General features: G+C 66.3%; 57 protein-coding genes (2 of these 57 cut by a window edge). 17 read left to right on the top strand and 40 right to left on the bottom strand.

Features of this window, described 5'->3' with window-relative positions:
• The 11 genes from rplS to ffh all read right to left on the bottom strand — a co-directional run.
• Positions 1–156, bottom strand: the beginning of a protein-coding gene (gene rplS / locus FCT00_RS02145; protein WP_008334407.1) for a 50S ribosomal protein L19. Its footprint begins 225 nt before the window's first position; the window shows 156 of its 381 coding nt (coding positions 1–156); its start codon is at positions 154–156; its stop codon lies off the left edge, out of view.
• A 275-nt stretch (positions 157–431) separates the two neighbouring features.
• Positions 432–716 carry a GNAT family N-acetyltransferase gene (locus FCT00_RS02140; protein ID WP_138421664.1) on the bottom strand — a complete coding sequence of 95 codons (285 nt, stop codon included), beginning with the start codon at positions 714–716 and terminating at the stop codon, positions 432–434.
• Positions 713–1,336 (bottom strand): CDGSH iron-sulfur domain-containing protein, encoded by a 624-nt coding sequence (locus tag FCT00_RS02135; protein ID WP_138421663.1) that lies wholly within the window; start codon positions 1,334–1,336, stop codon positions 713–715. Before FCT00_RS02135 ends, FCT00_RS02140 begins: the two co-directional genes overlap by 4 nt.
• Positions 1,337–1,405: 69 nt before the next feature.
• Positions 1,406–2,203, bottom strand: coding sequence for a tRNA (guanosine(37)-N1)-methyltransferase TrmD (gene trmD, locus FCT00_RS02130; RefSeq protein WP_138421662.1), 798 nt, complete (start codon positions 2,201–2,203; stop codon positions 1,406–1,408).
• Between the two features lie 155 nt (positions 2,204–2,358).
• Positions 2,359–3,213, bottom strand: a complete 855-nt coding sequence (locus FCT00_RS02125; protein WP_138421661.1) for a hypothetical protein — start codon at positions 3,211–3,213, stop codon at positions 2,359–2,361.
• Between the two features lie 128 nt (positions 3,214–3,341).
• Entirely contained in the window at positions 3,342–4,148 is an 807-nt protein-coding gene (locus tag FCT00_RS02120) for a hypothetical protein (protein ID WP_138421660.1), read from the bottom strand.
• A complete protein-coding gene (gene rimM / locus FCT00_RS02115) occupies positions 4,145–4,657 on the bottom strand; it encodes a ribosome maturation factor RimM (protein WP_138421659.1) in 513 nt (170 codons plus the stop codon). Before rimM ends, FCT00_RS02120 begins: the two co-directional genes overlap by 4 nt.
• A gap of 81 nt (positions 4,658–4,738) precedes the next feature.
• Positions 4,739–5,137, bottom strand: coding sequence for a 30S ribosomal protein S16 (gene rpsP, locus FCT00_RS02110; protein ID WP_040885212.1), 399 nt, complete (start codon positions 5,135–5,137; stop codon positions 4,739–4,741).
• Between the two features lie 35 nt (positions 5,138–5,172).
• Positions 5,173–5,502, bottom strand: coding sequence for a chorismate mutase (locus FCT00_RS02105; protein WP_407943647.1), 330 nt, complete (start codon positions 5,500–5,502; stop codon positions 5,173–5,175).
• Positions 5,499–6,107 (bottom strand): GNAT family N-acetyltransferase, encoded by a 609-nt coding sequence (locus FCT00_RS02100; RefSeq protein WP_138421658.1) that lies wholly within the window; start codon positions 6,105–6,107, stop codon positions 5,499–5,501. Before FCT00_RS02100 ends, FCT00_RS02105 begins: the two co-directional genes overlap by 4 nt.
• Before the next feature lie 94 nt (positions 6,108–6,201).
• Complete coding sequence (gene ffh, locus FCT00_RS02095; protein WP_138421657.1) at positions 6,202–7,707, bottom strand: signal recognition particle protein; 1,506 nt, start codon at positions 7,705–7,707, stop codon at positions 6,202–6,204.
• A 380-nt stretch (positions 7,708–8,087) separates the two neighbouring features.
• Between ffh and FCT00_RS02090 the strand changes: the two genes are divergently transcribed.
• Entirely contained in the window at positions 8,088–8,858 is a 771-nt protein-coding gene (locus tag FCT00_RS02090; RefSeq protein ID WP_138421656.1) for a putative nucleotide-diphospho-sugar transferase, read from the top strand.
• Here FCT00_RS02090 and FCT00_RS02085 read toward each other — a convergent pair.
• The 4 genes from FCT00_RS02085 to FCT00_RS02070 are packed head-to-tail and all read right to left on the bottom strand — an operon-like array spanning position 8,855 to position 10,708.
• Positions 8,855–9,313 carry a hypothetical protein gene (locus FCT00_RS02085; protein WP_138421655.1) on the bottom strand — a complete coding sequence of 153 codons (459 nt, stop codon included), beginning with the start codon at positions 9,311–9,313 and terminating at the stop codon, positions 8,855–8,857. The two genes, FCT00_RS02090 and FCT00_RS02085, sit on opposite strands and share 4 nt — an antisense overlap.
• On the bottom strand, positions 9,310–9,768 hold the full coding sequence (locus FCT00_RS02080) for a hypothetical protein (protein ID WP_138421654.1): 459 nt from the start codon (positions 9,766–9,768) through the stop codon (positions 9,310–9,312). Before FCT00_RS02080 ends, FCT00_RS02085 begins: the two co-directional genes overlap by 4 nt.
• A complete protein-coding gene (locus FCT00_RS02075) occupies positions 9,765–10,238 on the bottom strand; it encodes a hypothetical protein (protein ID WP_235888923.1) in 474 nt (157 codons plus the stop codon). The genes FCT00_RS02080 and FCT00_RS02075 overlap by 4 nt, the downstream gene beginning before the upstream one ends.
• Positions 10,235–10,708 carry a hypothetical protein gene (locus FCT00_RS02070; protein ID WP_138421652.1) on the bottom strand — a complete coding sequence of 158 codons (474 nt, stop codon included), beginning with the start codon at positions 10,706–10,708 and terminating at the stop codon, positions 10,235–10,237. The genes FCT00_RS02075 and FCT00_RS02070 overlap by 4 nt, the downstream gene beginning before the upstream one ends.
• Before the next feature lie 177 nt (positions 10,709–10,885).
• Between FCT00_RS02070 and FCT00_RS02065 the strand changes: the two genes are divergently transcribed.
• Positions 10,886–11,752 carry a LysR family transcriptional regulator gene (locus FCT00_RS02065; RefSeq protein ID WP_138421651.1) on the top strand — a complete coding sequence of 289 codons (867 nt, stop codon included), beginning with the start codon at positions 10,886–10,888 and terminating at the stop codon, positions 11,750–11,752.
• Entirely contained in the window at positions 11,749–12,648 is a 900-nt protein-coding gene (locus FCT00_RS02060; RefSeq protein WP_138421650.1) for a DMT family transporter, read from the top strand. Before FCT00_RS02065 ends, FCT00_RS02060 begins: the two co-directional genes overlap by 4 nt.
• A 3-nt stretch (positions 12,649–12,651) precedes the next feature.
• Here the strand turns inward: FCT00_RS02060 and FCT00_RS02055 are convergent, their stop codons facing one another.
• The 11 genes from FCT00_RS02055 to xdhA all read right to left on the bottom strand — a co-directional run bounded on the left by FCT00_RS02055 (position 12,652) and on the right by xdhA (position 25,917).
• A complete protein-coding gene (locus FCT00_RS02055; protein WP_138421649.1) occupies positions 12,652–13,806 on the bottom strand; it encodes a lipocalin family protein in 1,155 nt (384 codons plus the stop codon).
• Positions 13,807–13,847: 41 nt separating this feature from the next.
• On the bottom strand, positions 13,848–14,912 hold the full coding sequence (locus FCT00_RS02050; protein ID WP_138421648.1) for an NAD(P)/FAD-dependent oxidoreductase: 1,065 nt from the start codon (positions 14,910–14,912) through the stop codon (positions 13,848–13,850).
• A gap of 90 nt (positions 14,913–15,002) precedes the next feature.
• The gene (locus FCT00_RS02045) at positions 15,003–15,536 is read right to left on the bottom strand and encodes an EF-hand domain-containing protein (RefSeq protein WP_138421647.1); all 534 of its coding nucleotides are present in this window, start codon (positions 15,534–15,536) and stop codon (positions 15,003–15,005) included.
• A 150-nt stretch (positions 15,537–15,686) separates the two neighbouring features.
• A complete protein-coding gene (locus FCT00_RS02040) occupies positions 15,687–16,772 on the bottom strand; it encodes a BMP family ABC transporter substrate-binding protein (RefSeq protein WP_008334445.1) in 1,086 nt (361 codons plus the stop codon).
• Position 16,773: 1 nt separating this feature from the next.
• Complete coding sequence (locus FCT00_RS02035; RefSeq protein ID WP_138421646.1) at positions 16,774–17,526, bottom strand: ion transporter; 753 nt, start codon at positions 17,524–17,526, stop codon at positions 16,774–16,776.
• Between the two features lie 40 nt (positions 17,527–17,566).
• The gene (locus FCT00_RS02030; protein WP_171042855.1) at positions 17,567–18,490 is read right to left on the bottom strand and encodes an ABC transporter permease; all 924 of its coding nucleotides are present in this window, start codon (positions 18,488–18,490) and stop codon (positions 17,567–17,569) included.
• A 119-nt stretch (positions 18,491–18,609) separates the two neighbouring features.
• Positions 18,610–19,701, bottom strand: a complete 1,092-nt coding sequence (locus tag FCT00_RS02025) for an ABC transporter permease (protein ID WP_040885823.1) — start codon at positions 19,699–19,701, stop codon at positions 18,610–18,612.
• A gap of 2 nt (positions 19,702–19,703) precedes the next feature.
• Entirely contained in the window at positions 19,704–21,236 is a 1,533-nt protein-coding gene (locus tag FCT00_RS02020) for an ABC transporter ATP-binding protein (RefSeq protein WP_138421645.1), read from the bottom strand.
• The gene (gene xdhC, locus FCT00_RS02015) at positions 21,211–22,182 is read right to left on the bottom strand and encodes a xanthine dehydrogenase accessory protein XdhC (protein ID WP_138421644.1); all 972 of its coding nucleotides are present in this window, start codon (positions 22,180–22,182) and stop codon (positions 21,211–21,213) included. The genes FCT00_RS02020 and xdhC overlap by 26 nt, the downstream gene beginning before the upstream one ends.
• Before the next feature lie 88 nt (positions 22,183–22,270).
• On the bottom strand, positions 22,271–24,544 hold the full coding sequence (gene xdhB, locus FCT00_RS02010; protein ID WP_138421643.1) for a xanthine dehydrogenase molybdopterin binding subunit: 2,274 nt from the start codon (positions 24,542–24,544) through the stop codon (positions 22,271–22,273).
• Positions 24,541–25,917, bottom strand: coding sequence for a xanthine dehydrogenase small subunit (gene xdhA, locus FCT00_RS02005; protein WP_138421642.1), 1,377 nt, complete (start codon positions 25,915–25,917; stop codon positions 24,541–24,543). Before xdhA ends, xdhB begins: the two co-directional genes overlap by 4 nt.
• A 295-nt stretch (positions 25,918–26,212) precedes the next feature.
• Between xdhA and FCT00_RS02000 the strand changes: the two genes are divergently transcribed.
• Positions 26,213–27,037, top strand: coding sequence for a DUF6544 family protein (locus tag FCT00_RS02000; protein ID WP_138421641.1), 825 nt, complete (start codon positions 26,213–26,215; stop codon positions 27,035–27,037).
• On the opposite strand, the gene FCT00_RS01995 is transcribed toward FCT00_RS02000, so the two are convergent.
• From FCT00_RS01995 to FCT00_RS01975, 5 genes are read right to left on the bottom strand one after another with little or no spacing between them, the layout of a single operon-like run.
• Positions 27,007–27,483 carry an SRPBCC family protein gene (locus FCT00_RS01995; RefSeq protein ID WP_138421640.1) on the bottom strand — a complete coding sequence of 159 codons (477 nt, stop codon included), beginning with the start codon at positions 27,481–27,483 and terminating at the stop codon, positions 27,007–27,009. The two genes, FCT00_RS02000 and FCT00_RS01995, sit on opposite strands and share 31 nt — an antisense overlap.
• Positions 27,484–27,494: 11 nt before the next feature.
• Complete coding sequence (locus FCT00_RS01990) at positions 27,495–27,947, bottom strand: SRPBCC domain-containing protein (RefSeq protein WP_138421639.1); 453 nt, start codon at positions 27,945–27,947, stop codon at positions 27,495–27,497.
• Positions 27,944–28,399, bottom strand: coding sequence for an SRPBCC domain-containing protein (locus tag FCT00_RS01985; protein ID WP_138421638.1), 456 nt, complete (start codon positions 28,397–28,399; stop codon positions 27,944–27,946). Before FCT00_RS01985 ends, FCT00_RS01990 begins: the two co-directional genes overlap by 4 nt.
• Entirely contained in the window at positions 28,396–28,746 is a 351-nt protein-coding gene (locus FCT00_RS01980) for an ArsR/SmtB family transcription factor (protein WP_235888922.1), read from the bottom strand. Before FCT00_RS01980 ends, FCT00_RS01985 begins: the two co-directional genes overlap by 4 nt.
• 55 nt (positions 28,747–28,801) lie before the next feature.
• A complete protein-coding gene (locus tag FCT00_RS01975; protein WP_171042854.1) occupies positions 28,802–29,263 on the bottom strand; it encodes an SRPBCC domain-containing protein in 462 nt (153 codons plus the stop codon).
• Between the two features lie 120 nt (positions 29,264–29,383).
• Here FCT00_RS01975 and dnaE point away from each other — a divergent pair, with 120 nt between their 5' ends.
• Both dnaE and FCT00_RS01965 read left to right on the top strand, forming a co-directional pair.
• Positions 29,384–32,899: a DNA polymerase III subunit alpha gene (gene dnaE / locus FCT00_RS01970; protein ID WP_138421636.1), complete on the top strand. Its 3,516-nt coding sequence runs from the start codon at positions 29,384–29,386 to the stop codon at positions 32,897–32,899.
• Positions 32,900–33,133: 234 nt separating this feature from the next.
• A complete protein-coding gene (locus FCT00_RS01965; protein ID WP_138421635.1) occupies positions 33,134–33,994 on the top strand; it encodes a formate/nitrite transporter family protein in 861 nt (286 codons plus the stop codon).
• Here FCT00_RS01965 and FCT00_RS01960 read toward each other — a convergent pair.
• From FCT00_RS01960 to FCT00_RS01950, 3 genes are all read right to left on the bottom strand, one after another.
• Positions 33,991–34,611 carry a hypothetical protein gene (locus FCT00_RS01960; RefSeq protein WP_138421634.1) on the bottom strand — a complete coding sequence of 207 codons (621 nt, stop codon included), beginning with the start codon at positions 34,609–34,611 and terminating at the stop codon, positions 33,991–33,993. The two genes, FCT00_RS01965 and FCT00_RS01960, sit on opposite strands and share 4 nt — an antisense overlap.
• Before the next feature lie 60 nt (positions 34,612–34,671).
• Positions 34,672–35,319, bottom strand: a complete 648-nt coding sequence (locus FCT00_RS01955; RefSeq protein WP_138421633.1) for a glutathione S-transferase family protein — start codon at positions 35,317–35,319, stop codon at positions 34,672–34,674.
• Positions 35,320–35,433: 114 nt separating this feature from the next.
• Complete coding sequence (locus tag FCT00_RS01950) at positions 35,434–35,640, bottom strand: SlyX family protein (protein ID WP_008334477.1); 207 nt, start codon at positions 35,638–35,640, stop codon at positions 35,434–35,436.
• A 79-nt stretch (positions 35,641–35,719) separates the two neighbouring features.
• Between FCT00_RS01950 and FCT00_RS01945 the strand changes: the two genes are divergently transcribed.
• The 10 genes from FCT00_RS01945 (at position 35,720) to FCT00_RS01900 (ending at position 48,203) form a co-directional block, all read left to right on the top strand.
• The gene (locus tag FCT00_RS01945) at positions 35,720–36,037 is read left to right on the top strand and encodes a hypothetical protein (RefSeq protein ID WP_138421632.1); all 318 of its coding nucleotides are present in this window, start codon (positions 35,720–35,722) and stop codon (positions 36,035–36,037) included.
• Positions 36,038–36,100: 63 nt separating this feature from the next.
• A complete protein-coding gene (hisS, locus tag FCT00_RS01940) occupies positions 36,101–37,618 on the top strand; it encodes a histidine--tRNA ligase (RefSeq protein WP_138421631.1) in 1,518 nt (505 codons plus the stop codon).
• Positions 37,611–38,705: an ATP phosphoribosyltransferase regulatory subunit gene (locus tag FCT00_RS01935; protein ID WP_138421630.1), complete on the top strand. Its 1,095-nt coding sequence runs from the start codon at positions 37,611–37,613 to the stop codon at positions 38,703–38,705. The genes hisS and FCT00_RS01935 overlap by 8 nt, the downstream gene beginning before the upstream one ends.
• Positions 38,702–39,400, top strand: a complete 699-nt coding sequence (gene hisG / locus FCT00_RS01930; protein WP_008334485.1) for an ATP phosphoribosyltransferase — start codon at positions 38,702–38,704, stop codon at positions 39,398–39,400. The genes FCT00_RS01935 and hisG overlap by 4 nt, the downstream gene beginning before the upstream one ends.
• A 59-nt stretch (positions 39,401–39,459) precedes the next feature.
• Entirely contained in the window at positions 39,460–41,643 is a 2,184-nt protein-coding gene (locus FCT00_RS01925) for a PBP1A family penicillin-binding protein (RefSeq protein ID WP_138421629.1), read from the top strand.
• 99 nt (positions 41,644–41,742) lie between these two features.
• Positions 41,743–43,158 (top strand): YcjX family GTP-binding protein, encoded by a 1,416-nt coding sequence (locus FCT00_RS01920; RefSeq protein ID WP_138421628.1) that lies wholly within the window; start codon positions 41,743–41,745, stop codon positions 43,156–43,158.
• The gene (locus tag FCT00_RS01915; protein ID WP_138421627.1) at positions 43,155–43,595 is read left to right on the top strand and encodes a GNAT family N-acetyltransferase; all 441 of its coding nucleotides are present in this window, start codon (positions 43,155–43,157) and stop codon (positions 43,593–43,595) included. Before FCT00_RS01920 ends, FCT00_RS01915 begins: the two co-directional genes overlap by 4 nt.
• The gene (locus FCT00_RS01910; protein ID WP_138421626.1) at positions 43,592–44,593 is read left to right on the top strand and encodes a YcjF family protein; all 1,002 of its coding nucleotides are present in this window, start codon (positions 43,592–43,594) and stop codon (positions 44,591–44,593) included. Before FCT00_RS01915 ends, FCT00_RS01910 begins: the two co-directional genes overlap by 4 nt.
• A gap of 170 nt (positions 44,594–44,763) precedes the next feature.
• Positions 44,764–47,754, top strand: a complete 2,991-nt coding sequence (gene ileS / locus FCT00_RS01905) for an isoleucine--tRNA ligase (RefSeq protein ID WP_138421625.1) — start codon at positions 44,764–44,766, stop codon at positions 47,752–47,754.
• On the top strand, positions 47,751–48,203 hold the full coding sequence (locus FCT00_RS01900; RefSeq protein WP_138421624.1) for a methylated-DNA--[protein]-cysteine S-methyltransferase: 453 nt from the start codon (positions 47,751–47,753) through the stop codon (positions 48,201–48,203). Before ileS ends, FCT00_RS01900 begins: the two co-directional genes overlap by 4 nt.
• On the opposite strand, the gene FCT00_RS01895 is transcribed toward FCT00_RS01900, so the two are convergent.
• The 5 genes from FCT00_RS01895 to fsa all read right to left on the bottom strand — a co-directional run bounded on the left by FCT00_RS01895 (position 48,200) and on the right by fsa (position 51,848).
• A complete protein-coding gene (locus FCT00_RS01895; RefSeq protein WP_138421623.1) occupies positions 48,200–48,907 on the bottom strand; it encodes a CDP-alcohol phosphatidyltransferase family protein in 708 nt (235 codons plus the stop codon). The two genes, FCT00_RS01900 and FCT00_RS01895, sit on opposite strands and share 4 nt — an antisense overlap.
• 48 nt (positions 48,908–48,955) lie before the next feature.
• A complete protein-coding gene (locus FCT00_RS01890; RefSeq protein WP_138421622.1) occupies positions 48,956–49,285 on the bottom strand; it encodes a hypothetical protein in 330 nt (109 codons plus the stop codon).
• Between the two features lie 52 nt (positions 49,286–49,337).
• Positions 49,338–50,279 (bottom strand): tyrosine recombinase XerC, encoded by a 942-nt coding sequence (locus FCT00_RS01885; RefSeq protein ID WP_138421621.1) that lies wholly within the window; start codon positions 50,277–50,279, stop codon positions 49,338–49,340.
• A gap of 71 nt (positions 50,280–50,350) precedes the next feature.
• Positions 50,351–51,058 (bottom strand): DUF484 family protein, encoded by a 708-nt coding sequence (locus tag FCT00_RS01880; protein ID WP_008334498.1) that lies wholly within the window; start codon positions 51,056–51,058, stop codon positions 50,351–50,353.
• 136 nt (positions 51,059–51,194) lie between these two features.
• Positions 51,195–51,848: a fructose-6-phosphate aldolase gene (gene fsa, locus FCT00_RS01875; protein ID WP_138421620.1), complete on the bottom strand. Its 654-nt coding sequence runs from the start codon at positions 51,846–51,848 to the stop codon at positions 51,195–51,197.
• 113 nt (positions 51,849–51,961) lie between these two features.
• Between fsa and FCT00_RS01870 the strand changes: the two genes are divergently transcribed.
• Positions 51,962–54,151 (top strand): primosomal protein N', encoded by a 2,190-nt coding sequence (locus FCT00_RS01870; protein ID WP_138421619.1) that lies wholly within the window; start codon positions 51,962–51,964, stop codon positions 54,149–54,151.
• Between the two features lie 126 nt (positions 54,152–54,277).
• Here the strand turns inward: FCT00_RS01870 and FCT00_RS01865 are convergent, their stop codons facing one another.
• A protein-coding gene (locus tag FCT00_RS01865) for a YeeE/YedE family protein (RefSeq protein WP_138421618.1) crosses the window boundary here: on the bottom strand, positions 54,278–54,544 show its 3' end. It continues 798 nt past the right edge of the window; 267 of the gene's 1,065 nt are visible here — the last part of the coding sequence; its start codon lies off the right edge, out of view; its stop codon occupies positions 54,278–54,280.

Below are 54,544 nucleotides of genomic sequence, written 5' to 3'. Positions count from 1 at the left end.
GCGCGAAATGCAGACGCCTTCGTAGGCCTGCACGCGGGTGCGCGTGCCTTCGGTCACCTTGTAGCCGACGCGGATGGTGTCACCCGCTTTGAAATCCGGAATGTCTTTCCCGAGCTCGGCGATCTGCTCGGCTTCCAGTTGTGCGATCAGGTCCATCGGACCACTCCTATGCTGCTCACGGTTGACCCGCGAAGTTTGACGCGCCTCAGAGCTCCGTGTCTTCGACTGGGTCCGCTTGTCGCTTGCGCGTGCGCCCACCGGAGGGTTCAGGTCACTGTTCCTTTGGTCTCGTCGTCCGGCCGACCTGCCCACCGAAGAAGCGGGTGCCCTGGCATTGGACAACGGCCCGGATGCCCCGCGAGGGGCCCGGACGGGCAGCGTATAAGAGCAGAATCACTTTGGATCAAGGCTTTTGAACGCCTTAAATCCCTTTACTGCATGACGTCCGACCACTCCGGGTGGCGGGCGTATCGCGCTTTCACGAACGGGCAGAGCGGGATGATGCGATAGCCGTTCTCGCGGGCGTCGGCAATCAGCGCCTCGACCAGCGCCTGACCCACGCCTTGCCCCTTGAGCGCGTCGGGAACCCCGGTGTGATCGGCGATGATGAGAGTGGCGCTGGTGCGCGAAAAGGTCAGTTCCGCCTCGTGCCCGTCGACCACGGCGACGAAGCGCCCCTTGGTCTCGCCCTGTTCCTTGGTGACGTCGATGCTCATTCGGTCGTAAACCCCGCGCGTGTGTGGCTGCCGTCGCAGAACGGCTTGTTGGCCGATTGTCCGCAGCGGCACAGAAACATCTTTTCGCCGACCGCGACCTGACGGCCCGAGGCCGCGATGACCTCCACATGCCCCTCGATCTTCACCGGACCATTGGGCAGCGGCGTGACCGTCAGATCGCCGCCGATCTCGGTGTCCTGCGCGTCCTGCGTTTCGGGTTCGCTGGTCGCGGTGAACCCGGCGGCGACGTGGGAATTGTCGCAGAAGGGTTTGTTTTTCGACTGACCGCAGCGACACAGGAGCATCCGGGTCGTCGGAGCCTCGTCGATCCACAGATCGCCGCGCAACTCGTTCGGCCCGTTCTCCCACAGGCGCACCGTATTCACGGGCGGGACCTGTTCGCCCATGCCGCCGTCGTGGCGCGTGTAGCTGAGCGCACCGGAGGGGCAGGCGTCGATCACCCGCGCGATCTCGGCTGCGCGGGCGTTCTCGGGAAACAGCCAGCCGCCCGGCGTGCCGGGTTTGAACACGGCGGGCAGACCCAGCACGCAGCGGCGCGCGTGGATGCATTTCGATCCGTCGAACTGGATGGTGATCTCGTCGCTCTTGGCGCGGGACATGGGCGCTCCTGCCTGTGCGGTCGGGTCGAGCCTAGCCGGGCAAGGGGGGGGCGACAAGCGTGCGCTTGGTCAGTCGTCGCGGTAGCGCGCCCAAAGGTCGGGGCGGCGCGCTTTGGTCAGGGCCTCGGACTGTGCGCGGCGCCATTTCTCGATCTCGCCGTGGTTGCCGGACATGAGCACCGGCGGAATCGCCCGCCCGCGCCATTCGGCGGGCCGGGTGTATTGCGGATGCTCCAGAAGGCCCGAGGAATGGCTTTCCTCTTCGGTCGAGGCGGCGTTGCCGAGTACACCGGGTAAAAGCCGCACGGTCGCGTCGATCATCGCCTGCGCCGCGATTTCGCCCCCGGTCAGAACGAAGTCGCCCAGGCTCACCTCTTCGATCGCGTATTCTTCGAGCACACGCTCGTCCACGCCTTCGAACCGGCCGCAGAGCAGGGTGATCCCGTCGCCCGCCGCCCAGCGGCGCGCGGTGGCCTGATCGAACAGTCGCCCGCGCGGGGACAGGTAGACGATGGGCCAGCGGGCGCGGTCCATCGGGGTGCCTTCGCGCGCCCGGTCGAGCGCCTGTGACACCACATCCGCCCGCAGCACCATCCCAGCACCGCCGCCCGCCGGTGTGTCATCCACGTTGCGGTGCTTGCCCTCGCCGAACTCGCGCAGCGCGATGGTCTCCAGCCCCCACTTGCGCTCGGCCAGCGCACGGCCCGTCAGACTTTCGCCCAGCACGCCGGGGAAGGCCTCGGGAAACAGCGTGATGACGCGCGCGCGCCAGTTGCCCACGAGGTCGGGGTTGTCCTCCATCAGCGAACGGGGGCGCAGGGTGGGGCGCACGGCCAGACGACCGTGGGATTTGGGCGGGTTTGTCATGGCCGCGCTCATAGCGCGGGGCGCACGGCTTGGGAAGCCGCGAGCGTGAAGGGTCCGTCGATGGCGCGTGGCTGAAATCAGGGCTGTGTTCGGAAGGCCCGGCACTACGCCGCACCGGTAGCCTCGGTCAGAGGGGCTTGCGACGCATCTGTCGTTCATGCGGATATCCGGTCGCGTCGCTGCCGGGCGATCTCGTCATAGCCCTCGCCGGGAAACTCAGCGTTCAGTTCGTCCAGCCAGACGGGATCGGGAAGCTGCGCGTTCGGCGCGCCCTCGTCGATGAGTGTGGCGAGAAGGCTGCGCGCCTCGGAGCGGACGCCGGGGTCGCTGGCGTTCAGCATCAGCATCGGGGCGATGCCGCCTTCGCCGCGTTCGACCAGCTTACGCCGGATATAGGGGCTGGCCACGAACCGCAGGAGGCCGAGATCGACCCGGCGATCCTCGACCCCGTCGACCATGCCCGCCGCGTCGTAGAACGGGTCGAAACCAGCGACGTCGGCCTGCTGTTCCAGATCCTGAACGATGGGGTCGATCATCGCGACGTTGGCATTGGCGGGCAGGGCCCTGAGCGCCGCGACCGTTTGATCGACGGCGGCCTGAACGTCCGGCGACGGTTCGGGGTGAACCTCGGCCCAGTCCGCCGCCCGCCCATCCTTCATGGCTTCGAGCTCTCCAATGGCGCTGTCGAGAAAGACGTTCATTTCGGCATTTTCGGAATACCGCAAGGCCCCGACGACGGCGGCGAGGGCGGTCATCACGATGGGCAGCCACAGCGGGGCGGCGAGCGCACCTGCGAACCGCGCGACGAGCGCTCCGGCACCGAAGCAGACGGCGACCAGCACGAACTGCACCGCCGCCATGATCGCAAGGCCCGCGATCCCGGCAGGGTCGCTCAGGTCCGGGCGGCGGCTTGCGGCGATGAAAAGCAAGAAGGCGAGGGCGAAGACGGGCAGGGTGGCCAGCGGATGCCCGGCCCAGCCCGACAGGATCGGACCAGCATAGAGTGGCACGAAGACGAGGGCGAGGCCCGCGCGACTGTATGGCCCGAACGTCAGTTGCCTTTCTCCCTCGTGTCTGGCCCGCATCCCATATCCGCCTAAGCCGGCGGTCGCATGGCATACGGTGCGGGTCGCGTTTGTCAGTTACCGGAGTGCCCGGCGTCGATCAGCGCCGCCTTGGCCTCTCTCAACGCGGATTTGGACATCGCCTGACGGTTGAGGTCAAGGAAGGCGGCCTGAATTTCGGGCGTCTGTCCTTCGTTCGCGCGTGCGACCGGGGTCAGGCGGGCGCGCAGGTCGCCCGGCACGCGCGCAAGATCGAGAAGGGCGCCCGCTGGGCCTTCGGCGGTGTGGCCCCAGTCTTCCAACGCGGCGATAGCGACCGGGATCGGGGCGAGCGCGCCCGCCATACGCTGCGCCTCTTCTGTGGGCGAGGCGAGGGCGGGGAAATGGCCACGGAAGGTTTCGAAATCCTCGGTCAACCGGATCGAGCGGAGCAGGTGGCCGTAGACCGACCTGATCCACGCCTCACGCGCGCGGGTGGTGTAGAAAAACGTGATCTCGACGCTCTCGCCGAAGCGGCGGCGCAATTCCGCGACGATCGCATGGGCGAGTTTCAGCGACGGCCCGAAATAGGATGTCATCAGGGCACCGCCGACCTGATGGTGGCCCGGCATTCCGCCCGAGAACGTCTCGCGCGAGAGCACGATCAACTCGTGATCCGGTATGGATTTCAGGAACTTGCGCAGCGACCGCCGAAACCGGGCAAGCCGCCACGGATAGGGGCGCTGCGCATAGATGCGCGCGTCGGCCCCGGCGCCGAGAAATTCCATCTTGCCGTAATAGGCCAAGACGGGGGCGAGCGTTTCGCGGTTCGCCGCCATGAAATCCTGCAAGCTCGTCGTGCCGGTCTTGTGATACCCGGCATGGACGATGACGCGCGTCATTCCGGGAACGTCCCCTCCGGTGGGTCGATCACGATGCGGCCTGCCGTCAGGTCCACGGTCGGCACGTTGGCGCGGGTGAAGGGTACCAATGCCGGTGTCTTGAGGCCCGGACCCGCGACTTCGATCAGGTCGCCCGCGCCGTGGTTGTGCACCGCGCTGACGCGCCCGACCTCGGCCCCGCCGGTATCGAGCACGGTCAGGCCGATCAGGTCGGCATGGTAGAATTCGTCATCCGGCAACGACGGCAACGCGTCACGGTCGGCATAGAGCCGCACGCCTTTCAGCGCATCCGCCTGTTCCTTGGTGGTGATCCCGTCGACATCCGCCGCGAAGCCGGTCTTGATCGACCGGGTGAGGGACAGGGTGAAACTGCGCGCCCCGTCTTCGGTCCAGAGTGTCCCGTAGGTTTCGATATCCTCGGGCTCGGCGCAGAAAGACTTCACGCGCACCTCGCCACCGACCCCGAAAGATCCGGCGAACGCGCCGACGCAGATGCGATCCTCGCTCACGGTCCAAGGCTCCCTTGCTCACGAAAAAGGCGCGGGGCCATGTAACCCCGCGCCCTGATATGTTCCAAGCGAAACCGGAGGTTACTCCGCAGTTTCCTCGGCAGCGGCCTCTTCGGCCGGCTCTTCGGCGGGCGCAGCGGCAGCGGCGGCCTTTTCGGCCTTCTCTTCAGCGCGTTCCTGAGCTTTCTTGCCCGGCACGGCCTTGTTCGGGTTGTTGCGCTCTTTCTTTTCGAGCACGCCAGCGGCTTCGAGCATACGGGCCACGCGGTCGGTCGGCTGGGCGCCCTTGTCGAGCCAGGCTTTGACGGCGTCGAGGTCCATCTTCACGCGCTCTTCCGAATCCTTCGGCAGGAGCGGGTTGTAGGTGCCCAGCTTTTCGATGAAGCGGCCGTCACGCGCCATGCGCGAGTCGGCGGCGACGATGCGGTAGAAGGGGCGTTTCTTGGTGCCGCCACGGGCGAGGCGAATTTTCATAGCCATGATGAGTGTCTCCTGAGATTAGCTATGGAAGGGGCTCAAGCCCCTGATTCCTGATGTTTTTCGTGGTGGTGAATGACTTCCTGAATGATGAAGTTCAGAAAAGCCTTGGCGAATTCAGGGTCGAGGTCGGCCTGAACCGCCAGATCTTCGAGACGCGCGATCTGGGTCGCTTCGCGCGACGGATCGGACGGGGGAAGGTCGTGCTGGGCCTTGAGTTTCCCCACGGCCTGCGTGTGTTTGAACCGCTCGCCCAGCGTGTAGACGAGGATCGCGTCGAGACGGTCGATCGAGGCGCGGTGTTCTTTCAGAACCTCGGCGGCGCGGGCGGTCACGTCGGTGGTCATGTCGGTCTCCAACTGGCTCATGCGTAGGCCTCCATCCCGCCGTCGCCACCCATCGGCGCGTGGCGATAGACGCGGCAGTCGTGGTCGATGTCGGCCTCGGCCACAGCATCGCGGAAGGCCCCGAGCTTTTCGGCCAGTCGGGCAGAGCGGTCGTTGCCATGCGCGACGTAGGAGACGAGGCGCTCCAGCCCCAAGGCCCCCAGCGCATGGTCGCGCGCGGCCTGAGCCGCCTCGGTCGCAAAGCCGTTGCCCTCGGCCTCGGCTGTCAGGAAAAAGCCAAGCTCCGGCTCCTGATCGCCCGGTTCCATGTTCACCAGAACGAAGCCGGCAACGGCGCCCGTGTCCTTGCGGATCACGGTCCATAGGCCGTGGCCGCGCAGCAGCCATCCGGCCACGGTGCAGGTGAAATCGAGGTAAGCGTCTTCGCGGCTCATCGGCCCGTGCATGTGCAGGGCGCGCTCGGACCCCATGATCGCGGCATAGGTCGCGAAATCGTCGAGCATCGGCGCGCGCAGGGTCAGGCGCGGGGTGTCGAGCACGGGCAGCATAGCCTGAAGCCGGTCCGCGAAGATCGCGGCCGGGCCAGAGGCGGGCAGTTCCCAGGGCTGACACATGCCGTCCGTCATCCGCGCACGGCTCCGACAGACCGCGCACGCACGGGACGCGGCGCAGACACGCCGCCCGCCGTCAGCGCGAACACGATATGCTGAATGAACTGGGTCATTTCTTCTTTCCAAAACCGGACAGGTCCGACGGCATCTGCATGCCGCCCATGTTCCCCATGCCGGGAAAACCACCCGCCGCGCCCTTCTGGGCGAGCATCTTGGCGGCTTCGTCGAGTTTCTTGGGATCTTGGAACTCGGCCGGGTCCACATCCTTGCCGAACATGGATTTCATCGCGTTCTTCAGCATCCCGCCTTTGCCCATCTTGCCGAGCTTCTTCATCATGTCGGCCATCTGGCGGTGCATCTTGAGCAGTTTGTTAAGGTCCGCGACCTCCATCCCCGCGCCCGCAGCGATCCGCTTTTTGCGGCTGGCCTGAAGGATCTGGGGATTGCGGCGCTCATGCTTGGTCATCGAGTTGATGAGCGCGATGTGACGGCGCAGCATCTTGTCGTCGAGACCCGCGGCGGTCAGGCCCTTGGCGGCTTTGCCCATGCCGGGGAGCATCCCCATCACGTTTTCCATGCCGCCCATTTTTATCATCTGCTCGAACTGGCTTTTCAGGTCGTTCATCGAGAACTGACCCTTGGCCATCCGGCGCATCATCTTTTCGGCCTGCTCGGCCTCGATGGTTTCCTGCGCCTTTTCCACGAGGGCCACGATGTCGCCCATGCCGAGGATGCGGCCCGCGATCCGGTCCGGCTCGAAGGTTTCGAGCGCGTCCAGCTTCTCACCCACACCGACAAAGCGAATGGGCTTGCCGGTCACGGCGCGCATCGACAGCGCCGCACCGCCGCGCCCGTCACCGTCCATCCGGGTCAGGACCACGCCGGAGATGCCGACCTTGGCGTCGAACTCTTCCGCGACTTCCACGGCGACCTGACCGGTCAGACCATCGACGACGAGGAGCGTTTCACGCGGGTTCACCGCTTTCGACACATCCTCGACTTCCTGCATCAGGACTTCGTCGATCTGAAGACGACCGGCGGTATCGAGCAGGTAGACGTCATAGCCGCCCATCGTGGCCTGCTGCTTGGCGCGCTTGGCGATGTCGACGGGCTTCTGCCCCTCGACGATCGGCAGCACGTCGACGCCGATCTGGCCCCCCAGCACTTCAAGCTGGTGCATGGCCGCCGGGCGGTAGACGTCGAGCGACGCCATGAGGACGCGCTTGTTCTCACGCTCCTTGAGGCGTTTGGCGAGTTTGCCGGTGGTGGTCGTCTTGCCGCCACCCTGAAGGCCGACCATGAGGATCGGCGCGGGCGCGTTGTCGATCTTGAGCTTGCCGGGGTCTTCCGCGCCCGTGAGCACGGCGACCAGTTCGTCATGGACGATCTTGACGACCTGCTGGCCCGGCGTGACCGACTTTGTCACGGCCTGCCCGGTGGCCTTGTCCTGCACCGCCTTGACGAAGTCGCGCGCCACGGGGAGCGAGACGTCGGCTTCGAGCAGCGCGACCCGCACCTCGCGCAGGGCGGTCTTGACGTCATCTTCCGACAGCGCACCCTGTTTCGTCAGCCGGTCGAAGACACCGGACAGGCGATCTGAAAGGCTCTCAAACATTGCGGCTCCTTTCGCCGTATTCCGTTTGCTCCCCAGATAGGGGCGGGTGCGCTCGAACTCAAACCAGTAGCGCCCCCGTGGGCGCAACGCGCTGACGGAGGGCGATCCCGGCATAAGCCATGGGACCGGAAGCTTTCGACTTCCGGGAGTTGATGCGGGCAATAAGCGCCTCTTTGCCCCGAGTCAAGTCCGCGTCCCCATCGCACGACCGGGTGGCATACCCGACCTGCGCACCTGCGTCCCCTTCTCTGTTTTCAAAAACCTCGGGGAGGTCTGGAGGGGCTGGCCCCTCCAGCGGGTCGGGCCGGGCGCAGGCTCGGCCCGAAACCAGACGGCCCTTTGGGCTTGCGCTGGCACGAGCCTCATGCGCTCATCCGGGCATGGACAGGGGCGTCATCTACGTGGCCACGGGGGCCGACTACCGCGATCTTGCGGTCGCCTCCGCGCGATCCCTGCGTGTGGTCGAACCCGATCTGGCGGTGGACCTGTTCACCGATGCGCCCGAGGCGGTGCCGGAGGGGCTGTTCGACGCCGTGCACCTGATCGCGGATCCCCACGACCGCTCGAAACTCGACTGCATGGTCCTGACCCGGTTCGACCGCACGCTGTTTCTGGACTGCGACACGCTGGTGGTGAACCCGCTGGGCGATCTGTGGGAAATTTTGGACCGTTTCGATCTGGCGCTGGCGCATGACGTGCGGCGCACCTCAGACCTGATCCGCGCCGGGCATTCGGTGACGACCCCCTATGCCTTTCCGCAGCTCAACTCCGGCGTGATGCTCTATCGCCGGTCCAAGGCGATGCGCGCCTTTCTGGCCGAGTGGGTGCGGCGCTACGTGGCGGCGGGCACCTATCGCGACCAGCCGGTGCTGAAAGACCTGCTGTGGGAATCGGACCTGCGGTTCTATGTTCTGCCGCCCGAGTTCAACCTGCGCCGCGTGACCCTGCTCGACGCGTGGGAGCCGTTGGATGCGCGCCCCACGATCCTCCATTCGCACCGGTTCATGGACCACATGCGCCACGGCGGTGACCGGATTTCCGATGTGGTGGCGTTGATGGATGCCGAGCGTGCGGCGCTCGAGGCCGAATGGGACGCAGCGGGCGGGCGCGACGATCACCCGGTCCGGCGGTTCGGTCCGAAGGGCGACTAGCGCACACCGAGCCAGTCGTTGATCGTCTCCGCGACGGCCTGCTTGTCGCCCGAGGAATAGATCTGGCTGATCGGGTGACGACCCGCCGACTGTCCTTCGTCGATGACGAGCGTGACGCGGGCGGTGTCGGACAGCTCTTCGACGATGGCGCGGGACACCTCCGTCAGATCATGGCGCACGCGCTTGGTGCCGAAGATGGACTTGTTGCGCAATTCGACCCAGCCTTCGGGGCGGTGGAACACGGCCTGTGCGCGACGCACGAAGGCGCCGAAGCCGATGCCGCCACAGACCACGCCCAGCAGGATCACGGTGACCCCCTTGAGCGTATCGCCTTCCGACAGGATCGCGCTGCCGAAGACGAGGAACCCGAGGATGAAGGCGATGAGGCCAAGGCTCATCCACACGGGCCGGTATTCGGCGATGAGCAGATCGGGGGTGTTCTCGGTCACTTTCATCGGGCCAGCCAGTCGTTGATCGCCCGCGCGACGCGGTCCGGTGTCGGGCCGGACAGGAAGGCACGGGTGAGTTGGTGGTGCCGGTCGCCCACGACCAGCGCCGTGCGCCGGATCGCGGGACCGTCGTGGGAGCGGATGGTGTCGACCACCGCCCGCTCGACCCCGTGCAGAGGCAGGGTCCGGCGCGAGAGACCCGCGTCGTCGCACCAGAGGATGTCGGCCATGCCCGTGGTCCGGTCCAGCGTCACCGTGGTGTGGGCGGGGAAATCGTAATGGACGAGAAGTGCGAGGACGAGGGCGAGCGCAAGGGGCACCGCCGCCCAGAGCGACCCGTGCCATGCAAGATCCACCCCGACCGCAAGCGCCGCGCCCGCGAGGGCCGCGAGCATCAGCATCAGGCTGCGCGGGCGGTGTTCGATCACCAGCCGGTCCGGTCGGTTCACCGCAATTCTCATTCCACCCCCAGCCAAGCGTTGATCGCGTCCTTGCACCGCTGGTGCCCGGGTCCGTTGGAATAGGCAAGGGTGATCGGGTGGTGTCCCGCGCTTTCGCCCTCGGGGATCACGAGAACCACGCGCCACGTGTTCGACGTGCCGGCACCGCGCAGAATGTCGAGTTCGGCGTGTGACACCTCGGACAGGCCGTGGCGCACCGTTTCCGTCGAAAAGACGGATTTGCGGCGCAGTTCGATCCAGCCCTCGGGGCGGTGGAACACCACCTGAACCCGCCGCACGAACAGCGCGTATCCGATCAGGCCGAGCCCGCCGCCGAAGCCACCGAAGATCAGCCCCGCCCAGATTCCTTCGGAGACGAGGAAAAAGCCGACGGCGACGAAAGCGAGGATGAACAGGATCAGCATGATCGCGAAGACCAGCGGCCGGTCGTCGAGGACGAGCAGATCAGGGGTGTCGGTGGTGACTTTCACTGTGCCCCCAGCCACTCGTTGATCGCGCGGGCCGCATTTGCGTGGCCCGAGCCCGAGGAATAGGCGAAGGTGATCGGGTGAAGGCCTGCGCTTTCACCGGTGTCGAACACAAGCGTCACGCGGTAGGTCGTGCCACCCTCGGACGACCGATTGCGCTCCACGATGGCGCGGGAGACATCGCGCAGGTCGTGGCGGACTTTGAGTGCGCGAAAGACGTTCTTGCGGCGAAACTCGACGTAGCGGTCCGGGCGGTGGAACACCACCTGAACCCGCCGCACGAAAATCGCGAAGAAGAGCAGCCCCATGCCGCCGCCCAGGCCCGCGAAGATCAGCCCCCACCATTCGCCCGCAGCGAGGATACCCAGACCCGCACCGAGAAAGACCAGCGTAAAGACGATCAGCATGATCGCGATGAACACGGGCCGGTCTTCGACGATCAGGAGGTCCGGGGTGTGGGTGATGACTTTCATGGGCTCTGCGCGGCTGACATGCGAAAGCTACCGCCTTGGCGCGAAGGGGGAAAGGGCGACGTCCTCGGTGGGTCGTGATGGGTCGGGCAATGGACCGCCGCGAAAACCCGACCTTGCCTCTCTCCACATCCCGTGCTTCCTTCTGCCACAAGTGTTCACATGCGCACAGGAGGCGACATGCAGGATTGGGACGGGCTGCGCACCGCCTTCGAAGTCGTGCGGCACGGGACGGTCTCGGGTGCCGCGCAGGCGCTGGGCGTCCACCATGCGACGGTGATCCGCCACATCGACGCGCTCGAGGCGCGGTTGGGGGTGAAGCTGTTTCAGCGGCACGCACGGGGCTACACGCCGACCGAGGCGGGCGAGGATCTGGCGCGGGTCGCGCAGGCCACGGACGATCAGTTCGCCCAGCTTTCGGCGCGGCTGTCGGGGCAAGGCAGCGCGGTGCAGGGCGAGCTGGTGGTGACCACGCTCGCCTCGTTCACCCGGCGGCTGATGCCGGTTCTGGCCGAGTTTCAGGCCGAGCATCCGAGCGTGACGCTGGTCTATCGCACCGGCCCCCGGATCTTCCGTCTGGAATACGGCGAGGCGCATGTGGCGATCCGGGCGGGCAGCCCGCCCAAGGAACTCGACAATGTGGTGCAGGAACTGGCGACGCTGAAAACCGCGCTTTATGCCGCGCCGTCCTATGTCGAACGGCGGGGGATGCCGACCGAGGCGGACCTCGTCACCCATGATTTCGTGGGTGCCGATGATGAACAGACCCGCGCACCGGGGCTGCGATGGATGTCGGCCAACATCCCACGCGACCGCGTCGTGTTTCGGGCCATCGACGATCTGTCGCTTTACGAAGCCCTGCGCGCGGGCGTCGGCCTGGGGTTCTCGCCCGTGGCCGAGGCCGGGCCGGACCTTGTGCAGGTCTTGCCACCGCGCGACGAATGGTCGGCGAAGCTGTGGCTCGTCACCCATGTGGACCTGCACCGCACGGCCAAGGTTCAGGCGCTGACCCAGCATCTCAAGGCCAGTCTCAAGGATTGCGAATGAGCGAGCGGTTCGGCGGGGCCGAGGCGGTAAAGGGCCATGGGGCCATGCTTGCCTTTTCGATGCTGGTGGGCGGGTCGTTCACGCTTGGCTCGCTTACGGCGAACCTGATCGACCCGGTGGCCTATATGGCGCTGCGCTTCGCGATCGCGGCGGTGATCCTTGGCGTGATCGGGGTTGCGACCGGAGCGATCCGGCTGCGCGATGCACGGGCGCCGTGGCGCTGGCTGGTGCTGGGCGCCGTGTTCGGCAGCTATTTCGCGCTGATGTTCGAGGGGCTCAGGACGGCGATGCCGGTGTCGGCCTCGGCGGTGTTCACGCTGGTGCCCGTGATGACGGCGGCGTTTTCGTGGCTGCTCTTGCGGCAGGTCACCACGCGCCGGATCGCGCTGGCCCTGACCGTGGGCGCGGTGGGGGCGCTCTGGGTCATTTTCCGGGGCGACCCGGCGCGGCTGGCCGCGTTCCAGATCGGGCGGGGCGAGGTGATCTATTTCATCGGCTGTATTTCCCATGCGCTCTACGTGCCGCTGATGCGCAAGCTCAGTCGGGGGGAGAGCGCGATTGCCGCGTCGTTCTGGGTGCTGTCTGCCGGGTTTCTCGTGCTCGCCGGATACAGTGCGCGCGACCTTGTCAGCGTCGATTTCGGGGCGATGCCGCCGATTTTCTGGGTCGCGCTCGCCTATCTGGCGATCGGGGCGTCGGCGATGACCTTCGTGCTTCTGAACTTCGCGACCATGCGCCTGCCCGGTGCCAAGGTCATGGCCTATACCTATCTCACCCCCGGCTGGGTGATCCTGTGGGAGCTGGCCTTCGGGCACGGGCTGCCGGACCTCTGGACGCTGCTTGGCCTGCTCATCACCGCCGTCGCGATCCTGATGCTTCTCAAGCACGAAGCCTGACGGTCAGCGCCGCCGCCATCGGTCGCGGATCGACAGGACGGCGGCGTAACCGGCGAGTTCCAGCCGCGCGGGCCCTTCGATCATGTGGCCGTCCAGCGTGCCCTCGAACCCGGCCGCGCCTTCCCAGACCGTCAGGCCTCCGGGCAGGGGGATTTCCTGATCGTCGGTCAGGGGCGTCACGAAGGTCTCGAAGCCGAGATCGGGCACCTGCACCGACCACTGGACCGGGTAGTCGGCCCCCGTCGCCGGGCTGCGCCAGAACCGGACCGGAACGGCATCGTGGCCCTGCGGCAGGGCGATGGGCTGACCCCGGTCGAAGAGCACGGTCGAGGCGGCCCGGGTCGTGCCCGTGGGGCGGTCGTGATGCCGGCTGAGCATCAGGTGCCAGTCGGGCCCCAGCGAAAGCGCGAACCAGTCCCAGCCCAACAGCGCCTTGCCGCGCGGGGCATCGGCCAGCATCCAGCCCTCCAGCGCACCCCATTGCCGGTCGAACCACAGACTTCCCGTGACGCTTTCATGCCCGATCCGGCCTGAAAGCGGGAGCGCGGGGGCGCATTGGTAGTGAAAGCCCGCGGCGTGACCCGCCGAGAGGCCCGCCGCATCCTCGTGCATGACCGCGTCGGGCATCGGCACCTGCGCCTCGAGGCCGCTCCCTCCGCCGGTCGGCAAGGTCAGGCGCAGGAGGCCCCGCATCGGATCATGTGCGAGGAGGAGGCCGCCGCCGCTTGCCACGAAGGGATCGGTGCCGAAGCGGACGCCCTTGGGATCGACCGTGAGCGCAGGGTGGCGGAGCGTGAGGGCCGCGTTGTCCTTGCGGTGTCGCCAGAGGGCGAGTTGCATGAGGCCGGGCACCCAGTTGGGCACACAGGATTTCGCGACCTCGGCGGCGATCCGGTCTTCGATGGCGAGGATGCCGGGCGTCACGCGGGCCTGGGCTTGGGTCTTCCCCGTCACCTCGTCCAGCACATGCGTCAGGACGACCGAGCCTTCGGTGCCGCCGATCTCGGCGCGAAACAGCGCGAACATGAACCGCAGACGGGTGGTTTCGCCCGCGACATGGCCCTGACCGAACCACCATTCCAGCTCGGCCCCAGCAACCGGGGCGAGCCGGAGGGGGCCCGTGCGCAGCGGCGCGCCGGTCTGGGTCGGTCCATCCATATTCGGATATTTCCCCGCCAACCCGTCGCGTGCAAGCGCGTTCAGCGGAAGCGGGCGGGGTCGCAAGCGCGGACGATGTCGGGCGGCACCTCGGGCGTGGTGCCTGCGACGAGCGCGGCGAGCAGGCGACCGGCGGCCGGGGCGGTTTGAAAGCCGTAGCCGCCTTGCCCCGCCATCCAGTAGAAATCGGGCGCCGCCGGATCGGCCCCGATCACAAGCTGACGGTCGGGCGAGAAGGTGCGCAGCCCGGCCCAGTTGGCGAGCATTCGCGTGACCTCGCCCGTGATATGCTCTTCGAAGTGCATCAGCCCTTCGGCCAGCACCATGTCGTCGGCCCATGCGTCCATCGGGTCGCTCGGATCCTCTTCGGACGGCGAGACGATCAGGGCGCCTGCGTCGGGCTTGGCATACCAATCCTCGTTGGCGCCGATCAGCATCGGCCAGCCGCGGGCATCGGCGCCGCCGGGCACGTCGATGCGGGCCATGGAGCGGCGCAGCGGCCTGATCCCGATGGGGGCGAGGCCCGCCAGTTCCGCGACCCGGTCGGCCCAAGGTCCGGCGGCATTGACCAGTGTGCGGGCGCGGTAGGTGACCTCGCCCGCCTCGACCTCCCACCCGTCGCCCCTGCTGATCGCCGTCACCGGGGCGCGGGTCACGACCTGACCGTTCGCGCGCACCCGTTTGGCATAGAGTTGCAGGAGCGCATCCGTGTCGATGTCCCAAGCCTCTTCCCGGTGGGCGGCGCAAGTGATGACCGCCGGGTCGAGGATCGGCACGAAGGACAGGGCGTCGGCGACGGGGATCGGCGAGAGCGACAGGTCCGCGGCGACATGGGCGAGCTTTTCCTCTTCCCCCGCGCGCCCGACGGCCATGACGCCGCGCGGGCTGGTCAGGCCGGTGTCGTGCAGGTCGCGGGCCGAGGCGAGGCTCAGGGCCTTGACCGAGGGTGCGCCGTAGGTCGGGATGAAGATCGCCGCCGAGCGCGACGAAGCGTGGTAGCCAAGCACATCCTCGGCTTCGAGCAGGGTGACGGTGCCGTGCGCGGCGAGGTGCGCGCCTGCGGTGAGGCCGGCGACACCGCCGCCGATGATGAGAAAGTCGTCCATGGCGCGACGCTGACATGGCGGGTTGCCAATGAAAAGGCCCCGCAGGTTTCCCTGCGGGGCCGGGCCGGTGCTCTGACAGGGACGCGAGGGTCAGAAGCGCGGGCCGAAGTCGTCGGCGGTGATCGCGCCGTCGCCGGAGCGGTCGCGGCGCTGGAACCAGTCGGCGGTGGCGTCGGTGAATTCGGCGAGCGACAAGAGGCCGTCGCCGTCCGCGTCCATGGCGGCGTGATCCTGCGGTTGCTGGCCGTGACCCATCCGGCCCTGACCGCCATGCTGGCCCATCATCTTGCCCTGACGCTGACCCATGCCGTCATGCTGGCCCATGCGCGGACCCATCCCCTGACGGCTTTCGGCGTGCTGCCCGGCCTGCATCGTCCGGCGCATCCCGTCGCTGGCGGTGTCCATCGCAGCCAGTTCGCCCGTGTCGAGCGTGCCGCTTTCATCCGCGTCGAAGGTCGCGAAGGTCTCGGCACGGTGCTGGACCGCCTCGGCCAGCGTGACGCGACCGTCGCCGTTCGCATCCCATTGGTCGAGGAAGCCCTGACCGCGGGCATCCGCAAGGGCGGGGAGGGCGAGCGCGGTTGCGATCGCGGTGGTGAGAAGTGTGGTGCGAAGCGTTGTCATGTCTGTCTCCTATGCGTTCGATCTGAGACATATACGGCTAGGCGAATGTGTTCCGTCGGACCTGCGACCGCCTGCCGCAGAAGGGACCCCGCATCGCAAAAGAAAAGGCCCCGCCGAAGCAGGGCCTTTCCGGTCGGACTGTCGTCCGGATCAGTTCGGGATTTCGCCTTCGATGCCTTCGACGTAGAAGTTCATGCCCGCGAGCGTGCCGTCATCGGCGGTTTCGCCCTCGCCCAGCCATGCCGAACCGTCCTGCTTGTTGAGCGGGCCGGTGAACGGGTGGTATTCGCCAGCGCCGATGGCGTCGCGCAAGGCTTCGGCTTCGGCTTTCACCTCGGCCGGAACCGCATCGGTGATTTCACCGATGCCGACCATGCCCGGTCCGATCCCGTCCCAGGTGTTCGTCGATTCCCACGTGCCGTCCATGACCGCCTTCACGCGCTCGATGTAATAGGGCGCCCAGTTGTCGATGATCGAAGAGACGCGCGGCATCGGGGCGTATTCGGACATGTCCGAGGCCTGACCGAAGGTGTAGACGTTGCCCGCCTCCTGCGCGGCGGCCTGCGGGGCCGTCGAGTCGGTGTGCTGAAGGATCACGTCGGCGCCCTGTTCGATCAGCGCCTTGGCGGCGTCGGCCTCTTTCGCCGGGTCGAACCAGGTGTAGGCCCAGACGATCTTGAACTGGACATCCGGGTTCACCTTCTTGGCGTGGATGTAGGCCGAGTTGATGCCACGGATGACTTCCGGGATCGGGAAGGAACCGATGTAGCCGATGATATTCGACTCGGTCAGGTTGCCCGCGATGTGTCCCTGAACCGCGCGGCCTTCGTAGAAGCGGGCCGAGTAGACCGACACGTTGTCGGCGGTCTTGTAGCCGGTGGCATGTTCGAACTTCACATCCGGGAACTTCTCGGCCACCGCGATGGTCGGGTCCATGTAGCCGAAGGAGGTGGTGAAGATGATGTCGGCGCCCGAGAGCGCCATCTGGGTGATCGCGCGTTCAGCGTCGGCCCCTTCCGGCACATTTTCCTGATACACGGTTTCGACCATGTCGCCGAACTCTTCCTCGACCGCGAGGCGGCCCTGATCGTGTTCGTAGGTCCAGCCGCCGTCGCCGACGGGGCCGACGTAGATGAAGCCGGCCTTGACCGGTTCGCCATGGCTTTCGGCTTGTGCCATGCCCGCCAGTCCGACCGCGAGCGCGGCTCCGGCGAGTAGTTTGGTGACAGTTTTCATGTCAGTCTCCCTTGTTGGATTCCTGTTGGTTCGGGTCCGGATCGCGCGGGTCGAGCTTGGTTTCCGCCTCGAGCAGCGCGGTCGTTACGATGGCCGCCGGGACCGCGAAGATCCCGAGGCCGATGAAGAGCATTATGGTGGTCATGATCCGGCCACCCCCCGTGATGGGGAACATATCGCCGTAGCCCACGGTGGTGAAGCTGACCACGGACCACCAGAGGGCGGCCGGGATCGACGAAAAAACCTCGGGCTGGACCGGGTTTTCGAACACGTAGATGCCGACCGCCGAGATGTAGAGCAGAAGGGTCGAGACGACGCCCCAGACGACGAGTTCGGATTTCACCTGACTGAAGGCGCGAAGCAGACGGTTCAGCGCAGGGGCCGTGTTGAACAGCTTGATGAGCCGCAGAAGCCGGATGAGCCGCAACACGCGGATCGCCTGAAACGCGGGGATGAACATCAGAAGGGCCGGAAGCCATGCCAGAAGGTCGATGACACCCCAGAAGCTGAACACGTAGCGCGAAGGTCTGGTGGCGGCGTAAAGGCGCAGGAAATACTCGGCCGCGAAGATGAGGACGATGAACACCTCGAACGAGATGAGCAGCCTGCGCGTGCCCGGTGCGAGCCCCGGCAGGGTTTCGACCGCTATGGCGATGGCCGACAGAACCACGAGCAGGTCCATCGCAAGCGCGACCCGCCGCCCGATCCGCGCATGCGTCCCGTCCAGAATTTCCAAGATCTCGGTGCGTGACACTCATCCCTCAGACCGTTGGGCCTCGCCTTCGCCGGGGCCGTCAATGCGACGCATGGAACACCCGACCGAGTGAGCCCGGAGCCCCGTGATTGCCCCGGACGGAGATTATGACCAGCACGAGAATGGTCACAAGGTAGGGGCTCATCGACAGGTACTCGACGGGAATGGTCGAACCGGCTGCCTGCAAATTGAGCTGTAGCACGGTGATGCCGCCGAACAAATAGGCGCCGAGCAGAATGCGCCAAGGCCGCCACGAGGCGAAGACGACGATGGCGAGCGCGATCCAGCCTGCGCCCGAGGTCATGCCCTCGACCCACTGAGGGACGCGCACGAGGCTGACGTAAGCGCCGCCGAGGCCCGCCATGGCACCGCCGAAGGCGATGGCCATGAAACGCACGCGGATGACCTTGTAGCCGAGGGCGTGCGCGGCGGAGTGGTTCTCGCCCACCGCGCGCAGGACGAGGCCCGCGCGGGTGTAGGTGAGCAGATACCAGACGGCGGCGACGAGGAAGAGCGAGACGTAGACCATCGGGTCGTGGCGAAAGAGGATCGGGCCCAGAACCGGAATGTCGGACAGGATCGGAATGTCGAGCTTGGAGAAGCCCGGCGCCTTGATCCCGACATAGGGTTTGCCGATGAGCGATGACAGACCTAGGCCGAAGAGGGTCAGGCCGAGGCCGGTCGCGACCTGATTGGACAGAAGAACCTGCGTGATGACCGCGAAGATCATCGACAGCGCCGCGCCCGCGACCGCGGCGGTCGCGAAGCCCGCCCAGCTGGAGCCGGTGTTGACGCCGATGGCGAAGCCCACGACCGCGCCGGTAATCATCATGCCCTCGACGCCCAGGTTCAGGACGCCCGCCTTTTCGACGACCATTTCGCCAAGAGCGGCGAGCAGGATCGGGGTCGAGGCCACCATGAGAGAGGCGATGAGAAGGATCGGGTTGATCGAGCCGAAATCCATATGCGCCTCCTAGCAAGCGGTGCGGGCTTGCGCCCGCGCTGTGGGAGCCGCGCCTTTGGGCGCGGCGGATTCCGGGGCGCTGCCCCGGACCCCGGGATATTTCGAGACCGGAAACACCCTCATTTCGCGACCTCCGGCGTGCCGATGCGGATGCGGTAGTTGGCGAAGACGTCCATCGCGAGCAGGAAGAATAGGAGCATCCCTTGGAAGAGCTGGATCGCGGCGGCGGGCATGCCGAGCATGAGCTGGGCCAGTTCGCCGCCGATATAGGTGAGCGCCATGAGAAGCCCCGCGAGCAGGATGCCGATGGGGTTCAGGCGGCCAAGGAAGGCGACGATGATCGCGGTAAAGCCGTAGCCCGAGTTGAAGTCGATCGAGATCTGACCGGCGGGGCCGGTGACCTCGAACAGGCCCGCGAGACCCGCGAGCGCGCCTGCGGTGCCGAGGCAGAAGATGATGAGCCGGGTGGGCGAGACGCCCGCGAACCGTGCCGCGCGGGGGGCTTCGCCGGCGAGCCGGATCGCGAAGCCCATTTTGTGGCGCGACATGAGGACATAGGCGAGGATCACCGCGATGAAGGCGGCGACGACGCCCCAGTGCATCCCCGTGTTCTCGATGATTTCGGTGTTGGAGGCGGCCGGGAAGTCTCGTCTGAAGTTGCGCGAGCCGGGAAAGCCCATGCCGTCGGGGTTTCTGAGGAGGCCGGAGGAGACGGAGGCGAGGATGTTTTCTGCGACATAGACCAGCATCAGCGAGACGAGGATCTCGTTCGTGCCGAAGCGGGTTTTCAGGATGGCCGGGATCATCGCCCAGGCCCAGCCGCCGAGGGCGCCGGCGAGCACCATCAGGGGGAACAGCAGGGGGCTTTCGGACGGGTAGAGCGCGAGGCCCGCGCCCGCGCCGACCACCGCGCCCATGATGTATTGCCCTTCCGCGCCGATGTTCCAGATGCCCGCCCGAAACCCCAGCGCGAGGCCGGTGGCGATCAGGATCAGGGGGCCTGCCTTCACCAGAAGCTGGGGCCGGGAATAGGGGCCGAACTGCGGATCGAACAGCGGATCCCAGAAGATCGTACGGATCGCCTCCAGCGGGTTCGCGCCCAGAATGGCGAACATGATGCCGCCCGCGATCATCGTCGCCACCACCGCCATGAGCGGGGTCAAGGCGGAGAAGAGCCGTGAGGGGGCGGGGCGTTTTTCGAGGCGGATCAGGCTCATGCGTGGGCCTCCTCGGGGTGGGCTTCTTCCATGTCATGCGCGCCGCCCATCATCAGGCCGATGGCGTCGATGGTGATGCCTTTCGCGGGTCGCGGGGGGGCGAGGCGGCCTTCGGTGATCGCGGTGATGCGGTCGGAGACTTCCATCAGCTCGTCGAGATCTTGAGAGATGCAGATGACGCCCGCACCTTGCGCGGCGAGGTCGAGGATCGCCTGCCGGATCGCGGCGGCGGCGGCGGCATCGACGCCCCATGTGGGCTGGTTCACGACGAGCACGGTGGGCCGTTGCAGGATCTCGCGCCCGATCACGAATTTCTGGAGATTTCCGCCGGAGAGGGCACCTGCGGCGGTTTCCGTCCCCGGCGTGCGCACGTCGAAGGCCTTGATGACGCTGGCGGCGAAGTCACGGGCCTTGCCCCATGCCACGAAACCGTTCTGAGTGAGTTTTTCGCGGATGTCGCCGGTGAGCAGCGCGTTTTCCGTCAGGCTCATTTCGGGCGCGGCGGCGTGTCCCAGCCGTTCCTCTGGTGCGGCGAGCAGGCCCACGGCGCGGCGGGCGTTGGGGCCCATGCGGCCGACCGGGGCGCCTTCGAGCGTGATGGTCTTCGGCGCGGTGGTCCGCTCGCCCGAGAGGGCGGCGAGCAACTCGTCCTGCCCGTTGCCCGCGACTCCCGCGATGCCGAGGACTTCGCCCGCCTTCAACTCGAACGAGATGTCGCGCAGGCGGGTGCCGAATTCGTCGGCGGGGGCGAGGGTGAGGTTCTCGACCTTGAGCAGCACCTCGCCCGGTTCGGCATAGTCACGCGAGGGTGTGTGGAGAGTCTGGCCCACCATCATCTCGGCCAGTTCGCGGGCGGATTTCTCGCGCGGATTGCACTCGCCCACCACCTTGCCGAGCCGCAGCACCGTGGCGTGGTCGCAGAGCGCGCGGATTTCTTCGAGCTTGTGGGAGATGTAGAGGATCGCGGTGCCTTCCGCCGAGAGCTTGTTCAAGGTCTTGAACAGGATCTCGACCTCCTGCGGGGTCAGGACCGAGGTCGGCTCATCCATGATGAGGAGCTTAGGGTTTTGCAGAAGGCAGCGAATGATTTCAACGCGTTGACGTTCGCCTGCCGACAGGTTTCCGACCCGGCGCGTGGGGTCGAGCGGCAGGCCGTAGGCCTCGGACACGTCGGTGATCTTCTTGGCGAGTTCACGCATGGGCGGCGGATTGTCCATGCCGAGTGCGATGTTTTCGGCCACGTCGAGCGCGTCGAAGAGGGAAAAGTGCTGGAACACCATCGCGACCCCGGCGGCGCGGGCGGCATGGGGGTTCGCGGGTTCGAACGGGGTGCCGTTCACCTTCATCTGGCCGCTGTCGGGTTTGACGAGGCCGTAGATCATCTTGACCAGCGTGGACTTGCCCGCGCCGTTTTCGCCCAGAAGCGCATGGACCTGTCCGGGGGCGATGGAAAACGACACGTCGTTGTTGGCGACTACGCCCGGATAGGCCTTGGTCAGCCCGTCAATCGCCAGATAGGCGTCTGTCATTCCCTGTCCCCTTGTCCCCCAGCGCGCCATCCCCTGCGCGCGCGACGTCCCTCACGATATCGGCGGCCACGCCGAGCGCAATCGCGGCGGGGTGTTTGCCGAGCACCTTGTCCCCGATGGGGCAGCGAATGCGGTCAATTTCGGCAAACGGGTGGCCCGATTGCTGCAAGCGTTTGCGAAAGCGCGCCCATTTGGTGTCCGAGCCGATGAGGCCCGCGCTGGCGAAACCGCGGGTGAGCAGACCGTCGCAGATCGCCTGATCGAGCGCGTGGCTGTAGGTCATCACGATGTGATGCGCGTTCGTCGGCGCAAAGCGGGTCGCCTCGGCGATGTTCGGGGCGGGGAGGGCGGTGACGCCCTCGGGTATCGTGCCGGGGAAACGGTCGGGGCCGGTATCCACCCAGGTGATCGCGAGACCGGGCAGCGCGGTCAGGGTGGCGACAAGCGCACGACCCACGTGGCCCGCGCCCCAGATCCAGACAGGGGCGGGCGTGGTGGTGATCGGTTCGATCATCCAGCCGTCGACGAGGGCCGGGGCAGGGGCGTCGCCCTGATTGCGGGCACGGAATTGAATTTGCTGGACTTTCAGCGTGGCGGGGGCGCCCGTGATCGGGCGGCAGAAGGTGTCGCCTTCGGGCAGCGATGTCTCGGTGAACCGTTCCCAGAGCAGGCGCACGCGGCCGCCGCAGCATTGGCCCATATCGGGGCCGAGGGCGACGGTGCGGGTGGCGATGTCGCGGCCTTGGGTGAGCATGGCGCGGGCGGTGGCCACCGCTTCGTATTCCAGCGTGCCACCGCCGATGGTGCCGTCCTGCCCGTCCGGCCAGACGGTGACGGAAGCGCCGACCTCGCGCGGGGCGGAGCCTGCCACCTGCGCCACGACGACGCGCACCACGGGGCCGTGGTCGGCGATCAGGGTGGCGAGGTGGGCGCGGTCGAAGCTCATGCCGCGCCCCTTGTGCGGGTGGGGAACCGGGAGGGCCAGCCCTCCCGGACCCTCCCGAAGTATTTTTGAAACGAAGAAGGGGCGGCGGTCATGTGCGCACCTTCTTGGCCGCCATGTAGACCCGCTCCGGTGTCGCGGGGGCGCTCAGGTTCGGATAGGCCTCGCCACAGGCGCCGACGGCGTCGGAGAGCGCCATGAGGGCCGAGATGCCGAGCATCAGGGGCGGTTCGCCCACCGCCTTGGAGCGGTAGATGGTCGGCACGTGGTTCTCGCCGTTCCAGAGGGCGACGTTGAACACGTCGGGGCGGTCGGAGCAGGCCGGGATCTTGTAGGTGGAGGGGGCGTGGGTGCGCAACACGCCCTTGTCGTCCCACACGAGTTCCTCGGTCGTGAGCCAGCCTGCGCCCTGCACGAAGCCGCCTTCGATCTGGCCCACGTCCACGGCGGGGTTCAGCGACTGGCCGACGTCGTGGAGGATGTCGACGCGCAGGATCTTGTTTTCGCCGGTGAGCGTGTCGATCACCACCTCGGTGATCGCCGCGCCGTGGGCGAAATAGTAGAACGGATGGCCCTTGCCGATGGTGCGGTCCCACGAAATGTCCGGCGTGGCGTAGAACCCGGTGGCCGACAGGCTGATCCGGTTCTCATGCGCCATCTTGGCGGCTTCCTCGAAGGTGAGGACGGTGTTGCCCGCCGTCACCTTGCCGTCGGCGAAGAGGACATCCTTGGGTTTCACCCCGTCGACCGCGAGGAAGCGCGCGATCCGGTCCTTGATCTGGTCCACGGCGTTCTTGACCGCCATGCCGTTCAGGTCGGACCCGGACGAGGCGGCGGTGGCCGATGTGTTGGGCACCTTGCCGGTGTCGGTCGCGGTGATCCTGACCCGGCCCATGTCGATGCCGAATTCGCCCGCCGCCACCTGCGCCACCTTCTGGAACAGGCCCTGCCCCATCTCGGTACCGCCGTGATTGATGGTGACCGACCCGTCGGCGTAGACGTTCACCAGCGCGCCCGCCTGATTGAGGTGCGTGAGGGTGAAGCTGATCCCGAATTTCACGGGGGTCAGCGCGATGCCCTTCTTCAGGATCGGGCTTTTCTCGTTCCACGTCCTGATCGCGTCGCGCCGGGTCTTGTAATTCGCGGTGTCGGCCAGTTGCCGGACCAGATCGGGCAGGATGAAGCCCTTGACCGGCTGGCCATAAGGCGTCTCCTGCGGTTTGGATTTCTTATAGAAATTGGCCTGCCGGAACTCCAGCGGGTCCATCCCCAGCCGGTGGGCCATGTGATCCATGACGCGTTCGATCCCCACCATGCCCTGCGGGCCGCCGAAGCCGCGAAAGGCGGTGGCGGAGCAGGTGTTGGTCTTCATCCGGTGCGAGGTGATGCGGATGTTCGGGATGAAATAGGCGTTGTCGGCGTGGAGCATGGCGCGGTCGGCCACGGGAAGCGACAGATCCTGCGACCAGCCGCAGCGCACGTATTGATCGAACTCGACCGCGACGAGCTTGCCCTTGGCGTCCACCCCCGCCTTGTAGCCGATGCGGAAGTCGTGGCGCTTGCCGGTGATAATCATGTCGTCATCACGGTCGTAGCGCATCTTGCACGGCTTGCCGGTCAGATGCGCGGCCACGGCGCAGGCGATGGCCAATGCGTTTCCCTGGCTTTCCTTGCCGCCGAAGCCGCCGCCCATGCGCCGGGTTTCGACCCGGACGGCATGGAAGGGGGTGCCCAATGCCTCGGCCACCTTGTGCTGGATCTCGGTCGGGTGCTGGGTCGAGGTCGCCAGCACCATGTCACCGTTGTCCTGCGGCGAGGCGAGGCTGATCTGGCCTTCGAGATAGAAATGCTCCTGCCCGCCGATCTCGATCTTGCCTTCGATGATCGTGTCGGCCTTGGCCATGGCCGGGTCCACGTCGCCGCGTTTCCACGTCAGCGGTCCGCCCTCGAAATAGCTGCGCACGGCGACGGCATCGTCGATGGTCAGGATCGCGGGCTTGGGGTCGATGACCACCTCGGCCTTCGCGGCGGCCTCGCGCGCTAAACGGTGCGAGGTGGCGACGACGAGAAAGATCGGCTGGCCGTGGTAATGCACCTCGCCGGGGGCGAGGAGCGGTTCGTCATGGGCCGCCGACGAGATATCGTTGACGCCCGGCAGATCGGCGGCGGTGATGACGCGGACGACCCCCGGCGCGGTGCGCACGGCGGTCAGGTCCATGGACGAGATCACGCCGCGCGCGACGTGGCTGAGACCGAAGGCGAGGTGCAGGCAATCGGCGGGCACGGGGATGTCGTCGATATAGCGCGCAGCGCCCGTGACGTGCATCGGTGCGGAGTCGTGGGGAAGGGGTTTGCCCATGCTCATGGCGCGACCTCCCGCACGTCGGTGGGTTGCCCCTGATCCTCGCGCCAGACCCTTTCCAGCATGTTGGCCGCCGTTTCCAGCCGGTAATTCGCCGAGGCCCGCATGTCGTTCATCGGGCGGAAATCTTCGGCGAAGGACCACTTGGCGTTGCGGACCGTCTCGATGGTCCACGGCTTGCCGACCAGCGCCTTTTCGACCGCCTTCGCGCGCATCGGCGTGCCTGCCATGCCCCCGAAAGCGATGCGGGCGGATGAGACGATTCCGTCTTTCAGACGGATATTGAAGGCGCCGAGCACCGCGGAAATGTCCTGATCGAACCTTTTCGACAGTTTGTAGACCTTGAGCCGGTCCTCGCCCTCTTCCCGCGGGATCACCACCGCCTCGACGAATTCGCCGGGTTCGAGATCCTGTTTGCCGTATTCGAGGAAGAAGTCCTCGAGCGGCATCTCGCGCGTGTCGTCGCCGTGCCTGAGTTGCAGCATCGCGCCCAGTGCGATGAGCGGCGGGGGCGTGTCGCCGATGGGCGAGCCGTTGGCGATGTTGCCGCCGACCGTCGCGGCCGAGCGCACCTGATGCGAGGCGAAGCGGTCGAGCATGGCCGAGAAGGAGGGATAGCGTTTGGCGATGGCGAGGCGGAAGGCCTCGACACTCGCCGCCGCGCCGATGCGGATCATGTAGGGCGCGGTTTCGATGCGCCGCATTTCCTCGATCTGGCTGACGAAGATGACGGTGCCCAGATCGCGCAGGCTCTTGTTGACCCACAGGCCCACGTCCGTCGCGCCCGCGATGAGCGTGGCGTGGGGGTGGGCGCGCAGAAGTTCCGCCAGCGCCGCCGTGGTCGTCGGCTGGAAATCGTTGACATAGCCGCGGAGCGCCGGGCCCGTCGGAATGTCGCGCAGCCAGCCGGGCACCGGGCGGCGCGCCGCGTTGGTGGCCGCGCGCACGATGGGCGCATATCCCGTGCAGCGGCATAGGTTGCCCGCCAGTTGCAGGTCGTGATCCGTTTCGCCGTTGATCTGGCCCACCGCCATCGAGACCACGAAACCGGGGGTGCAGAAGCCGCATTGGCTGCCGTGGTGTTCCACCATCGCCTGTTGCACCGGGTGCATTTCGCCATCCGGTGCTGCCAGCCCCTCGACCGTCGTCAGAGTCTTGCCGTTGATCTGCGGCAAAAACAGGATGCAGCCGTTCAGCGCCCGCGTTCCCGCCTCGTCCGTCACCATGACGGTGCAGGCCCCGCAGTCCCCCTCGTTACATCCTTCTTTCGTGCCGGTGAGTCCGCGCGCCTCGCGCAGCCAGTCGAGCACCGTCGTGGTCGGAGACACGCCGGTCAACTCCACGGTCTCTCCGTTCAGAAGAAACGCGATGTCCATGCCCTGTCTGTCCCGCCGCTTTACCGTTGTCACCCCATTCACGTCCTTCGATGCGGCGTAGAAGGACCGGGTTATCCAAAGCAGGAAAGCGCAGAAAATGGGCGCTGTCTACCCGCGTGCCGGTCACGGAAGCGGCGTAAAGCGTTGGAATTGCCCTTGAACCAAGCGGTTCATCGGCGAATTGCCCGAAATAGCGGCAGGGTGCGGGCCTGCCGGGGGCTGCTCGTCGGCTTGATCCTGCGCAAGGACGGGGGCGTCAGGGGCCGTATGATCGGGGCTTTGGCGGGAGGTCGCGATGAAGATCGTTCTGTGGATCCTTGGGCTGGCGCTGCTGGCGGCGGTTGTGGCGACGGCGGCACAGGCCCTTTTCGTGAGCCGGACCGTCGCGGCGCGCGAGGCGCGTCTGGCCGGGACGAAGGGCGGCACGCTGCGCGACGACCTGCCCGAGGTGGTGCGCGCCTTTGCCGAGCGCGGGTTGGCGGGGGCGCCGCCGGGCCGGGTCGTGCGCCTGCGCCAAAGCGTCGAGATGGTGCTGAAGCCGGGGGCCGGGTGGCAGCCGATGCGGGCGCGGCAGGTCATCGGGATCGACACCGCGGGCTTTGTCTGGGTGGCGGCGATGACGGTGGGACCAATCGCGCTGGTCAAAGCCATCGACGCGTTCGGCGAGGGGCGCGGGATGCTCGACATTCGTGTGCTCGGCGCGTGGCGGATGGGTGTGTCGCAGGGGCCGGACGCGGATCGGGCCGAGGCCGCGCGATACCTTGCCGAACTGCCGTGGTCGCCCGACGCGATCCTGCTGAACCGCGATCTGATCTGGAGCGAAACGGTGGACGGGGTCGAGGTCGCGCTGGGCACGGCAGGGGGCGAGGCGCGGGTCGCGTTCTACTTCGACGCGGCGGGCGACATCGTGCGCATGACCGCGAAGGACAGGGCCGCGACGCAGCCGGACGGAAGTGTCCGGCTTCTCGACTGGGCCGGTCACTTTTCGGACTACGGCATGGTCGGCGGGCGCCGCATCCCGCGCCGGGGGGAAGTGGGCTATATCTATCCCACCGGCTACGAGGCCTACTGGCGGGGGACGATCACCGATTACAGGGTCGAGGCGAGGTCGCCCAACTGATCGATGGCCGTGCCCCAGCCCTCGAAAAAGCCCATGCTTTCGTGGCTGTCGCGCGTCGCGCCGTCCGCGTGAAGCGCACGGGCGGTGACCTTGGTCCCGGTCTCGGTCGCTTCCAGCATGTAGACGCCCGTCAGGAACGCGCTTCCCTTGGGGTGAAAGCCCGGCGTCATCGCGTCGGTGAAGGCAAAGGTCCGGCCCTCGTCCGCGATCAGGACGCATCCGGGGCCGGCGTCCTGCGTTTCGCCGTTCGGGCCGAACATGGGCGTGTGGAAGATGCCGCCCGGTCGCGGGTCGATCACCGCGCCGCGCACCTGCCACGGCTTCGGGCAGAACCACTGGGCGAGCAGGTCCGGGTCGGTCAGGCAGCGCCACAGGGTCGCGGGCGTGGCGGAAACGGTGCGGGTCAGTTCGAGGTCGGTGTCGGGGTTGAAAGCGAAAGGGTCCATCGGGTGTCCTGTCATTTGAACGTCGCGACCAGCGCGTCGATCAGGGCTTCCATGCCGCCCTGTCGCATTTCGGCCCCGTCCGATCCTTCGAAGAAGACGCCCGCTTCGGTGTAGTCGAGCCGGGTGCCCGCTTCGGTCGGGGTAAGCTCCACCGTCGCCAGCGAGGTGGAGTGGACGCGGCCATCCCACGACATCGAATAGGCATAGACGATGCGTTCGTCCGGCTTGATGTCGAAATAGGTCGTCGCGTTTTCGTGGATGCCCGTGGCCGGACCTTCGGTCATGGTGAACCGCCCGCGCTCGCCCCCGCCGACCCGGAAATCCAGTGCGTAGTCGGAGGCCGACAGGTGCGGGTTCAGGAACCACGCGCGTTTCAGGTCTTCGTCCGCGAAGGCGCGGAAGACGCTGGCGGGGCTGGCCGCGATGGTGCGGGAAACAGAGAAATTGCCGTGTTCGATGGTCATGATGCGTTCTCGATATGGTGGATCAGATTGGCGATTGAGGTCGTCCAGCCGCCCTTGGTTCCGGCGAGCATTCCGTCGCCGACAAAGGATGTGGTGTAGACCTCGAGGTTCAGGCGTGTGCCGGCCTCGGTCGCGACGAAGACGACGCTGACCTGCGAGGCGGCGAGGGGCGTGTCGCCCTTGCGCACGACTTCCGTGAAACTGACCGAGGCGTGCTTGTCGAGTTTGTGATAGCGCGTCTCGACCATGTAGGTCGGGTCCGACTTCGGGCCGCAACGATGCAGCCCGGTGCCGCCGTCGCGTGGGTCGTGTTCCAAGACCTCGAACACCTCGTCAGGCGAGGGCGGCGACCAGATCGTGCGCGCTTTCGGGTCGAAAAAAGCGGCCCAGACGGCGGCGGGCGGGGCCGCAATCCCGCGCTCCAGCGTGAAGCGATCGTTGCCGAGGCTCATGTCTCGTCCTTCGGAAAGGGGTTGGTTTCCGCTTCGATCCGTTTCGCGACCGCTTCGAGCCGGTCGAGGCGGCCCTCCCACACCCGTTTCTGGCGTTCGATCCAAGTTTCGGCGGGGCCGAACGCCTCGGGCGTGAGGGCGACGATGCGCTGGCGGCCGACCTTGCGGCTGGTCACGACGCCCGCGTCCTCAAGCCGGTCGATGTGCTTGAGGAAGGAGGGCAGCGCCATGTCGTGCGGGGCCGCCAGTTCCTTGATCGGCGCTTCGCCATGGGTCAGCCGTTCCACCACGTCGCGGCGGGTCTGATCGGCGAGCGCCAGAAACAGGATATCCATTTGGTTAGCCATGAAGCTAACTATTCACGCGACGCGATTCGAGGCAAGGGAAAAGTTACCCCACAGGCTAACTGTTTTCGGATATGTCGGCGGACAGGCCGTCGAGCTTGGCGATGCCGTCGTCCCAGCTGGCAAGGGCGCTGGGTTCGGACCCTTCGGCCTGCATCAACGCCGCTTCGAGCCGCGTGCCCGAGGCGATTTCGTGCAGGTCGATGACCAGCGTCGCCGGATTGGCGGCCCCGGTCGGGCGATACTCGGCCCCGAGCGCCGTGGTGATGACCAGCCGGGTGGGGGCCTCAGCGTCGATCACACAGGCTGAAATGGTCTCGAGCTTCGCACCGGCGCGCGCCAGCGTGAGGTCGAAGCGCCCCCCGCGATGCGGCTCGACGATTGCACCGGCAAGATCCTCGCCGAACGGTTTGAACCACTCGACGAGCAGCCGACCGTCGGTCAGCGCGCGATAGACCCCTTGGGGTCTGGATTTCAGATACCGGGTCGTGCGGACTTCCTGATTGGGTCCGGGAATCATGTCTGCCTCATGTCTCGTTTTGCGCGATCTTGAGGGTCTGCACGCGAGACCGTCCATCACATTTGCGACCCGCGCACGATCCCGGCTTGCTCCCGCCCACCGGGGGCCTAGTCTGGGCGAATGGCTGCCACTCCCCGATTCATTCACCTTCGCGTCCACACGGAATATTCGCTTCTCGAAGGCGCGGTTCCGGTCAAGAAACTCGCCGGTCTGTGCGAGAGCATGGACATGCCCGCCGTCGCCGTGACCGACACGAACAACATGTTCTGCGCGCTGGAGTTTTCCGTGACGGCGAGCGGGGCGGGCGTGCAGCCGATCATCGGGTGCCAGGTGACGGTCGCCTTCGATACGCCGGAGCCGGGCAAGCAGCCCAGACCCGGCGCGTCCGTGGTTCTGCTGGCCCAGAACGAGGGCGGCTACGAGAACCTGATGAAGCTGAACTCCTGCCTCTACCTCGACAAGCACGGGGCGCTGCCGGAGGTCACTCTGGCGGAGTTGGAGCAATATTCGGCGGGTCTTATCTGTCTGACCGGCGGGGCCGAGGGGCCGGTGGGTCACTGGCTTCAGCAAGGCAACCGCGCCAAGGCGCAGGAGCTGATGACGTGGTTTCGCCGCGTGTTCGCGGATCGGCTCTATGTCGAATTGCAGCGCCATCCCGGCGAAGGTGGGCAGCTGACCGAACCGGAACAGAAGACCGAGCGCGGGTTCGTGGAAATGGCCTATGCAATGGGCATCCCGCTGGTCGCGACGAACGACGTTTATTTCCCCAAGACCCAGCTTTATGAGGCGCATGACGCGCTGATCTGTATCGCCGAAGGGGCCTATGTCGACCAGCAGGAGCCGCGCCGCCACCTGACGCCGCAGCACTATTTCAAGAGCCCGCAGGAAATGGCGACGCTGTTCGCCGACCTGCCGGAAGCGATCGAGAACACCGTCGAGATCGCGCGCCGCTGCGCCTTCATGGCCTATCGCCGCGACCCGATCCTGCCCAAGTTCGCCGACGACGAGGTGGACGAATTGCGCCGTCAGGCGAAGGAGGGGCTGAAGGCGCGTCTCGCGGTGATCCCGCATGCCGCCCCGGTCGAGGAATACGAGGCACGGCTGGAGTTCGAGCTGGGCATCATCGAAGGCATGGGGTTTCCCGGCTACTTCCTGATCGTTGCCGACTTCATCAAGTGGTCCAAGGACAACGGCATTCCCATCGGGCCCGGGCGGGGGTCGGGTGCAGGCTCGCTCGTGGCTTACGCGCTGACGATCACCGACCTCGATCCGCTGCGGTATTCGCTGCTGTTCGAGCGGTTCCTGAACCCGGAACGTGTGTCGATGCCCGACTTCGACATCGACTTCTGCATGGACCGGCGGGAGGAGACGATCCGCTACGTGCAGGAGAAATACGGGCGCGACAAGGTGGGGCAGATCATCACCTTCGGTGCGCTTCTGTCCAAGGCCGCCGTGCGCGACGTGGGCCGGGTGCTGCAAATGCCCTATGGGCAGGTGGACCGGCTGTCCAAGCTGATCCCGGTCGAGGGCGTGAAGCCCGTGTCGATCACGCAAGCCCTGAAGGACGAGCCGCGCCTGCGCGAAGAGGCGCGGGCGGAGGAGGTCGTGGAACGCCTGCTGCGCTACGCCGAACAGGTGGAGGGGCTTTTGCGGAATGCCTCGACCCACGCGGCGGGTGTGGTGATCGGGGACCGGCCGCTGGATGCCCTGGTGCCGCTCTATCAGGATCCGCGCTCCGACATGCCCGCGACGCAGTTCAACATGAAATGGGTCGAGCAGGCGGGGCTGGTGAAGTTCGACTTTCTGGGCCTCAAGACGCTCACGGTCATTCAGAACGCCATCGACCTGATCCACGGGCAGGGGCGCGACCTGCATATCGGGCCGGACGGGGCCGAGATCTACACCCCTGCCGAGGGCGGGGAGAACCAGATCAACCTGATCCCGTTGGACGACGAAAAGACCTATCGGCTCTACGCCAGCGCCAAGACGGTCGCCGTGTTCCAAGTGGAATCGACGGGCATGATGGACGCGCTCAGGCGCATGAAACCGACCTGTATCGAAGACATCGTGGCGCTCGTGGCGCTTTACCGTCCCGGCCCGATGGAGAACATTCCGACCTATTGCGAGGTCAAGAACGGTCAACGTGAAATCGAGTCGGTGCATCCGCTGATCGACCATATCCTCGAAGAGACGCAGGGCATCATCGTCTATCAGGAACAGGTGATGCAGATCGCGCAGGAGATGGCGGGCTACAGCCTCGGCGGCGCCGATCTTCTCCGCCGCGCGATGGGTAAGAAGATCAAGGAGGCGATGGACGCCGAGCGCCCGAAATTCGAAAAGGGCGCAGCGGAAAAGGGCGTGGACAAGAAGAAGGCGAGCGAGGTGTTCGACCTTCTCGAAAAGTTCGCCAACTACGGCTTCAACAAGTCCCACGCGGCGGCCTATGCCGTGGTCAGCTACCAGACCGCATGGCTCAAGGCGAACCACCCGGTCGAGTTCATGGCGGGCGTCATGAACTGCGATATTCACCTGACAGACAAGCTGGGCGTCTATGCCGAAGAAGTCCGCCGGGGGCTGGATATCGAGATCGTGCCGCCTTGCGTGAACAGGTCCGAGGCGATGTTCAGCGTGTCAGAGGGCCGGGTTGTCTATGGTCTTGGCGCGCTGAAGAACGTGGGTGTCGAGGCGATGAAGCTGATCGTCGAGGCACGCAAGGTGGAGGGCCGCGAAAAGCCCTTCGTGAACCTGTATGACGTGGCACGGCGGGTGGACCTGAAGCGCGTCGGAAAGCGCCCGATGGAAATGCTGGCGCGGGCCGGGGCCTTCGACGAGCTCGACGCCAACCGGCGGCGGGTATTCGAAAGCCTCGACGCGCTGGTGAGCTATTCGGCGGCGATCCACGAACAGCGCGACAGCGCGCAGGTCAGCCTGTTCGGCGAAGCGGGGGACGACCTGCCGGAGCCGCGCTTGTCGAATGCGCCGGACTGGCTGCCCAACGAACGGCTGGCCGAAGAGCACAAGGCGATCGGGTTCTACCTGTCCGGGCATCCGCTGGACGACTACATGGCCGCGCTCAAGCGCAAGGGCGTGGTGACGCTGGAAGAACTGACGAAAAAGGTCGAGCGCGCGCCCTGCGTCGCCAAGATCGCGGGCGCGGTGTCGGCCAAGCAGGAGCGCAAGTCGGCCAAGGGCAACCGCTTTGCCTTCGTCGCCATGACCGACCCGACCGGGGCCTGCGAAATCACAGTGTTCTCGGAAACGCTGGAGCAGAACCGGCAGTTTCTGGAGACGGGTATGAACGTCGTGGTGACGGTCGAGGCGACCTATGAAAGCGAGCAGCTGAAACTGCTCGCGCGGTCGGCCGCACCGGTGGATACGGTGGTGCAGGACGCGGGCGGCATGGCGCTGAGGGTCTATGTCGACAGCCCCGGCGTGGTGGCCACGGTCGCGGGCCTGCTCGAGTCGGCGCGCGAACAGGCCAAGGGCGCGCGGCCCGGTGCGGTCAGTTTCTGCCTGATGGACCCGACCCTGCCCGGCGAGGTGGAAATGGACATCGGCGCCGAGTTCCCGCTGAACCCGCAGATCAAGGGCGCGCTGAAGTCGTTGTCTGGCGTCGTCGACGTCGAGGAAGTCTGACGTTTCCGAAAGGAGCGGGCTGAAGCCCGCGCTTTGGGAGCCTGATCCGCCGAGGCGGCTCAGGCGGTCAGGGGGCGCTGCCCCCGCTCTCATTTGCAGGCAAATGAGAGCCCCCCCGAGGTTTTTTGAAACAGAGAAGAGGCGGGCGCGTCCGAGTCGGGGGCGGTCGTGTTCGGCTGTGACTGAACCTTTCCGGCCTTTGCGCCGTTATCAGTCGGACACGAGGACCGTTACATGCACGACCATTCCCCCGACCGCGACAGCCCCGCGCCCGATCCCGCACTCGAGGAAGAGGAGCAGCAGGAGGAGATCAAGGAGGCGTCCAAGCTGTCGCCGACCACCATTTACGAGGTGATCCGGCTGGATGGCGAGGAAGAGCTTCGGCGCAACAAGCTGTCGCTCATGTGGTCGGGCATCTCGGCCGGGATCGTCATCAGTCTTTCGGTCCTTGGCGAAGCGATCTTCCGCGCGCACCTGCCCGATACGCCGGCGCGTTACCTGATCGAGAACCTCGGCTATTCGCTGGGCTTCCTGATGGTGATCGTGGGGCGGATGCAGTTGTTCACCGAGAACACGATGACCACGGTGCTGCCCTTGCTCGACAAGCCCGGCTGGGGCGTTCTGGGGCGCACGGCGGCGCTTTGGGCGATCGTGCTGATCGCCAACGTGATCGGCGCCTTCGTCGTGGCGCTGTTTTATGCCTATGGCGGCGCGCTGGGCGACGACCTTATGGCCGCCATGTTCGAACTGTCGCTGCACGCCGTCGGTTTCGAGCCGGGCGAAGCCTTTGCACGCGGCATTCCCGCCGGTGTCCTGATCGCAGCGATCGTCTGGATGCTGCCGCAGGTCAAGGATGCGGCGGTCGCGATCATCGTGATCTTCACCTGGCTCATCGCGGCAGGCGATTTCACGCATATCGTCGCCGGATCGGTCGAAATGGCGCTGCTGATGGTGGTGGGCGACCTAAGCGTTACGGACGGCGTGTTCGACTTTTTCCTGCCGGTGCTTGCCGGCAACGTGATAGGCGGCACGGCGATTTTCACCATGTTGATCTATGGCCAGACCCGGCGGGACCGCGAACGGCGTCTGGGTTAACGGCGCAGTTCCACGATGCGGCGCGCCACGCCTTCGCCGCCGTTCAGGGTGCCGACGGTGATGCCGTAGATCAGACGCTGGGACAGGACGACGAAGTAGAGGTCGAAGTCCACCTCGCCCTCGGGCCCGGTGTAGCTGCCGCCGCCCTGAAGCTGGGGCAGGGTATCTATGTCGCACCCGGCTTCGGCGGAGATCTGGTCATTCTGGGCCACATCCTCGGGGGCAAGCGGGCTGCCCTCGGGGAGATCGAAGTTGAGGCCGTCGCGCCAGGCCCGCAGTTCGACCTCGCCTTCGAAGACCGGACCGCCGCTGATGAAGAGTGCGTCGTTCACCATCGACAGGGTCGTCGGTTCCGCCGTGCCCTGATCGGGCAAAGGCACGGTGCGGCCCGACATGGTGGCCACGCCCACGCCCATGAAGGTCTGGTAGGTGCCGAGGATATCGGGGGCGTCGCCCGCCAGGATCGCGTCGGCGGTAAGCGTGCAGCCGATGCTGGGCGAGGCGTCCGGCGCGGGCAGATCCCTGGCCTCGACCCCGTCCGAGGTGTCCTGTGCCAGCGCCATGGACGCGGCGAGACAGAGAGCGGCAGCGGCGGGGGCGAGTGTGTATCGGGACATGAAATCTCCTGTCTGAATTACAAGAAACCTAGACGCCCCGCGCCCGCAGGTGAAGCCGCGTCAGGCCGCGAGCCCGCTTTTCTCGGGCGTGGCGAGCCCGTCGGCGCGAAGTGCGCGCTGCACGGCAGGGCGGGCGATCATGCGCTGGTGATGGTCGCGGATGTTGTCCGGCATCTCGATCCCGTGCTGGTGACACCAGCGGGTCATGTAGAAAAGCGCGCCCTCGGCCACGGTGAAATCGCCCAGTAGCCAGTCCTTGTCGCCCAGCGTTTCGGACAGGTTGTCGAGGCCGATCTTCACCTGATCGCGGCCATGCGCCCGAAGCGCCTCCTGCGCGGAGGGGTCGTTCGGGTGGAACTTCATCGGCGCGAAGATGAAGGTGAAGCCGCGCATGTGGATCGACGACACCATGTAATCCATGATCTCGATGACGCGGAGTTGGCCCTCGAAATCGGCGGGCAGCATCCGGGCCTCGGGATAGGTGTGGCCGATCCAGAGCGCGATGGCCGGAAACTCGGTCACGAGCGAGCCGTCTTCGCGCAGGATCGCGGGGACTTTGCCCTTGGGGTTCGCCGCGCGGTAGTCGGGCGAGAACTGTTCGCGGTTGGCAAGGTCGATGATCCGGTTCTCGAAGTCAGCCCCCGCCTCTTCGAGCAGCACATGGATGCCGATGGAACAGGCGCCGATGCCGTTGAAGAACGTAATCATGGTATCCTCCCTGAGACTGGCGCGAGCCTAGGGCAGGATACCTGTGTGTGACAGTCGGATTTTCGCGTCTTTGCGTTTCGCGTCCACGATGGATGGCGCGGGGGCGAACCCGCCCTACCAGTGCGGGGGTTTCTGGTCGGCCAGCGGGACGCTTCCGCCCGCCTCAAGCTCCTGCTCCGCCGCGCGTTCCATCAGCATGTGCAGACGGCGGGTGAGCGTGTCGAGCAGCTTGTCCTGCCGCGCGATCACCTCGGACAACTCGTCCACGGTGCGGGTGAGGTAGGCCACCTGTTCTTCGAGATCGGTAATGCGGTCGGTCATGTCCGTCTCCTTTTGATCGGTGTCATAGCGGGGGTGCCCGCCAAGCGCGACACTTACCTTCGTGAAATGGGAGGTAAGAATGAAACGCATCTTCGCAACCTTGGCCGCCCTGCTGATCGCCAGCGCGGCGCAGGCCTATGACGGTGAGCTTTACGTGACCTGTCATCTCGACCCGGCCGGCGACAACTGGGTCGCGCTGAAGGCCGCGCCGAACATCAATTCGCAGCGGCTGATGAAGCTTGGACCCGAGACGTTCCTCGTCACCACCGATCCCTATCCGCAGGGCAAGTGGCGGCAGGTGATCGTGCAGCGGTCGATGCAGAGTTGGGATTATTCCGGCCCCGTCGGCTGGGTCTATACCGATTACATCTGCTACGTGGATCTGAGCGGGGGCTGAGCGCCGCTTGCCCCGTGGCCGGAACCGGGATATTCCGCCCGCGAACGATGGACGGGACCGATCATGGCCAAGCAAAAGAAACAGCCCCGGCCCAAGGCGGAAACGCCGAAGGGCTTTCGCGATTACTTCGGCGCGGACGTGGAAGAGCGTCGGCATATGCTGGACGCGATTGCGGGCGTGTATCATCGCTATGGCTTCGATGCGCTGGAGTCCTCGGGCGTCGAAACGGTCGAGGCGCTGGGCAAGTTCCTGCCCGATGTGGACCGACCGAACGAAGGCGTCTTTGCCTGGCAGGACGAGGACGAGACGTGGATGGCGCTGCGGTATGACCTGACCGCGCCGCTTGCCCGCGTCTATGCCCAGCACCGCAACGACCTGCCGACCCCCTATCGCCGCTATGCGATGGGGCCGGTGTGGCGCAACGAGAAGCCGGGGCCGGGGCGGTATCGGCAGTTCTATCAGTGTGATGCGGATACGGTCGGCACGGCCAGCATGGCGGCGGATGCGGAAATCTGCGCGATGCTGTCGGACGCGCTGGAGGAGGTCGGCATTCCGCGTGGCGATTACGTGGTGCGGATCAACAACCGGAAAGTGCTGAACGGGGTCCTTCAAATTGCGCTCGGCTATGACGAAAACGACGTAGATGCTCAACTTGGCGCAGCATACGATGCGGCGAACAAGCGTGACGCAGTCCTCCGCACCATCGACAAGTTCGACAAGGTCGGCGAGGCCGGGGTGCGCGAGTTGCTCGGTAAAGGGCGACTGGATGCATCGGGCGCTTACATCGACGGCGTCGGGCTGACAAATGAGCAGGCCGAGCCGGTGATCCGGTTCCTGACCTCTAAAGGGGCCGATAACGCGACGACGCTCGCCAACTTAGCGGATGCCGTGGGAGACACCATCATCGGTCAGGCAGGCGTTGCCGAGCTTCGCGAGATCGCAGACTTCCTCGCCGCGCAAGGCTACGGCCCCGACCGCATCGTCATCGACCCTTCCGTCGTGCGCGGTCTTGGCTACTACACCGGCCCGGTGTTCGAGGCGGAGCTGACGTTCGAGATTCTCGACGACAAAGGCCGCCCGCGTCAGTTCGGGTCCGTCGCCGGTGGGGGCCGCTACGATGACCTCGTGGCGCGGTTCACCGGGCAGACCGTGCCTGCCGTGGGCGTCTCCATCGGTGTCGACCGGCTGCTGGCCGCCCTGCGGGAAAAGGGTCGGGTGGGCGGCACCGCGCAAGGGCCGGTGGTTGTCACTGTGATGGACCGGGACCGGATGGCCGACTATCAGACGATGGTCTCGGACCTGCGCAACGCAGGCATCCGGGCCGAGGTCTATCTGGGCAATCCCAAGAATTTCGGCAACCAGATGAAATACGCCGACAAGCGCAACTCGCCCATCGCCATCATCGAAGGCGGGGACGAGAAAGAGCGGGGCGTCGTTCAGCTCAAGGATCTGATCCTCGGCGCGAAGATCGCTGAAAACGCGACGTTGGAAGAGTGGAAGGAACGCCCTTCGCAGATTGAAGTTTCGCGGGCCGATCTGGTGGCGGAAGTTCGAAAAATGCTGGACGGCCAGAATGCCTGACACGCTCGCAAAGGCGCAGGTCCGGGCCGAGGCCGCGCGGCTTCTGGCCCTGTTCGAAGGTCAGGGCGCGCAGGTCGTCGAGACGCCGATCCTGCAACCGGCCGAGACGCTGCTCGATCTGTATGGCGAGGATATTCGTGCGCGCGCTTATGTCACCTCGGACCCGATGATGGGCGAGGCGATGCTGCGCCCCGACTTCACCGTGCCCGTGGTTCAGATGCACATGGCCGAAGGGGCCGAGCCTGCGCGCTATACCTATGCCGGCGAAGTGTTTCGCAAGCAGGAGGACGATCCGCACCGCGCGCCGGAATACATGCAGGTCGGCTACGAGGTGTTCGACCGGGCCAATCCTGCGGCCTCCGACGCCGAGGTGTTCAGCGTGTTTTCCGACATCCTCGCGCCGCAGGGTCTGCGGGCGGCGACGGGTGACCTGGGTATCCTGCTGGCCGCCGTGCGCGGGCTGACCACCACCGAGCGGCGGCGCAACGCGCTGCTCAGGCACCTGTGGCGACCGCGCCGGTTCCGTGCGCTGCTCGACCGGTTTTCGGGGCGCGCGCAGAACCCCGAGGGGCGCAAGGCGCTGGCCGCTGGCGATCCCTTCGAGGGGATGGACGCGCCGGTCATCGGCCTGCGGTCGCGCGACGAGATCGAGGAACGCATCGCGGCCTTGCGGGAGGATATGACGACCCCGCCGATCCCCGAGACCGAGGTCGCGCTGCTCAACGACCTGCTGTCGATGCGCGAGACGATGACGAACGTGTGCGAGAACCTGCGCGATCTGGCGGTGGACATGCCGTCGATCATGGGGGCGGTCGAACGGTTCAGCGCGCGGTGCAAGGCGCTGGAGGCACGCGGTGTCGATGTCGAAAACCTCGACTTCGAGGGGTCGTTCGGGCGCACCACGCTGGAATATTACGACGGCTTCGTTTTCGGTTTCTACGCCGCCAGCCGCCCGGACCTGCCGCCTGTCGCCACGGGCGGGCGTTACGATGCGCTGACGCGGGTGCTGGGGCGTGGGTCCGAGATTCCGGCGGTCGGCGGCGTGATCCGCCCCGAACTGCTCTTGGCGGCGGGAGGTGCGGCATGACCATCAAGCTTGGCGTGCCCTCCAAGGGCCGGCTCATGGAAAAGACCTTCGACTGGTTCGCGGATCGCGGCGTGACGCTGGCGCGCACCGGGTCGGAGCGGGAATATGCGGGCGCGGTCACGGGGATCGACGGGATCGAGCTGGTCCTGCTTTCCGCCGGGGAAATCCCGCGCGAACTGGCGGCGGGCCGTATCCACCTTGGCGTCACCGGGTCGGACCTCGTGCGCGAAAAGCTCGGGCTGTGGGAGGAAAAGGTGGGCGAGCTTGCGCCGATGGGGTTCGGTCACGCCGACCTTATCATCGCCGTGCCGAAAGCCTGGGTCGACGTGACCACGCTTGACGATCTCGACGCGGTGGCCGCGGCGTTCCGGCGTCGTCACGGCTTCCGCCTGCGCATCGCGACCAAGTATCACCGCCTGATCCGCGACTATCTGCGCGATAACGGGGTGGCCGATTACCAGTTGGTCGACAGTCAGGGCGCGACCGAGGGCACCGTGAAGAACGAGACCGCCGAGGCGATTGCCGACATCACCTCGACCGGGGAAACCTTGCGCGCGAACCATCTCAAGGTGCTCTCCGGCGGCCCGGTGCACCGCTCGCAGGCGACGCTGTTCAAAAGCCGCATGGCCGAGTGGTCCAAGGACGACCGCCGCATACTGACCGACCTCAAGGACCGTCTCGGGCTCGAAGACTGACGCAGGCGCCGGAACCGACGGACTGAGCCTGCGTTCTTCCCTTGAACGAGGGAGAGCGCATGTCCGATCACCATAAAACCGCTGCGAACTGGGCCCGTGAACTTGGCCGTCGAACGGGGCGCGTCTTTCGCGGCGGTCCCGGCCCCGCGACCGACGATGGCGACGAAGGGCGCGAGCGGCAGGGGCGTCGCCCGTCGCGCAGGAAACGCATCGCCGTAGGTGCGGGGGCGCTTGCGCTTTGCGCGCTGCTGGTCGGAGGCGCTTTCGTCTTCACCCTGTCCGATCTCGACCGCTACGAGGTGAACACCGAGACCGTCCTTCAATTCGAGGATTCCAAAGGCGGCCCGCTCATGCTGCGCGGCGAAGTTCCGTCGGCCTATGTCACGCTCGACGAAATGCCCGTGCATCTCGCCGAAGCCGTGGTCGCGATCGAGGATCGCCGGTTCTTCTCCCACGGTGGCATCGATCCCCGGTCGGTCGGGCGAGCCGTCATGGCCAATGCCTCGGCCGGTGAAATCGTCGAAGGGGGCAGCACGATCTCGCAACAGCTTATCAAGATCAGCTATCTCGAACCCGAGCGGACGTGGCGGCGCAAGTTTCACGAGGCGCTGCTCACGCTGTCGCTGGAACGCCGTTATTCGAAGGAGGACATCCTCGAACGCTACATGAACGCGGTGTACCTTGGCAGCGGTGCGCGTGGGATGGGGGCCGCGTCGAAGGTCTATTTCGGCAAACCCGTCTCCGAGCTGACCCTCGCCGAAAGCGCGGCCCTCGCCGCGACCATCCAGCTGCCCTCCGCCGTGAACCTTTTTTCCGATCCCGAGGCGCTCAAATCCCGCGCCGTCCAGACCATCCGCAACATGCGTGCGGACGGCAAGATCGACGCGACCGAGGCGAATGCGGCGGTTGCGGAATTGACGGTCATACAACCGACGCAAGCGAAAGGCAGCTACGGCGGGTGGTTCGCCGATGTGGTGGCCGCCCAGACTGAAACGTTGGCCGACAGGTTCGATCAGCCGGGCAGCGTGCGCACGACATTGGACCCGGACATGCAAGCGCAGGCCGAGGCCGCGGTGAACAAGGTGCTTGCCGGCACGCCGCATCAGGCCGCGCTCGTCGCGCTGGACCCGGAGGGGCGCGTGGTCGCGATGGTCGGCGGGCGCGACTATGCCGACAGCCAGTTCAACCGGGCGACGCAGGCGCAGCGCCAGCCCGGATCGACCTTCAAGACCTTCGTTTACATGACGGCGCTGGCTCAGGGCATGTCGCCCGACGACGTGATCGAGGATGCGCCCGTCGAGATCGATGGCTACACGCCCGACAATTTCGATGGCCGCTATCATGGCCACGTCACACTGACGACCGCTTTTGCGAACTCCTACAACGCGGCTGCCGTGAAGCTTGGGCAGGCCGTGGGGCTGGACAACGTCGCCGCGACCGCGCGGGCGCTGGGTCTGGACGCCGAGGTCTCCGCCACGCCGTCGCTTGCGTTGGGCGCCTCCGAAGTGACACTGCTGGACCTCACCGAAGCCTATGCCGGGATCGCCACCGGGCGTATGCCGTTCAAGTCGCATTTCGTCGAGGGCATCACCGCCGGGCAGACGGGCGAGTATTTTCCGTTCGACTGGCAAGACCCGGCGCCGAGCGCGATGAGCGAAAAGCTGGATCCGGTGCGCGAGCAGATCGCGGGCATGTTGCGCGCGACCGTGACGGACGGGACGGGCAAGGCCGTCGCGGGTGTGCCGGGGGCGGTGGGCAAGACCGGCACCAGCCAGAATTTCCGCGATGCGTGGTTCGTGGGCTGGGGCAACGGTCATGTGGTCGGCGTCTGGGTCGGCAATGACGACAACAGCCCGATGGAGGGCGTGACGGGCGGCAGCCTTCCGGCACAGATCTGGGCCGCGTTCCTCGAGGGTGCCGGGGTCGACGCGCAGACGGGGACGGTGGCCCAAAACCCGGCCCCCGAGGTCGTCGCGCGCGAGGGCCGGCGGCAAGACGTGGCCCCGGCGGCGGATGGCGATGCGCTGCGCGACGTCATCGCCGGGATCACGCGGACGGGCGAGATCGACGGGCAGGCGCTGGAACGCGCGGTGCGGGGCCTGTTGAACCAGGGCGGCGCGGCGACGGCGCAGGCCGGATCGTGCAACGTCGCCTCGTGCGACCGCGCCTATCGCTCTTTCCGCGCCTCGGACTGCACCTATCAGCCTTATGGCGGCGGGCCGCGCAAGCTTTGCACCCGGTAAGCAGCGCTCGTGCGGCGCTTCGGGCGGGCGGGTTGTCCGATGCCACTGGCGAGCCCGCTGTCCAGCCCCTATGTTCTTGGAAACGAAAGGGGTTCGGCGTTGATTTTCAACGATATCGCGGATGGCATCGTCCGGCAGGTCGAGGCGGTGGGAAACGGCGTGAACGAGGCGCTGTTCGAACCCGTGATCCGGCTGGGCGTCACCGGGTTGTCCCGTGCGGGCAAAACCGTGTTCATCACCTCGCTCGTCGCGAACCTGATGAACCGCGAGAGGATGCCGGGCTTTCTGCCTGCCGCCGAGGGGCGCGTCCTGACCGCCTTTCTCCAGCCGCAGCCGCATGACGACGTGCCGCGCTTCGACTATGAAAGCCACCTGTCGGCCATGACCGGGCCGGACCCGCACTGGCCGCAATCGACCCGCGCGGTGAGCGAGCTTCGCTTGTCCTTCCGCGTCAAACCCGGCGGGCTCCTGTCCGGGCTGCGCTCGCCCCGCACCGTGCATCTGGATATCGTGGATTACCCCGGTGAATGGCTGCTCGATCTGGGGCTTCTCGACATGGACTATGCCACGTGGTCCGAGGACGCGCTGAAACGGGCCGAGCCGCGCAAGATGGGGGGCGATTTTCTTGCCGCTGCCCACGCCGCCGATCCGGCGGGCGAGTATGACGAGGCGACGGCCAAGACCTTGTCGTCGGATTTCGCCGCCTACCTGCGCGACGCGCGCGAGGCCGGGTTTTCTGACTGCACGCCGGGGCGGTTCCTGCTGCCCGGCGAGATGGCGGGGTCGCCCGCATTGACGTTCGCGCCGCTCCCGACGCCCACGCGCGCGCCGCGAGGGTCGCTCCACCGCGAGTTCGAGCGTCGGTTCGAGGCCTATAAATCCAAGGTGGTGAAGCCCTTCTTCCGCGATCATTTTTCCCGCATCGACCGTCAGATCGTGCTGGTCGACGTGCTGGGCGCGATCCATGCGGGGCCAGCCGCGCTGGAAGACCTGCGACGGGCGATGGCGGAAATCCTGGCGGCGTTCCGGCCCGGTCGCAACGCGTGGCTCACATCGCTCCTCACTGGGCGGCGGGTCGAGAAGATCCTGTTCGCGGCGACCAAGGCCGACCATCTGCACCATACCCAGCACCCGCGCCTGACCGCCGTGATGTCGGCGCTGATGCGTGAGGCCAAGGATCGCGCGGATTTCGCCGGGGCCAGCACGGCGGCCATGTCCATCGCGGCGCTTCGAACCACGACCGAAGAGACGCTGGACCATCAGGGCCGCAAGCTCGACTGCGTGCGCGGCACGCTTCTGGACACCGGAAAACGCGCGGCGTTCTACCCCGGCGATCTGCCCGAAGACCCGGCACGGCTGCTCAAGCCCGCGCGCGACGGGGCCGAGGCGTGGCTCGACGAGGATTACGGGATCATGCGGTTCGCGCCCGCCGAGATCACGCTGAAACCGGGCGAGGGTCCGCCGCACATCCGGCTCGACCGCGCCGCCGAATTCCTGCTGGGGGATCGGCTGTGAGAGCGGTGCGCATCACCCGCGCCCGGCCATGGGAGACGCCCGTGCTGGCGCGCATCCTGTGGGATTTCGGGGGCGAGGCCGCGTGGCTGCCCCGTGTGCGCACCCGCACCGAAGAGGCGCGGCTCATTCGCCGGATGGTTCGCCGGGGATGGGTCCATGTCGCCCGCCGTGGCGCGCGCGTCGTCGGGTTCATCGCCGCCGGCGAGGGCGAGATTCACGCGCTTTATCTGCTGCCCGAGGCACGGGGGCAGGGGATCGGACAGGCGCTGATCGCCCATGCGCAGGCACGTTCGCCCCGGCTTGGACTGTGGGCCCACGCCGCCAACCATCCCGCGCGCCGCTTCTACGCCGCCGCCGGGTTCCGCCCCGTGTCGGTGGGCGCGTCGAACGACGAGCGGCTCACGGAAATCCGATTTGAGTGGGAGGGTGCGGCATGAGCAAAGGCCCGGTTCTGATCGACCTCGACGACGACGTGCCCGCCAAGGAAACGCCCGCCACCGCGCCACCCGTGCCGGACCCGGAGCCGGACCTGCCGCAACCCCGCGCGATGGAAATGGCGGCCCGGATCGCCGCCCGCAAACCCTCGCGGCTGTCGCGCTGGTTCTGGTCGCTGGCCCTGTCGCTGGTGGGGTTCGCCGCATCCGTCGCGGCTTGGGAATTCGTGACGACGCTGTTGGAACGCAACCCGGTGCTGGGCCTGATCGCTACCGTGCTGACGGTCGCCTTCGTCGTGGTCCTGCTTATCATCGCGCTGCGGGAACTGGCGGCCTTCGCCCGCCTGCGCCGCGTCGACGACATCCATGCGGCGGCGGATGCGGCGCTGACCCATGCCGATCTGGCCGAGGCGAAGGGCGTCATAGAGCGGCTGCGCCGTCTCTTCCGTGGGCGCGAGGATCTGCGCTGGGGTCTGGATCGTCTGGCCGAACGTGAGGGCGACGTCTTCGATGCGGATGGGCTGATTCACTTGGCCGAGGCCGAGTTGCTCGGGCCATTGGACGAATTGGCCAAACGCGAGGTCGAGGCGGCGGCGCGGCAAGTCGCCACCGTGACGGCCATCGTCCCGCTCGCGCTGGCGGATGTGGTAACGGCGCTCACCTCGAACATCCGCATGATCCGCCGGATCGCGGAGATTTACGGGGGCCGTGCGGGCGCTCTGGGTGCATGGCGGTTGACCCGCGCCGTGATGACGCACCTCGTGGCCACCGGGGCCGTGGCCGTGGGCGACGACCTGATCCAATCGGTCGCAGGCGGCACGGCGCTGTCGCGCATCTCCCGCCGGTTCGGCGAGGGCGTCGTGAACGGCGCGCTGACCGCGCGTGTGGGCGTGGCCGCGATGGAGGTGTGCAGGCCCCTCCCGTTTTCGCGGGAGAAAAAGCCTTCGGTCACGCGGTTGGTGCAACGGGCGCTGACGGGGCTGTTCGGCTCGAAAAGCTGACAGTTGCGGACCGTCGCCAAGGGGCGCTATACCCCCGCCCATGATGCACATGGCGATCATCATTCGAATTAGCGGCCCGGCTCTCACCTGAGACGCCGGGACAAGGCGTATGGACCCCGCGCCGCCCTTCCCCTACACACACCGCGACCAGAATTCGAAGGACACACCCGATGTGCGCCGACACGCCTGACTACAAAGATACCCTGAATCTGCCCGAGACGGATTTTCCGATGCGCGCGGGCCTGCCGAACCGCGAACCCGGCTGGCTGGACCGCTGGGAAAAGATCGGCGTTTACGACCGCCTGCGCGAGAAACAGGGGCGCCCGCCCTTCACGCTGCACGATGGCCCGCCCTATGCGAACGGTCACCTGCATATCGGCCACGCGCTGAACAAGATCCTCAAGGACATGATCGTGCGCAGCCAGCAGATGCTGGGCCATGACGCGCGGTACGTGCCGGGTTGGGATTGTCACGGCCTTCCGATCGAATGGAAGATCGAAGAGCAGTATCGCAAGAAGGGCAAGAACAAGGACGAAGTGCCGGTCATCGACTTCCGTCAGGAATGCCGCCGCTTCGCCGAGGGCTGGATCGACATCCAGCGTGAGGAGTTCAAACGTCTGGGTGTGACCGGCAACTGGGCCGACCCCTATCTGACGATGGACTACCACGCCGAGGCCGTGATCGCGGAAGAGTTCATGAAATTCCTCATGAACGGCACGCTTTATCAGGGCTCGAAGCCCGTGATGTGGAGTCCCGTGGAAAAGACCGCGCTGGCCGAGGCCGAGGTCGAATATCACGACAAGGAAAGCTTCACGATCTGGGTGAAGTTCAAGGTCACCGACTTCAATGTGAAGGACGAGGATCGCATGTCCGAGGAAGAGACCTCGGAGATGCGTGAGGCCGTGGCGCAGACGCTGGCCGAAACGCGCGAGAAATTCCTCGGCGCGAACGTGGTGATCTGGACGACGACGCCTTGGACGATCCCGTCGAACAAGGCGGTCGTGTTCGGGGCCGATTATCAGTATGGCCTCTACGAAGTCACCGACACGCCCGACGAATGCTGGGCGAGCGTGGGCGAACGCTTCATCCTTGCCGACAAGCTGGCCGCGCAGACCTTTGCGCGTGCCCGTCTGGAGGAGGGCCAGTGGAAGCGCGTCTCCGACGTGACCGCGCATCAACTGGCCGCCATGACGCTGGCTCACCCGCTGGCCGGGGCCGAAGGGGCGAACGGCGAATGGGACCAGCCGCGCGATTTCCGGGCCGCCGATTTCGTGACGGACGAGGAAGGCACCGGGTTCGTCCATTGTGCGCCGTCGCACGGGATGGAGGAGTACGAGCTTTACCGTGACCTCGGGATGCTGGATCAGGTCATCACCTACAACGTGATGGACGATGGCGGCTTCCGCGCCGATCTGCCGTTCTTCGGGGGCAAGTACATCCTCAACCGCAAGGGCGGGGAGGGCGACGCCAACAAGACCGTCATCGACAAGCTAGTCGAGGTGGGCGGGCTGCTCGCGCGTGGCAAGATCAAGCACAGCTATCCGCACAGCTGGCGCTCCAAGGCTCCGGTGATCTATCGCAACACCTCGCAGTGGTTCGCCGCCGTCGATGCCAAGCTTGACGACGGCATGGGGCAGTATGGCGACACGATCCGCGCGCGCGCGCTGACCTCGATCGACGAGCTGGTCAAGTGGACGCCGCAGACCGGGCGCAACCGGCTCTATTCGATGATCGAAAGCCGCCCCGACTGGGTGCTGTCGCGCCAGCGCGCATGGGGTGTGCCGCTCACCTGCTTCACCAAGAAGGGGGCGCTGCCGACCGATCCCGACTTCCTGCTGCGTGACGAGACCGTGAACGCGCGGGTCGTGGCAGAGTTCGAGGCCAAGGGCGCGGACGTCTGGTATGAAGACGGGTTCAAGGACCGCGTGCTCGGCAATGTCGTGAACCCGGACGACTACGAACAGGTGTTCGACGTGCTCGACGTGTGGTTCGACTCTGGCTCGACCCATGCCTTCGTGCTGCGCGACCGCCCGGACGGGACCGAGGACGGGATCGCGGATCTTTACCTCGAAGGCACGGACCAGCACCGTGGCTGGTTCCACTCGTCGCTGCTTCAGGCCTGCGGGACCAAGGGCCGCGCGCCTTATCGCGGGGTGCTGACGCATGGCTTCACGCTCGACGAGAAGGGCATGAAGATGTCCAAGTCGCTGGGCAACACCATCGCGCCCGAGGACGTGACCAAGCAGTATGGCGCGGACATCCTGCGCCTGTGGGTGGCGCAGTCGGATTACACCGCCGACCTGCGGATCGGGCAGGAGATCCTGAAAGGGACCGCCGATAGCTACCGTCGCCTGCGCAACACGATGCGCTTCATCCTCGGCAACCTCGCGGGCTTCTCGGACGACGAGAAGGTCGCGGTCGAGGACATGCCCGAGCTCGAGCGCTGGGTGCTTCACCGGATCGCGGAACTTGACGAAATCGTACGTCAGGGCTTTGCCGACTACGATTTCCAAGGGCTTTTCCAGCAGGTTTTCAACTTCGCGACCGTGGACCTGTCATCGGTGTATTTCGACATTCGCAAGGATGCGCTCTACTGCGACGCGGACGATAGCACGCGCCGCCGCGCCGCGCGCACCGTGCTCGACATCCTGTTCCACCGCCTGACCACATGGCTCGCCCCGATCCTCGTCTTCACGATGGAAGAGGTCTGGCTGGAGCGGTTCCCGGGTGACGAAAGCTCGGTCCACCTCGTCGATATTCCCGAGACGCCGGCGGCGTGGATGGACGAAGCGCTGGCGGCCAAGTGGGCCGGTATCCGCAAGGTGCGCCGGGTCGTGACCGCCGCGCTCGAGGTGCAGCGCCGCGACAAGGTGATCGGGGCATCGCTCGAAGCGGCACCCGTTGTGCATGTCGAGGACGCCGAAGTCGCCAAGGCGCTGGGCACCGTGCATTTCGCCGACATCTGCATCACCTCGGGCGTGTCGGTGACGACCGATCCGGCACCCGCCGAAGCCTTCCGCCTGCCGGATGCGCCGGGCGTGGCTGTGGTGTTCGAGACGGCGGATGGCGAGAAATGCCAACGCTGCTGGAAGATCCTGCCGGACGTGGGCACCCATTCGCACGACGGCGTCTGCGGGCGCTGCGACGAGGCGCTGGGGTGACCATCCGCGTCGAGAGCCCGGTCGGCCCGCTTTTCGTGAGCGAGGGCGACGGGGCGATCACGCGGGTCTCGTGGCGTGCGGCGGATCTGGGGGAAGAGACCCCGGTTCTGGCCGAGGCGCGGGCGCAGTTAGGCGAATATTTTGATGGAAAGCGGCAGGCGTTCGACCTGCCGCTTTTCGTGTCGGGGTCCGACTTTCAGCGTCAGGTCTGCGCGGCGATGTCCGCGATCCCGTTCGGGGAAACCCGCACCTATGGGGACATCGCCCGCGACCTCGGCGTGCCCGCGCAGGCGGTGGGGCAGGCCTGCGGCGGCAATCCGATCCCGGTCATCATCCCGTGCCACAGGGTTCTTGGCGCCAACTCGCTTGGCGGTTTTTCCGGGGAAGGCGGGGTCGAAACCAAGGTCGCGCTTCTGCGGCATGAGGGTGCCGCGGGGCTGCTGATCTAGGCGGTTCGCGCGGCGCTGCGCTGCGGGATGATCTGCTGCGCGATACCGGCGAACAGCAGGTAGACGCTGGTGATAACGATGCCCCAATGCGCCCATAGGCCGGGGGCGAAATCGAACCAAGCCGCCCAGCCTGCGAAGCCGGTCCACGCGATCGCGATGGGAAGCGACAGCTTGCGCCAGCGCACGGTGCGGGCCGGGTGGATGAACTTGAGCGGCGTGAACATCGCGATGGCGAGCGCCACGACCAGAACCAGCGTGATCCAGAAATTCGGCTCGGTCGCGAACAGCACCACGACCACCATGTTCCAGCAGCCCGGAAAGCCCGCGAAGGAGTTGTCCTTGGTCTTCATCCGACTGTCGGCGAAGTAGAGCGCCGAGGCGTAGGTGATGAGGATGATCGCGATCCACCCCGTCCAGCCGGGCAGGATACCGGACTTGAACAGCGCGTAGGCCGGGATGAACACGTATGTCAGGTAGTCGATGATGAGGTCCATCAGGACCCCGTCGATCTGCTTGGCGTATCGTCTGACGTCGTAGCGCCGCGCCAGCGGGCCGTCGATGCCGTCGACGATGAAGGCGACGACGAGCCAGACATACATCAGGCCCCATTCTTCTTCTACGGCGGCAAGCATGGCCAGCATCGCGCAGATGGCGCCGATTGCGGTGAAGAGGTGGACGGCAATCGCCTTTAACTCGCGGGTCATGTCCGACTTGATGGACGATCAACGAAGGCAGGACAAGCCCCGACTGGGTCAGCGCAGTTCACGCATGGCCGCATAAAGCTGATGGATGCCATCGACGGTCGGAGGGATCGGCTGTTGGCTGACCGCAGGGGGCGGGGGCAGCGGTGCGCTGTTCAGCGGCTGAAGCTCGGCGGTTCCTGAGCGGCCCTGCACCGATTGGCCCGGTCCGGAGGCGCTGGTGACGGGACCGCCCGCGTCGGGCGCGGCTCCGCGTGCCGTTTTTTCCATCGCATCAGTGAAATTGCCCGCCTTGCCCTCGGCGGCGATGGTGGTGATGGCGTTCAGGGCCTTGCCGGCCAACATGAGGGGCACGGCGGCCCCGGCTGCTGCTGCAAACATGGCTCGTCCTTTCTGGTCAAGCGAATCTGCCGACCAGCATGGCGCCAAGCCTTCAAGATTTTCCTAACGCGCGCGGATGGGCGCGGTCATAGACCTCCATCAGCCGTTGGGTGTCGACCGCCGTATAGGCCTGCGTGGTGGACAGCGAGGCATGGCCGAGCAGCTCCTGTATCGCCCTGAGGTCGCCGCCCGCGTTCAGAAGATGGGTCGCGAAGCTGTGGCGCATCGCGTGCGGTGTGGCGGTCGCCGGCAGGCCCAGTTGCAGCCGTGCGCTTTCCATCGCCTTCTGCACAGTGCGCGGACCCAGCGCCTTGCCGCGCGCGCCATAGAATAGGGGCGTGTCGTCGGTCACCGGGTAGGGGCAGAGGCGGACGTAGCTCGCGACCGCATCGCGCGCGGCGGGCAGGACCGGGACCAGCCGCTCTTTCCCGCCCTTGCCGACGATGCGCAGAACGTCGGGCAGGGGGTGGGCGCGTCCCGGCAGGCCCAATGCCTCGGAGATCCGCAATCCGCACCCGTAGAGCAGCGTGACGACGGCGGCGTCGCGCGCCCCGATCCAGCCGTCGCGGGCCTGAATCGCCGTGGTCGAGATGACCTCTTCCGCGGCCTCCTGCGACACGGGGCGGGGCAGTTTGGCGGTGAACTTGGGCGCGCGGGTCGACAAGACGGTCGAGGCATCGAACCCGTCACGGTCCGACAGCCAGCGGTAAAAGCCCTTGACCGCCGACAGGGCGCGGGCGAGCGACCGGGCCGATAGGCCGCCGGCGCGTTCCGATGCCATCCATGCGCGCATGTCGGAGATCGTGACGCTGGCAAGCGCGGTGCGCCCGTGCGAGGCGCCGTGGTGGGCCGACAGGAACGCAAGGAAGCTGACCACATCCTTGCGGTAGGCTTCGATCGTATTGGCCGCCGCCCCGTCGAGCGCGCGCAGATGGTCGAGCCAACCGGACAGCGCATCGCGTGCGCCATCGGATATGACGATCCCGTCAGGCATTCAGTCTTGCGATCTTTTCACGCGTGAAACCGGCAGATTCCACTCGTTTCTCGGCCAATTCGAACCTCGGCTCACGCCAGCCAGCGGCGCATCGTGCGTTCGAACACCCCGCCGAAATAGGTCAGAAGGTCGGTGCCCTGACCCGGCTTGAACTGGTGCGGGTCTTCGGCCCCCATGACCAGCATACCGGGCAGACGGCCTTCGCCGAGGTCGAGCCGGATCAGCGCCTCGGACCGAATCCAATAGCCGGAGTCGCCGAACAGCTTCTTGTCCTGCTCCTGCACCTGTCGCAGCGTGACCGAGGGTCCGCCATGTTCCCGCGGGCGCCCGATGTAGTCGTCCGAGAAGCCGCGCGGGGCGGTGACGAGCACGTCGCCCACCTTCTTCAGCGCGGGGTCCGCCTCGGTCATTTCGGTTTCAAGCACCAGCCGCAGGCAATCGACGCGCAGAACATCCGCGATATCCGTGCCAAGCTCGTGCAGGAGCGTTTCGAAATCGTCCTGTTCGAGGATGCGCAGGGTCGCCCGGTGGATGATGTTCATCCCGGCGAGGTTTTCATAGGCCGCCGCGATCACCGAGCGGTGCGTGTCCTCAAGCCGGTCGAGGCGGCTTTCCAGCCGTTCCATCGCGATCCCGCGCAGATCGACGATATTCGCGCCCATGGCACGTTCGTTCGCCGCGATCAGGGCGCGCATCATGTCGTGATCTTCGAGGATGACCTCTGGCTGGGTCAGAAGCTGCTCGCGCACGTCTTCGGTAATGGGAGCGTTGCTCGTCATTCGCCTGTCCTAACTGCCGTTTTTTCGTTTCTTGACAGTGAGTCTAGCAGGTCGCGAATCGGATTTCTGCAACTTTTTTACGAAAAACGGGACCATGAGGCCCCGTTTCATCAGTTTTGTGACATCTGGTCCCGGTTCAGAGGATCTTGATGCCCGCCGCCTTGATGTCGGCGAGGAAGGCGTCGAGCCCCTTGTCGGTCAGCGGATGGTTCGCCATCGCCTTGATGACGCCCGGCGGTGCGGTCATCACGTCGGCCCCGATCAACGCGGCGTCCTTCACGTGGTTGACGGTGCGGATCGAGGCGGCGAGGATTTGCGTCTCGTAGCCGTAATTGTCATAGATCGTGCGGATCTCGGAGATCAGTTCCATGCCGTCCATGTTGATGTCGTCCAGCCGCCCGATGAAGGGCGAGATGAAGGTCGCGCCCGCTTTGGCGGCCAGAAGCGCCTGGTTGGCCGAGAAGCACAGCGTGACGTTCACCATGTGGCCGTCGTCGGTCAGCGCCTTGCAGGCCTTGAGCCCGTCGAGCGTGAGCGGCACCTTGACCGCGATGTTGCCCGCGATCTCGACAAGCTTGCGGCCCTCGGCGATCATCTGGTCCGCATCGGTCGCGGTCACCTCGGCCGAGACGGGGCCATCCACGATTTCGCAGATCTCTTTCGTCACCTCGAGGATGTCGCGCCCCGACTTCTTGATGAGCGAGGGGTTGGTGGTCACCCCGTCGAGCAGGCCGAGATCGTTGAGTTCCCGGATGGCATCGACGTCGGCGGTATCGGCAAAGAATTTCATGGCAGCGTCCCTGGGTCGGATGGTCGAAAATGTTAGCGGTGTCATACAGGAGGTGATCCGCCGCAGAAAGCCCCCCTTTGCCGATTTGCGAGGGTTCGCCGGGATCGTCCGACATGGCTGAGTTTTTCGACGAAGGGAGCCGGGTTTCGGTCCTGACCACTCAGGGCATCGACCGGCTGCTCACCTACCGCGCGCCCGAAGGCGGCTGCTGGGAGGGCGCCTTCGTCGAAGTGCCCCTTGGTCCGCGCAAGGTCATGGGCGTGGTCTGGGGTCCGGGCGAGCAGGGGTTCGACGCCTCGAAACTGCGCGCCGTCATCCGGGTGCTCGACGTGCAGCCGATGCGTGCGGAGATGGCCGAGTTCCTCACCCGTGTCGGGGATTACACGCTCACGCCGATGAATTTCATGCTGCGGCTGGCGACCCGCGCGCCCGGCCTCACCAATCCGCCGTCGATGCGCAAGATCTATCGCTTGGGTCACCATGAACCGGACCGCAAGACCGAGGCGCGCGAGCGCGTGCTGGAGGTCTTGGAATCGCAGGCGCATTCGGCCTTCACGCTCAAGGAACTGGCCGAAGAGGCGGGCGTCACCTCGTCCGTCGTGAAGGGGTTGGTGAAACTCGGCGCGGTCGAGGAAGAGGAAAGCCCCCGCGACCTGCCGTTCCCCCATCTCGACTACACCGCGCCGGGCAAGGCGCTGACCGGGGATCAGGCGGCGGCAGCCGGTGCGCTGCGCGACGGCGTGCGATCCGGCACGTTCGGCGCGACGCTTCTGCGCGGCGTCACCGGATCGGGCAAGACCGAGGTCTATCTGGAAGCGGTGGCGGAATGTCTGGCGCAGGGCCGTCAGGCGCTCGTCCTCCTGCCGGAAATCGCCCTGACCTCGGAATTCCTGAAACGGGTCGAGGAACGCTTCGGCGCCAAACCCGCCGAATGGCATTCCGGTGTGACCATGACCGAACGGCGCCGCGTCTGGCGCATGGTGGCCGAAGGCGGCGCGCAGATGGTGATCGGCGCGCGCTCGTCCCTGTTCCTGCCGTTTCGCGACATCGGCCTGATCGTCGTGGATGAGGAGCACGACAATTCCTACAAGCAGGAGGATGGCGTGCTCTATTCGGCGCGCGATATGTCGGTGCTGCGCGGGTCCATCAACGGCGCACAGGTGGTGCTGGCCTCGGCCACCCCGTCGCTCGAGACATGGGCCAACGCACAGGCCGGGAAATACAATCGCCTCGATCTGACCAGCCGGTTCGGCCCCGCCGTTCTGCCGGAAATGCGCACCATCGACATGCGGCAGGAGGATCTTCCGGGCAATCGCTGGATCTCGCCCACGCTCGCCACCGCCGTCCGTGGCCGGATCGACGAGGGCGAGCAGGCGCTGATATTCCTCAATCGCCGTGGCTATGCGCCGGTCACGGTCTGCCGCGCCTGCGGCCACCAGATCGGCTGCGACCACTGCGACGCGCGCATGGTCGAACACCGCTTCCTAAAGCGTCTCGTCTGTCACCAGTGCGGCGAGACGAAACCGATGCCCGAGACATGCCCGTCCTGCGAGGCCGAGGGCAAACTCGCCCCCGTCGGGCCGGGGGTGGAGCGAATGGCCGAAGAAGTGGCCGAGACCTTCCCGGATGCGCGGGTCGCCGTGCTGTCCTCGGACCTCTTCGCCAGCGCCCGCGCGCTCAAGGCGCAGATCGAGCTGATCGCGGCGGGCGAGGCGGACATCATCATCGGCACGCAGATCGTGGCCAAAGGGCACAACTTCCCGAAGCTCACACTCGTCGGCGTGATCGACGCGGACCTCGGCCTGCAAGGCTCGGACCTGCGCGCCGCCGAACGCACGTTTCAATTGATCCGGCAGGTTGCGGGCCGGGCCGGTCGCGGCGACGTCTCCGGCCTCGCGCTGCTTCAGACGTTCCAGCCCGAACACCCGGTGATCCGCGCGATCCTGTCGGGCGATGAGGAAGGGTTCTGGAAAGCCGAAGCCTCGGAACGACAGGCGGCGGGCGTGCCCCCCTATGGGCGTCTGGCGGGCATCGTCATTTCCGCCCCCGACCTCGACGCGGCGATGAACCTTGGCACCGCGCTCGCCCGGTCCGACGGTCCCATCGTCCAGATCGGCGCGCAGGTCTTCGGGCCGGCGCCCGCGCCCATCGCCCGCATCCGGGGCCGCCATCGCGTTCGCCTGCTCGTAAAGGCGCCCAAGACCGCCCCCCTGCAAACGGCCTTGCGAAAGTGGCTGGCCAACATGGACGTCAAAGGCGACATCCGACTCTCCGTCGATATCGACCCGCAAAGCTTCTACTGAACCGCGATCCTCTTCTCTGTTTCCGGAAACCTCGGGGGTGTGGGGGCAGCGCCCCCACTTAAAGCAGGGGTGTGGGGGCAGCGCCCCCACCCGGGTCGGCTTGCGCCCTGCGCAAGTCGAAACCTCTCACGCGGGCTGGCCGATCGGCCCCCGTTGATCGACGAGGAAATCCGTCGCCATCGCCCCGATCCACATGGAAAAGAGCGCGAGCCATGCGGTGCCGACGAAGATCGACCCGCCGGACACGCCCGCCCCGATCGCGCAGCCGCCCGCCAGCATCCCGCCGAAGCCCATCAGCGCGGCGCCCGCGAAGGCGCGGCGCATGTTCTGTTCGTTCTCGAACCCTTGAAACCGGAACTCGCGCTTGATCCAGCTTGCCACGAACGCGCCGAT

The sequence above is a fragment of the Maritimibacter alexandrii genome, from assembly GCF_005871115.1.
GTDB classification, from domain to species: domain Bacteria; phylum Pseudomonadota; class Alphaproteobacteria; order Rhodobacterales; family Rhodobacteraceae; genus Maritimibacter; species Maritimibacter alkaliphilus.
This window is presented reverse-complemented; position numbering and strand designations above follow the sequence as displayed.

What these genes read in the sequence shown, in the direction of transcription:
- FCT00_RS02140 (WP_138421664.1), bottom strand. Translation starts at nt 716, where the DNA reads ATGAGCATCGACGTCACCAAGGAACAGGGCGAGACCAAGGGGCGCTTC.
- FCT00_RS02135 (WP_138421663.1), bottom strand. Translation starts at nt 1,336, where the DNA reads ATGTCCCGCGCCAAGAGCGACGAGATCACCATCCAGTTCGACGGATCG.
- trmD (WP_138421662.1), bottom strand. Translation starts at nt 2,203, where the DNA reads ATGACAAACCCGCCCAAATCCCACGGTCGTCTGGCCGTGCGCCCCACC.
- FCT00_RS02120 (WP_138421660.1), bottom strand. Translation starts at nt 4,148, where the DNA reads ATGACGCGCGTCATCGTCCATGCCGGGTATCACAAGACCGGCACGACG.
- rpsP (WP_040885212.1), bottom strand. Translation starts at nt 5,137, where the DNA reads ATGGCTATGAAAATTCGCCTCGCCCGTGGCGGCACCAAGAAACGCCCC.
- FCT00_RS02105 (WP_407943647.1), bottom strand. Translation starts at nt 5,502, where the DNA reads ATGAGCCAGTTGGAGACCGACATGACCACCGACGTGACCGCCCGCGCC.
- FCT00_RS02100 (WP_138421658.1), bottom strand. Translation starts at nt 6,107, where the DNA reads ATGACGGACGGCATGTGTCAGCCCTGGGAACTGCCCGCCTCTGGCCCG.
- ffh (WP_138421657.1), bottom strand. Translation starts at nt 7,707, where the DNA reads ATGTTTGAGAGCCTTTCAGATCGCCTGTCCGGTGTCTTCGACCGGCTG.
- FCT00_RS02090 (WP_138421656.1), top strand. Translation starts at nt 8,088, where the DNA reads ATGGACAGGGGCGTCATCTACGTGGCCACGGGGGCCGACTACCGCGAT.
- FCT00_RS02085 (WP_138421655.1), bottom strand. Translation starts at nt 9,313, where the DNA reads ATGAAAGTGACCGAGAACACCCCCGATCTGCTCATCGCCGAATACCGG.
- FCT00_RS02080 (WP_138421654.1), bottom strand. Translation starts at nt 9,768, where the DNA reads ATGAGAATTGCGGTGAACCGACCGGACCGGCTGGTGATCGAACACCGC.
- FCT00_RS02070 (WP_138421652.1), bottom strand. Translation starts at nt 10,708, where the DNA reads ATGAAAGTCATCACCCACACCCCGGACCTCCTGATCGTCGAAGACCGG.
- FCT00_RS02065 (WP_138421651.1), top strand. Translation starts at nt 10,886, where the DNA reads ATGCAGGATTGGGACGGGCTGCGCACCGCCTTCGAAGTCGTGCGGCAC.
- FCT00_RS02060 (WP_138421650.1), top strand. Translation starts at nt 11,749, where the DNA reads ATGAGCGAGCGGTTCGGCGGGGCCGAGGCGGTAAAGGGCCATGGGGCC.
- FCT00_RS02055 (WP_138421649.1), bottom strand. Translation starts at nt 13,806, where the DNA reads ATGGATGGACCGACCCAGACCGGCGCGCCGCTGCGCACGGGCCCCCTC.
- FCT00_RS02050 (WP_138421648.1), bottom strand. Translation starts at nt 14,912, where the DNA reads ATGGACGACTTTCTCATCATCGGCGGCGGTGTCGCCGGCCTCACCGCA.
- FCT00_RS02045 (WP_138421647.1), bottom strand. Translation starts at nt 15,536, where the DNA reads ATGACAACGCTTCGCACCACACTTCTCACCACCGCGATCGCAACCGCG.
- FCT00_RS02040 (WP_008334445.1), bottom strand. Translation starts at nt 16,772, where the DNA reads ATGAAAACTGTCACCAAACTACTCGCCGGAGCCGCGCTCGCGGTCGGA.
- FCT00_RS02030 (WP_171042855.1), bottom strand. Translation starts at nt 18,490, where the DNA reads ATGGATTTCGGCTCGATCAACCCGATCCTTCTCATCGCCTCTCTCATG.
- FCT00_RS02020 (WP_138421645.1), bottom strand. Translation starts at nt 21,236, where the DNA reads ATGACAGACGCCTATCTGGCGATTGACGGGCTGACCAAGGCCTATCCG.
- xdhC (WP_138421644.1), bottom strand. Translation starts at nt 22,182, where the DNA reads ATGAGCTTCGACCGCGCCCACCTCGCCACCCTGATCGCCGACCACGGC.
- xdhB (WP_138421643.1), bottom strand. Translation starts at nt 24,544, where the DNA reads ATGAGCATGGGCAAACCCCTTCCCCACGACTCCGCACCGATGCACGTC.
- xdhA (WP_138421642.1), bottom strand. Translation starts at nt 25,917, where the DNA reads ATGGACATCGCGTTTCTTCTGAACGGAGAGACCGTGGAGTTGACCGGC.
- FCT00_RS02000 (WP_138421641.1), top strand. Translation starts at nt 26,213, where the DNA reads ATGAAGATCGTTCTGTGGATCCTTGGGCTGGCGCTGCTGGCGGCGGTT.
- FCT00_RS01995 (WP_138421640.1), bottom strand. Translation starts at nt 27,483, where the DNA reads ATGGACCCTTTCGCTTTCAACCCCGACACCGACCTCGAACTGACCCGC.
- FCT00_RS01990 (WP_138421639.1), bottom strand. Translation starts at nt 27,947, where the DNA reads ATGACCATCGAACACGGCAATTTCTCTGTTTCCCGCACCATCGCGGCC.
- FCT00_RS01985 (WP_138421638.1), bottom strand. Translation starts at nt 28,399, where the DNA reads ATGAGCCTCGGCAACGATCGCTTCACGCTGGAGCGCGGGATTGCGGCC.
- FCT00_RS01980 (WP_235888922.1), bottom strand. Translation starts at nt 28,746, where the DNA reads ATGGCTAACCAAATGGATATCCTGTTTCTGGCGCTCGCCGATCAGACC.
- FCT00_RS01975 (WP_171042854.1), bottom strand. Translation starts at nt 29,263, where the DNA reads ATGATTCCCGGACCCAATCAGGAAGTCCGCACGACCCGGTATCTGAAA.
- dnaE (WP_138421636.1), top strand. Translation starts at nt 29,384, where the DNA reads ATGGCTGCCACTCCCCGATTCATTCACCTTCGCGTCCACACGGAATAT.
- FCT00_RS01965 (WP_138421635.1), top strand. Translation starts at nt 33,134, where the DNA reads ATGCACGACCATTCCCCCGACCGCGACAGCCCCGCGCCCGATCCCGCA.
- FCT00_RS01960 (WP_138421634.1), bottom strand. Translation starts at nt 34,611, where the DNA reads ATGTCCCGATACACACTCGCCCCCGCCGCTGCCGCTCTCTGTCTCGCC.
- FCT00_RS01955 (WP_138421633.1), bottom strand. Translation starts at nt 35,319, where the DNA reads ATGATTACGTTCTTCAACGGCATCGGCGCCTGTTCCATCGGCATCCAT.
- FCT00_RS01950 (WP_008334477.1), bottom strand. Translation starts at nt 35,640, where the DNA reads ATGACCGACCGCATTACCGATCTCGAAGAACAGGTGGCCTACCTCACC.
- FCT00_RS01945 (WP_138421632.1), top strand. Translation starts at nt 35,720, where the DNA reads ATGAAACGCATCTTCGCAACCTTGGCCGCCCTGCTGATCGCCAGCGCG.
- hisS (WP_138421631.1), top strand. Translation starts at nt 36,101, where the DNA reads ATGGCCAAGCAAAAGAAACAGCCCCGGCCCAAGGCGGAAACGCCGAAG.
- FCT00_RS01935 (WP_138421630.1), top strand. Translation starts at nt 37,611, where the DNA reads ATGCCTGACACGCTCGCAAAGGCGCAGGTCCGGGCCGAGGCCGCGCGG.
- hisG (WP_008334485.1), top strand. Translation starts at nt 38,702, where the DNA reads ATGACCATCAAGCTTGGCGTGCCCTCCAAGGGCCGGCTCATGGAAAAG.
- FCT00_RS01925 (WP_138421629.1), top strand. Translation starts at nt 39,460, where the DNA reads ATGTCCGATCACCATAAAACCGCTGCGAACTGGGCCCGTGAACTTGGC.
- FCT00_RS01910 (WP_138421626.1), top strand. Translation starts at nt 43,592, where the DNA reads ATGAGCAAAGGCCCGGTTCTGATCGACCTCGACGACGACGTGCCCGCC.
- ileS (WP_138421625.1), top strand. Translation starts at nt 44,764, where the DNA reads ATGTGCGCCGACACGCCTGACTACAAAGATACCCTGAATCTGCCCGAG.
- FCT00_RS01895 (WP_138421623.1), bottom strand. Translation starts at nt 48,907, where the DNA reads ATGACCCGCGAGTTAAAGGCGATTGCCGTCCACCTCTTCACCGCAATC.
- FCT00_RS01890 (WP_138421622.1), bottom strand. Translation starts at nt 49,285, where the DNA reads ATGTTTGCAGCAGCAGCCGGGGCCGCCGTGCCCCTCATGTTGGCCGGC.
- FCT00_RS01885 (WP_138421621.1), bottom strand. Translation starts at nt 50,279, where the DNA reads ATGCCTGACGGGATCGTCATATCCGATGGCGCACGCGATGCGCTGTCC.
- FCT00_RS01880 (WP_008334498.1), bottom strand. Translation starts at nt 51,058, where the DNA reads ATGACGAGCAACGCTCCCATTACCGAAGACGTGCGCGAGCAGCTTCTG.
- fsa (WP_138421620.1), bottom strand. Translation starts at nt 51,848, where the DNA reads ATGAAATTCTTTGCCGATACCGCCGACGTCGATGCCATCCGGGAACTC.
- FCT00_RS01870 (WP_138421619.1), top strand. Translation starts at nt 51,962, where the DNA reads ATGGCTGAGTTTTTCGACGAAGGGAGCCGGGTTTCGGTCCTGACCACT.